Origin of the sequence: Nonomuraea zeae, from assembly GCF_005889725.1 — a bacterium.
Taxonomy (GTDB): Bacteria; Actinomycetota; Actinomycetes; order Streptosporangiales; family Streptosporangiaceae; genus Nonomuraea; species Nonomuraea zeae.
Genome location: NZ_VCKX01000017.1, coordinates 1 through 52,189, shown reverse-complemented (window position 1 = coordinate 52,189; position 52,189 = coordinate 1). Strand labels below are relative to the sequence as shown.

Annotated in this window: 64 protein-coding genes, 1 pseudogene and 1 riboswitch (1 of these 66 cut by a window edge); of the genes and pseudogenes, 32 read left to right on the top strand and 33 right to left on the bottom strand. The window is 70.2% G+C overall.

What is annotated here, in order from left to right; genetic code table 11:
• On the top strand, positions 1-538 hold the 3' portion of the coding sequence (locus ETD85_RS08290) for a class I SAM-dependent methyltransferase (RefSeq protein WP_138689013.1). It extends 152 nt beyond the left edge of the window; the window shows 538 of its 690 coding nt (coding positions 153-690); the start codon falls outside the window, past its left edge; its stop codon occupies positions 536-538.
• A gap of 90 nt (positions 539-628) precedes the next feature.
• Here the strand turns inward: ETD85_RS08290 and ETD85_RS08285 are convergent, their stop codons facing one another.
• Positions 629-1,021: an ArsR/SmtB family transcription factor gene (locus ETD85_RS08285; RefSeq protein WP_138689012.1), complete on the bottom strand. Its 393-nt coding sequence runs from the start codon at positions 1,019-1,021 to the stop codon at positions 629-631.
• 78 nt (positions 1,022-1,099) lie between these two features.
• On the opposite strand from ETD85_RS08285, the gene ETD85_RS08280 reads away from it, so the two are divergent.
• The 8 genes from ETD85_RS08280 to ETD85_RS08245 all read left to right on the top strand — a co-directional run bounded on the left by ETD85_RS08280 (position 1,100) and on the right by ETD85_RS08245 (position 8,581).
• Positions 1,100-2,197: a flavin-containing monooxygenase gene (locus ETD85_RS08280; RefSeq protein ID WP_138689011.1), complete on the top strand. Its 1,098-nt coding sequence runs from the start codon at positions 1,100-1,102 to the stop codon at positions 2,195-2,197.
• A 146-nt stretch (positions 2,198-2,343) separates the two neighbouring features.
• Positions 2,344-3,783: an FAD-dependent oxidoreductase gene (locus ETD85_RS08275; protein ID WP_240779028.1), complete on the top strand. Its 1,440-nt coding sequence runs from the start codon at positions 2,344-2,346 to the stop codon at positions 3,781-3,783.
• A gap of 14 nt (positions 3,784-3,797) precedes the next feature.
• Positions 3,798-4,061 carry a hypothetical protein gene (locus ETD85_RS08270; protein WP_138689010.1) on the top strand — a complete coding sequence of 88 codons (264 nt, stop codon included), beginning with the start codon at positions 3,798-3,800 and terminating at the stop codon, positions 4,059-4,061.
• On the top strand, positions 4,058-5,332 hold the full coding sequence (locus tag ETD85_RS08265) for an MFS transporter (RefSeq protein WP_138689009.1): 1,275 nt from the start codon (positions 4,058-4,060) through the stop codon (positions 5,330-5,332). Before ETD85_RS08270 ends, ETD85_RS08265 begins: the two co-directional genes overlap by 4 nt.
• Positions 5,329-5,715 carry an ArsR/SmtB family transcription factor gene (locus ETD85_RS08260; protein ID WP_138689008.1) on the top strand — a complete coding sequence of 129 codons (387 nt, stop codon included), beginning with the start codon at positions 5,329-5,331 and terminating at the stop codon, positions 5,713-5,715. The genes ETD85_RS08265 and ETD85_RS08260 overlap by 4 nt, the downstream gene beginning before the upstream one ends.
• Positions 5,712-6,818: an ArsO family NAD(P)H-dependent flavin-containing monooxygenase gene (locus tag ETD85_RS08255; protein WP_138689007.1), complete on the top strand. Its 1,107-nt coding sequence runs from the start codon at positions 5,712-5,714 to the stop codon at positions 6,816-6,818. Before ETD85_RS08260 ends, ETD85_RS08255 begins: the two co-directional genes overlap by 4 nt.
• 159 nt (positions 6,819-6,977) lie before the next feature.
• Positions 6,978-7,253: a hypothetical protein gene (locus ETD85_RS08250; RefSeq protein WP_138689006.1), complete on the top strand. Its 276-nt coding sequence runs from the start codon at positions 6,978-6,980 to the stop codon at positions 7,251-7,253.
• On the top strand, positions 7,250-8,581 hold the full coding sequence (locus ETD85_RS08245; RefSeq protein ID WP_240779027.1) for a M28 family peptidase: 1,332 nt from the start codon (positions 7,250-7,252) through the stop codon (positions 8,579-8,581). Before ETD85_RS08250 ends, ETD85_RS08245 begins: the two co-directional genes overlap by 4 nt.
• A gap of 35 nt (positions 8,582-8,616) precedes the next feature.
• On the opposite strand, the gene ETD85_RS62955 is transcribed toward ETD85_RS08245, so the two are convergent.
• Positions 8,617-8,892, bottom strand: coding sequence for a hypothetical protein (locus ETD85_RS62955; protein WP_170246562.1), 276 nt, complete (start codon positions 8,890-8,892; stop codon positions 8,617-8,619).
• 99 nt (positions 8,893-8,991) lie between these two features.
• On the opposite strand from ETD85_RS62955, the gene ETD85_RS08240 reads away from it, so the two are divergent.
• Entirely contained in the window at positions 8,992-9,276 is a 285-nt protein-coding gene (locus ETD85_RS08240) for a hypothetical protein (protein WP_206058181.1), read from the top strand.
• Between the two features lie 495 nt (positions 9,277-9,771).
• On the opposite strand, the gene ETD85_RS08235 is transcribed toward ETD85_RS08240, so the two are convergent.
• On the bottom strand, positions 9,772-10,515 hold the full coding sequence (locus ETD85_RS08235) for a methyltransferase domain-containing protein (RefSeq protein ID WP_206058180.1): 744 nt from the start codon (positions 10,513-10,515) through the stop codon (positions 9,772-9,774).
• Between ETD85_RS08235 and ETD85_RS08230 the strand changes: the two genes are divergently transcribed.
• A complete protein-coding gene (locus ETD85_RS08230) occupies positions 10,514-10,990 on the top strand; it encodes a helix-turn-helix domain-containing protein (RefSeq protein WP_206058179.1) in 477 nt (158 codons plus the stop codon). The genes ETD85_RS08235 and ETD85_RS08230 overlap by 2 nt on opposite strands.
• Here ETD85_RS08230 and ETD85_RS65570 read toward each other — a convergent pair.
• From ETD85_RS65570 to ETD85_RS08215, 3 genes are all read right to left on the bottom strand, one after another.
• Entirely contained in the window at positions 10,947-11,255 is a 309-nt protein-coding gene (locus tag ETD85_RS65570) for a carboxymuconolactone decarboxylase family protein (RefSeq protein WP_240779026.1), read from the bottom strand. The genes ETD85_RS08230 and ETD85_RS65570 overlap by 44 nt on opposite strands.
• 573 nt (positions 11,256-11,828) lie before the next feature.
• Positions 11,829-12,269: a DUF4396 domain-containing protein gene (locus ETD85_RS08220; protein ID WP_240779025.1), complete on the bottom strand. Its 441-nt coding sequence runs from the start codon at positions 12,267-12,269 to the stop codon at positions 11,829-11,831.
• 809 nt (positions 12,270-13,078) lie between these two features.
• Positions 13,079-14,212: a C40 family peptidase gene (locus ETD85_RS08215; protein WP_206058178.1), complete on the bottom strand. Its 1,134-nt coding sequence runs from the start codon at positions 14,210-14,212 to the stop codon at positions 13,079-13,081.
• Between the two features lie 274 nt (positions 14,213-14,486).
• Between ETD85_RS08215 and ETD85_RS62950 the strand changes: the two genes are divergently transcribed.
• Entirely contained in the window at positions 14,487-14,999 is a 513-nt protein-coding gene (locus tag ETD85_RS62950; RefSeq protein WP_170246566.1) for a hypothetical protein, read from the top strand.
• Between the two features lie 18 nt (positions 15,000-15,017).
• Entirely contained in the window at positions 15,018-15,989 is a 972-nt protein-coding gene (locus tag ETD85_RS08205) for a molybdopterin cofactor-binding domain-containing protein (RefSeq protein ID WP_206058177.1), read from the top strand.
• Between the two features lie 46 nt (positions 15,990-16,035).
• Here ETD85_RS08205 and ETD85_RS08200 read toward each other — a convergent pair whose 3' ends face one another.
• The 3 genes from ETD85_RS08200 to ETD85_RS08190 form a co-directional block, all read right to left on the bottom strand.
• Complete coding sequence (locus ETD85_RS08200; RefSeq protein WP_206058176.1) at positions 16,036-16,644, bottom strand: DUF305 domain-containing protein; 609 nt, start codon at positions 16,642-16,644, stop codon at positions 16,036-16,038.
• Positions 16,645-16,726: 82 nt separating this feature from the next.
• A complete protein-coding gene (locus ETD85_RS08195; RefSeq protein WP_138689001.1) occupies positions 16,727-17,110 on the bottom strand; it encodes a DUF6153 family protein in 384 nt (127 codons plus the stop codon).
• A 193-nt stretch (positions 17,111-17,303) separates the two neighbouring features.
• Positions 17,304-17,513, bottom strand: a complete 210-nt coding sequence (locus tag ETD85_RS08190; protein WP_138689053.1) for a heavy-metal-associated domain-containing protein — start codon at positions 17,511-17,513, stop codon at positions 17,304-17,306.
• 148 nt (positions 17,514-17,661) lie between these two features.
• On the opposite strand from ETD85_RS08190, the gene ETD85_RS08185 reads away from it, so the two are divergent.
• The 4 genes from ETD85_RS08185 to ETD85_RS08170 all read left to right on the top strand — a co-directional run bounded on the left by ETD85_RS08185 (position 17,662) and on the right by ETD85_RS08170 (position 21,157).
• Positions 17,662-18,840 carry an NAD(P)/FAD-dependent oxidoreductase gene (locus ETD85_RS08185; protein ID WP_138689000.1) on the top strand — a complete coding sequence of 393 codons (1,179 nt, stop codon included), beginning with the start codon at positions 17,662-17,664 and terminating at the stop codon, positions 18,838-18,840.
• 75 nt (positions 18,841-18,915) lie between these two features.
• On the top strand, positions 18,916-19,290 hold the full coding sequence (locus tag ETD85_RS08180; RefSeq protein WP_138688999.1) for a BlaI/MecI/CopY family transcriptional regulator: 375 nt from the start codon (positions 18,916-18,918) through the stop codon (positions 19,288-19,290).
• Positions 19,287-20,237, top strand: coding sequence for a M56 family metallopeptidase (locus ETD85_RS08175; protein WP_138688998.1), 951 nt, complete (start codon positions 19,287-19,289; stop codon positions 20,235-20,237). The genes ETD85_RS08180 and ETD85_RS08175 overlap by 4 nt, the downstream gene beginning before the upstream one ends.
• A gap of 41 nt (positions 20,238-20,278) precedes the next feature.
• A complete protein-coding gene (locus ETD85_RS08170; RefSeq protein WP_138688997.1) occupies positions 20,279-21,157 on the top strand; it encodes a F510_1955 family glycosylhydrolase in 879 nt (292 codons plus the stop codon).
• 16 nt (positions 21,158-21,173) lie between these two features.
• Here the strand turns inward: ETD85_RS08170 and ETD85_RS08165 are convergent, their stop codons facing one another.
• The 5 genes from ETD85_RS08165 to ETD85_RS67435 all read right to left on the bottom strand — a co-directional run bounded on the left by ETD85_RS08165 (position 21,174) and on the right by ETD85_RS67435 (position 23,452).
• Complete coding sequence (locus tag ETD85_RS08165; protein WP_170246565.1) at positions 21,174-21,638, bottom strand: universal stress protein; 465 nt, start codon at positions 21,636-21,638, stop codon at positions 21,174-21,176.
• A 176-nt stretch (positions 21,639-21,814) separates the two neighbouring features.
• The gene (locus ETD85_RS08160) at positions 21,815-22,330 is read right to left on the bottom strand and encodes a hypothetical protein (RefSeq protein WP_138688995.1); all 516 of its coding nucleotides are present in this window, start codon (positions 22,328-22,330) and stop codon (positions 21,815-21,817) included.
• A 12-nt stretch (positions 22,331-22,342) separates the two neighbouring features.
• The gene (locus tag ETD85_RS08155; RefSeq protein WP_138688994.1) at positions 22,343-22,552 is read right to left on the bottom strand and encodes a hypothetical protein; all 210 of its coding nucleotides are present in this window, start codon (positions 22,550-22,552) and stop codon (positions 22,343-22,345) included.
• Positions 22,553-22,892: 340 nt separating this feature from the next.
• On the bottom strand, positions 22,893-23,216 hold the full coding sequence (locus tag ETD85_RS08150) for a helix-turn-helix domain-containing protein (RefSeq protein WP_138688993.1): 324 nt from the start codon (positions 23,214-23,216) through the stop codon (positions 22,893-22,895).
• Positions 23,213-23,452, bottom strand: a complete 240-nt coding sequence (locus tag ETD85_RS67435; protein WP_206058175.1) for a tyrosine-type recombinase/integrase — start codon at positions 23,450-23,452, stop codon at positions 23,213-23,215. The genes ETD85_RS08150 and ETD85_RS67435 overlap by 4 nt, the downstream gene beginning before the upstream one ends.
• A gap of 192 nt (positions 23,453-23,644) precedes the next feature.
• Between ETD85_RS67435 and ETD85_RS08140 the strand changes: the two genes are divergently transcribed.
• From ETD85_RS08140 to ETD85_RS08130, 3 genes are all read left to right on the top strand, one after another.
• Positions 23,645-25,066, top strand: a complete 1,422-nt coding sequence (locus ETD85_RS08140; RefSeq protein ID WP_138688992.1) for an MFS transporter — start codon at positions 23,645-23,647, stop codon at positions 25,064-25,066.
• A gap of 207 nt (positions 25,067-25,273) precedes the next feature.
• On the top strand, positions 25,274-25,579 hold the full coding sequence (locus ETD85_RS64540; protein WP_206058174.1) for a universal stress protein: 306 nt from the start codon (positions 25,274-25,276) through the stop codon (positions 25,577-25,579).
• A gap of 343 nt (positions 25,580-25,922) precedes the next feature.
• Positions 25,923-26,780 (top strand): C40 family peptidase, encoded by an 858-nt coding sequence (locus ETD85_RS08130; protein ID WP_240779023.1) that lies wholly within the window; start codon positions 25,923-25,925, stop codon positions 26,778-26,780.
• Between the two features lie 154 nt (positions 26,781-26,934).
• Here the strand turns inward: ETD85_RS08130 and ETD85_RS08125 are convergent.
• From ETD85_RS08125 to ETD85_RS08105, 5 genes and pseudogenes are all read right to left on the bottom strand, one after another.
• A pseudogene (locus tag ETD85_RS08125) lies at positions 26,935-27,423 on the bottom strand (transposase); the annotation flags it as partial.
• A 385-nt stretch (positions 27,424-27,808) separates the two neighbouring features.
• The gene (locus ETD85_RS08120; RefSeq protein ID WP_138688991.1) at positions 27,809-29,065 is read right to left on the bottom strand and encodes an MFS transporter; all 1,257 of its coding nucleotides are present in this window, start codon (positions 29,063-29,065) and stop codon (positions 27,809-27,811) included.
• 29 nt (positions 29,066-29,094) lie between these two features.
• Positions 29,095-29,694, bottom strand: coding sequence for an ArsR/SmtB family transcription factor (locus tag ETD85_RS08115; RefSeq protein ID WP_206058172.1), 600 nt, complete (start codon positions 29,692-29,694; stop codon positions 29,095-29,097).
• Positions 29,695-29,775: 81 nt separating this feature from the next.
• The gene (locus ETD85_RS08110; RefSeq protein ID WP_138688990.1) at positions 29,776-30,483 is read right to left on the bottom strand and encodes an MBL fold metallo-hydrolase; all 708 of its coding nucleotides are present in this window, start codon (positions 30,481-30,483) and stop codon (positions 29,776-29,778) included.
• A gap of 65 nt (positions 30,484-30,548) precedes the next feature.
• A complete protein-coding gene (locus tag ETD85_RS08105) occupies positions 30,549-31,094 on the bottom strand; it encodes an isochorismatase family protein (protein ID WP_206058171.1) in 546 nt (181 codons plus the stop codon).
• Between the two features lie 49 nt (positions 31,095-31,143).
• On the opposite strand from ETD85_RS08105, the gene ETD85_RS08100 reads away from it, so the two are divergent.
• The 4 genes from ETD85_RS08100 (at position 31,144) to ETD85_RS08085 (ending at position 33,570) form a co-directional block, all read left to right on the top strand.
• Complete coding sequence (locus ETD85_RS08100) at positions 31,144-31,596, top strand: MarR family winged helix-turn-helix transcriptional regulator (protein WP_138688989.1); 453 nt, start codon at positions 31,144-31,146, stop codon at positions 31,594-31,596.
• A 168-nt stretch (positions 31,597-31,764) separates the two neighbouring features.
• Positions 31,765-32,415: a uridine kinase family protein gene (locus ETD85_RS08095; RefSeq protein WP_138688988.1), complete on the top strand. Its 651-nt coding sequence runs from the start codon at positions 31,765-31,767 to the stop codon at positions 32,413-32,415.
• Between the two features lie 106 nt (positions 32,416-32,521).
• Positions 32,522-32,950 carry a VOC family protein gene (locus tag ETD85_RS08090; RefSeq protein ID WP_138688987.1) on the top strand — a complete coding sequence of 143 codons (429 nt, stop codon included), beginning with the start codon at positions 32,522-32,524 and terminating at the stop codon, positions 32,948-32,950.
• Between the two features lie 17 nt (positions 32,951-32,967).
• Positions 32,968-33,570 (top strand): class I SAM-dependent methyltransferase, encoded by a 603-nt coding sequence (locus ETD85_RS08085; protein ID WP_240779022.1) that lies wholly within the window; start codon positions 32,968-32,970, stop codon positions 33,568-33,570.
• A gap of 11 nt (positions 33,571-33,581) precedes the next feature.
• Here ETD85_RS08085 and ETD85_RS08080 read toward each other — a convergent pair whose 3' ends face one another.
• The 3 genes from ETD85_RS08080 to ETD85_RS08070 form a co-directional block, all read right to left on the bottom strand.
• Positions 33,582-34,376, bottom strand: a complete 795-nt coding sequence (locus ETD85_RS08080; protein ID WP_206058169.1) for a protein phosphatase 2C domain-containing protein — start codon at positions 34,374-34,376, stop codon at positions 33,582-33,584.
• A gap of 68 nt (positions 34,377-34,444) precedes the next feature.
• A complete protein-coding gene (locus ETD85_RS08075; RefSeq protein WP_138688986.1) occupies positions 34,445-35,197 on the bottom strand; it encodes an SDR family NAD(P)-dependent oxidoreductase in 753 nt (250 codons plus the stop codon).
• Positions 35,198-35,204: 7 nt separating this feature from the next.
• Positions 35,205-36,092: a helix-turn-helix transcriptional regulator gene (locus ETD85_RS08070; protein ID WP_138688985.1), complete on the bottom strand. Its 888-nt coding sequence runs from the start codon at positions 36,090-36,092 to the stop codon at positions 35,205-35,207.
• Positions 36,093-36,296: 204 nt separating this feature from the next.
• On the opposite strand from ETD85_RS08070, the gene ETD85_RS08065 reads away from it, so the two are divergent.
• A complete protein-coding gene (locus ETD85_RS08065; RefSeq protein WP_138688984.1) occupies positions 36,297-36,923 on the top strand; it encodes a LysE family translocator in 627 nt (208 codons plus the stop codon).
• Positions 36,924-36,941: 18 nt separating this feature from the next.
• On the opposite strand, the gene ETD85_RS08060 is transcribed toward ETD85_RS08065, so the two are convergent.
• Positions 36,942-37,544: a TetR/AcrR family transcriptional regulator gene (locus tag ETD85_RS08060; protein WP_138688983.1), complete on the bottom strand. Its 603-nt coding sequence runs from the start codon at positions 37,542-37,544 to the stop codon at positions 36,942-36,944.
• Positions 37,545-37,625: 81 nt separating this feature from the next.
• Between ETD85_RS08060 and ETD85_RS08055 the strand changes: the two genes are divergently transcribed.
• Complete coding sequence (locus tag ETD85_RS08055; protein ID WP_138688982.1) at positions 37,626-38,615, top strand: SDR family NAD(P)-dependent oxidoreductase; 990 nt, start codon at positions 37,626-37,628, stop codon at positions 38,613-38,615.
• Positions 38,616-38,808: 193 nt separating this feature from the next.
• Complete coding sequence (locus tag ETD85_RS08050; protein ID WP_206058168.1) at positions 38,809-39,738, top strand: hypothetical protein; 930 nt, start codon at positions 38,809-38,811, stop codon at positions 39,736-39,738.
• 42 nt (positions 39,739-39,780) lie between these two features.
• Here ETD85_RS08050 and ETD85_RS08045 read toward each other — a convergent pair whose 3' ends face one another.
• Complete coding sequence (locus ETD85_RS08045; RefSeq protein ID WP_240779021.1) at positions 39,781-40,695, bottom strand: zinc-binding dehydrogenase; 915 nt, start codon at positions 40,693-40,695, stop codon at positions 39,781-39,783.
• A gap of 101 nt (positions 40,696-40,796) precedes the next feature.
• Between ETD85_RS08045 and ETD85_RS08040 the strand changes: the two genes are divergently transcribed.
• The 3 genes from ETD85_RS08040 (at position 40,797) to ETD85_RS08030 (ending at position 43,516) form a co-directional block, all read left to right on the top strand.
• Positions 40,797-41,369: a TetR/AcrR family transcriptional regulator gene (locus ETD85_RS08040; protein WP_206058167.1), complete on the top strand. Its 573-nt coding sequence runs from the start codon at positions 40,797-40,799 to the stop codon at positions 41,367-41,369.
• A 61-nt stretch (positions 41,370-41,430) separates the two neighbouring features.
• A complete protein-coding gene (gene sigJ / locus ETD85_RS08035) occupies positions 41,431-42,303 on the top strand; it encodes an RNA polymerase sigma factor SigJ (RefSeq protein ID WP_138688980.1) in 873 nt (290 codons plus the stop codon).
• A gap of 67 nt (positions 42,304-42,370) precedes the next feature.
• Entirely contained in the window at positions 42,371-43,516 is a 1,146-nt protein-coding gene (locus ETD85_RS08030) for an NAD(P)/FAD-dependent oxidoreductase (protein WP_138688979.1), read from the top strand.
• 23 nt (positions 43,517-43,539) lie between these two features.
• On the opposite strand, the gene ETD85_RS62945 is transcribed toward ETD85_RS08030, so the two are convergent.
• The 5 genes from ETD85_RS62945 to ETD85_RS08010 all read right to left on the bottom strand — a co-directional run bounded on the left by ETD85_RS62945 (position 43,540) and on the right by ETD85_RS08010 (position 46,777).
• Entirely contained in the window at positions 43,540-43,713 is a 174-nt protein-coding gene (locus tag ETD85_RS62945; protein ID WP_170246564.1) for a hypothetical protein, read from the bottom strand.
• Positions 43,710-44,147 (bottom strand): MarR family winged helix-turn-helix transcriptional regulator, encoded by a 438-nt coding sequence (locus ETD85_RS08025; protein ID WP_138688978.1) that lies wholly within the window; start codon positions 44,145-44,147, stop codon positions 43,710-43,712. Before ETD85_RS08025 ends, ETD85_RS62945 begins: the two co-directional genes overlap by 4 nt.
• Before the next feature lie 52 nt (positions 44,148-44,199).
• Positions 44,200-45,474: a serine hydrolase domain-containing protein gene (locus ETD85_RS08020; protein WP_138688977.1), complete on the bottom strand. Its 1,275-nt coding sequence runs from the start codon at positions 45,472-45,474 to the stop codon at positions 44,200-44,202.
• Positions 45,475-45,601: 127 nt separating this feature from the next.
• The gene (locus ETD85_RS08015; RefSeq protein ID WP_138688976.1) at positions 45,602-46,009 is read right to left on the bottom strand and encodes a nuclear transport factor 2 family protein; all 408 of its coding nucleotides are present in this window, start codon (positions 46,007-46,009) and stop codon (positions 45,602-45,604) included.
• Between the two features lie 102 nt (positions 46,010-46,111).
• Entirely contained in the window at positions 46,112-46,777 is a 666-nt protein-coding gene (locus tag ETD85_RS08010; RefSeq protein WP_138688975.1) for a sensor domain-containing protein, read from the bottom strand.
• Between the two features lie 331 nt (positions 46,778-47,108).
• Positions 47,109-47,250: riboswitch (cyclic di-AMP (ydaO/yuaA leader) on the top strand.
• Between the two features lie 12 nt (positions 47,251-47,262).
• On the opposite strand from ETD85_RS08010, the gene ETD85_RS08005 reads away from it, so the two are divergent.
• Positions 47,263-47,949 carry a CHAP domain-containing protein gene (locus tag ETD85_RS08005; protein ID WP_138688974.1) on the top strand — a complete coding sequence of 229 codons (687 nt, stop codon included), beginning with the start codon at positions 47,263-47,265 and terminating at the stop codon, positions 47,947-47,949.
• Between the two features lie 183 nt (positions 47,950-48,132).
• Complete coding sequence (locus tag ETD85_RS08000; RefSeq protein ID WP_138688973.1) at positions 48,133-48,672, top strand: DinB family protein; 540 nt, start codon at positions 48,133-48,135, stop codon at positions 48,670-48,672.
• Positions 48,673-48,679: 7 nt separating this feature from the next.
• Here the strand turns inward: ETD85_RS08000 and ETD85_RS07995 are convergent, their stop codons facing one another.
• From ETD85_RS07995 to ETD85_RS07980, 4 genes are all read right to left on the bottom strand, one after another.
• Positions 48,680-49,174: an NUDIX hydrolase gene (locus ETD85_RS07995; RefSeq protein ID WP_138688972.1), complete on the bottom strand. Its 495-nt coding sequence runs from the start codon at positions 49,172-49,174 to the stop codon at positions 48,680-48,682.
• A gap of 11 nt (positions 49,175-49,185) precedes the next feature.
• On the bottom strand, positions 49,186-49,803 hold the full coding sequence (locus ETD85_RS07990; RefSeq protein WP_138688971.1) for a TetR/AcrR family transcriptional regulator: 618 nt from the start codon (positions 49,801-49,803) through the stop codon (positions 49,186-49,188).
• A 48-nt stretch (positions 49,804-49,851) separates the two neighbouring features.
• Positions 49,852-51,048 (bottom strand): cytochrome P450, encoded by a 1,197-nt coding sequence (locus ETD85_RS07985; RefSeq protein ID WP_138688970.1) that lies wholly within the window; start codon positions 51,046-51,048, stop codon positions 49,852-49,854.
• Between the two features lie 160 nt (positions 51,049-51,208).
• Positions 51,209-52,189: FAD-dependent oxidoreductase (locus tag ETD85_RS07980; RefSeq protein ID WP_138688969.1), on the bottom strand; the 981-nt coding region annotated here is incomplete at its 5' end.

Here is a 52,189-nt window from a genome sequence, read left to right as displayed (position 1 = left end):
GGCGCTGGCGCCCGGACGGGCCCTGGATCTCGGCTGCGGGACCGGTGTCGACACCATCTATCTGGCGGGCCGCGGCTGGGACGTCACCGCCATCGACATGGTGCCCCAGGCCCTGGCCGCCGCCCGCCGCCACGCCACCGCCGCTGGCGCGACTGCGGGCTTCATCGCCCCGCGTTTCATCCACGGCGACGTCACCCGCTTGCACGATCTCGGCGCCGGCGGCGGCTTCGGCCTGCTGGTGGACTTCGGCTGCCTGCACACCCTGCCCGAGGACCGGCGGCCCGCCTACGTCGCCAGCGTGACACACGCCGCGGCACCGGGGGCGATGCTGCTCTTGTACGGATTCAGCCGACCGCCCAAGGCTGCCCCGATGCACGCCGGCCTCACCATCGAGGAGGTCTGGCAGCGTTTCAGCCCTGCCGGCTGGCAACTCCTGAGCGCTGAACGCACCTCAGCCGAGACGCTCGGCATGCGGGTGCGGCGGGCTGATGACCGGTTTGAGCTGTGGTGCTACCAGCTGCAACGCCGGCCCAGCTGACTGGCGCCCTCCCGCCGTCACCTCAACCAGGGGCGGGGCGTGCCACCGGCATGAGGGAACCGGCCGCTGTGCCGGTCCACCGACAAGAGATCAGCAGCAGAACTTCAGATAGTCCTGCAGATCGCCGAGAATGCGGGCGACGCTGTCGCGGTCGCCGCGATACAGCACTTCCTTGCCGTCGCGACGGGAGGTGACGATGCCGCCGCGGCGCAGCAGCGCCAACTGCTGGGATGCGGCGGACTGGCTGATGCCGGCGCGCTCGGCGACCTGGTTCACCGACAGTTCGGCACCGCGGGTGAACAGCAGCATGATCTGCTGGCGGCCCTCATGGGCCAACGCCTTGAGAAAGTCGTGCGTGGCCTGGCCCAGCTGCGGTGCGCACGCGGCGGCCGCACTGTCGCCCGGCGCTGAGGCTAGTGCGCAAGCGGGCGCGGCATCGGGTGGCGGAGTGCCCGGCCTCGCGGCCGATGTCCTGATGGCCATGACTGCTCCCTTCCTCGCGGCATCCTATCCTTCACTTCAAGATATTGACATATTATAAAATGACGGTACGTTCGCGGCATGTCCCCTCGCAACGACTCCGTCCTGATCGTCGGGGCCGGCCAGTCCGGCCTGGCCGCCGCGCACGCCGTCCTCGAGCACGGGCTGCGGCCCGTGCTGCTGGAAGCCTCCGAGCGGGCGGCCGGGTCCTGGCCGCGCTACTACGACAGCCTCGCCTTGTTCTCGCCCGCCCGCTACAGCGGCCTGCCCGGCATGCCTTTCGGTGGTGATCCCGAGCGCTACCCGCGCCGCGATGAGGTGGTCGCCTACCTGGAGTGTTACGCCGCTGCCCTGGCCGGGTGCGGCGCCGAGCTGCGCACCGGCGCCAGGGTCCTCGCGGTCGAGCCCGCCGGGAACACCGGTAGCGACGGCTTCGGTGTTCGTCTGGATGGCGGCGAGGACTTGGCCGCCGCTGTCCTGATCGCGGCCAGCGGCGCCTTCGGCCGCCCGTATCGGCCTGCCCTGCCCGGCCTGGACACCTTCACCGGCCAGGTCTTGCACGTTGCCGACTATCGCTCGCCGGCCTCGCTGCCCGGTGAGCATGTCATCGTGGTTGGGGCGGGTAACTCGGCGATCCAAGTCGCCTACGAGCTGGCCGCCGAGCGGCGGGTGACGCTCGCCAGCCGGGCGCCGATCCGGTTCGTGGAGCAGCGCCCGCTGGGGCGGGACCTGCATTTCTGGTTCCGTGTGAGCGGGTTCGACCGGCTGCCGCTGTCCCGCGCGGAGGCGCCGCCCGCCTCGCCCGTGCTCGATGACGGCCGCTATCGCCAGGCGCTGCGCGAGGGCCGCTACCGCCGCCGGGAGATGTTCACGCGCCTGGACGGCGATCAGGTCGAATGGCCCGACGGCGGGCGTGAACGCGTCGATGCGGTGCTGCTGGCCACCGGCTACCAGCCGGACCTGCCCTACCTGTCCCATCTGGGTGCGCTGACGGCTGACGGACGCCCTCGTCAGCGCCGGGGTCTGTCCCTCACCCATGCGGGCCTGGGCTATCTGGGCCTGGAGTGGCAGCGCACTCCCTCCTCCAACACGCTGCGCGGGGTCGGCGCCGACGCTCAGCGCCTCGTCGCCGCCCTCACGCGTCATCTGCGCGGTAACCGGGAGCGCGTCCGCGCGTGACGGGTCGCAGCTCCTCCTGCATTGATTTGATGAACATCTAATTTGACATATCTCTAAGCTGTCAGGCATTCTGCCGGCAGATGTACTTAGACAGCCTTCAAAACAGTGTGGGGCGCGGCCCCCGAGAACCCATGAGGAGATGTGCCATGAGCGGATGCTGCGGTCCCACCGCCATTGAACTGAAGGCCAGCTCGCAGGCCGCACGGCCTGACGAGCTGACCGTCGTGGTGATCGGCGCCGGCCCGGTGGGCCTGGCGGCCGCCGCCCACCTGGCCGAGCGCGGCATCGACTTCACGCTCCTCGAAGCTGGCGACCGCGTCGCCGCCTCGGTGGCCCAGTGGGGACACGTGCGGGTGTTCAGCCCGTACCGGTACAACATCGACGCCGCCGCCCGCCGCCTGCTGGAGGCCGACGGCTGGACGGCCCCGGACGCCGACTGGCTGCCGACCGGCGCCGAGCTCATCGACGACTACCTCGCCCCGCTGGCCAAGCTGTTCGGCGACAAGGTGCGGCTCGGCGCGCAGGTGAGCGCGATCAGCCGCCTCGGCTACGACCGGGTCCGCACCGCCGGCCGCGAGCAGGCTCCGTTCCTGATCCGGCTGGCCGACGGCACCGAGCTGCACGCCCGCGCGATCATCGACGCCTCCGGCACCTACACCAGCCCGAACGTGCTCGGCGCGAGCGGCCTGCCCGCCCACGGCGAGAGCGACGCGGCAGACCTGGTCGACCACGCGCTGCCCGACGTGCTCGGCGCCGACCGTGACCGTTACGAGGGCCGGCGGGTGCTGGTCGTCGGCGCCGGCCACTCCGCTGCCACGACGCTGCTCGCGCTGGCCGAACTGGAGCACACTCCGATCATCTGGGCGATCCGTGCCGGCGACGCCGGCCGCACCTACGGCGGTGGCGAGGCCGACGCGCTGCCGGCCCGCGGTGCGCTCGGCACCCGGCTGCGCGCCCACGTCACCTCCGGCCGCATCCGGTTGCTGACCGGCTTCTTCACCCATCGCGTCCACGCCACCGGCCAGGGCGTCGAGGTGGTCAGCCGCGACCCCTCTGGCCGCGAGCAGAGCGTCACCGTGGACCGGATCGTGTCGGCCACCGGCTACCGCCCCGACCACGCCATCGCCTCAGAGCTGCGCCTGGACCTGGACCCGGTGCTCGGCTCCACGCGCGCCCTGGCCCCGTTGATCGACCCCAACCAGCACTCCTGCGGCACCGTCCCCGCTCACGGCGTGGACGAACTCGCGCACCCCGAGGCCGGCTACTACGCGGTCGGCGTCAAGAGCTACGGCCGCGCGCCGACGTTCCTCATGGCCACCGGTTATGAGCAGGTCCGCTCGGTCGCCGCCGCGCTCGCCGGGGACTGGGAGGCGGCCCGGGACGTGCAGCTGGACCTGCCCGAGACCGGCGTGTGCTCCTCTGGCCTGGCCGAGGCCCAGGAGCAGCGGGTCGGCCTGGCCACCGGCATCAGCGGCGGCCTGCTGTCCACCCCGCTCCCCCTCGCCACCGTCAGTGCCACCGGCACCGCCGGCGCCACCGCCACCGCCGGCGCCGGCGCTGGCGGCGGCGGCGGCTGCTGCGGCTGAAAGGAGCACCGCTAATGTCCGACGGCTACCCGACCGCCGCGCAGAAGGAGGCGCTGCGCCTCATCTGCGACCGCGAGCCGATGCCCGCCCACCGGCTGGCTGAGGCCCTGGTCGCCGCCCGCAGGCCCAGCACCAACCCCGGCTACGCTCCGGCGATCGCCCGGATGGCGGGAACGCTCGCCTGGCGGCTGCAGGCCCAGGGCTTCATCGCCGAGACCCGCGCGGGCGGGTGGACAACCACGGCCGAGGGCCGCGCGCTGATCGCCTGTCCGGCATGAGTTCTCCTGCCGAGACCGCCGCCCTCGAACAGCAGGGCGGCGGTCCGCCGCGTTCCAGACATGGCTGGCGGGTCGTCGCTGCGCTGGCGGTCACCCAGACCATCGGCTACGGCGTGCTCTACTACGCCTTCTCCGTCTTCCTCGCCCCCATGGCCCGCGATCTGCACGCCACGCCCGCGCAGATCGCCGCGGCGCTGACGCTGTCCGTCCTGATCGCCGCGGTGTGCGCGCCGCTGGTCGGCCGCCTGCTGGACGCCCGCGGCGGGCGCGTCCTGATGACCGCCGGGTCGCTGCTCGGCACCACGGCGGTGCTGGCCTGGTCGCGGGTGGAGAGCCTGCCGCAGCTGTACGCGGTGTTCGCGCTCGTCGGCGCCGCCTGCTCCCTGGTGCTGTACGAGGCGGCGTTCGCGGTCATCGTCTCCCTCTATGCCGGTAACGAGCGCAGCAGGGTGAACGGGCTGCTGGCGCTAACCATCGTGGCCGGGTTCGCCTCCTCGATCTTCCTGCCGCTGACCGGCCTGCTGGTGGACCGGTACGGCTGGCGTACGGCGCTGGTGATCCTGGCCCTGATCTACGGGCTGGCGGCGATCCCGCTGCACGCCCTCGTGCTGCGCCGCCGCGCCGGCATGGCCGGCACGCAGGCGTCCGCCGCGGCGCGGGAGCGGGCCGCCATCGTCCAGGCGGCGACCCGCCGGCGGCCGTTCTGGCTGCTGGTGATCGCCTTCACCGCCAACGGCGGCGCGGTCGCCACCGTGGCGGTCCTGCTCATCACCTACCTGATCCACCTCGGCCACCCGCCCGTGCTGGCCGCCACTCTGGCAGGGCTGCTGGGCGTGCTGTCGGTGACCGGGCGGCTGATCACCACCGGCCTGCAGACCCGGCTGCCCGCCGCCCTCATCGCTGCCGCCATCTTCGCCCTGCAAGGAGTGGCCGTGCTGCTGCTGCCGCTGATCGGCCGCAGCGTGGCGGGCGCGATCGGCGCGGTGCTGCTGTTCGGGCTCGGCTTCGGCATCGCCTCGATCACCCTGCCGCACCTGCTGGTCGGCCGCTACGGGACCGCCGCCTACGCCTCGCTGGCCGGCCGCATCGCCGTCTTCTCCGTCGCCGACAAGGCCCTGGCCCCGCTCGGCGCCGTCGCCCTCGCCCAGGCCGCCGGCTATGGCTGGGTGATGGGCGCGGTGGCCGCCGCCTGCGCGATCGCCGCGTTCGCGCTGGTGGCCTACCACCGCCTACAATTTAGACCAGCTTCTAATCAGGAGGGGTTGTCATGACCGTCCCCACCGGCCAGTGCTGCGCCCCGATCGCCCGCGAACCGCTGGCCGAGGACACCGCCGCCGAGCTCGCCGTCATGCTCAAGGCGGTCGCCGACCCGGTACGACTGCGCCTGCTGTCCATGATCGGCTCCCACGCCGGCGGCGAAGCCTGCGTGTGCGACCTGACCGGCACCTTCGACCTGACCGCCCCCACCATCTCCCACCACCTCAAAGTGCTGCGCACCGCCGGACTGATCGACGGCGAGCGGCGTGGCACCTGGGTCTACTACCGCATCATCCCCGAGGCGGTGAACAGGCTCGGAGCCCTGTTCACTCCCCTCACCGAGCCCGCTCCCCAGGCTGCGGCGGGACGCACTGAGCTGGCGCTGCTGCCCGCATGACGGCCGCCCCCTGGTCCGTCGACGTCCTGGTGATCGGTGGCGGGCAGGCGGGCCTGGCCGCCGGCTACTACCTGCGCCGCGCGAGAGCCGACTTCGTCATCCTCGACGCCCAGGACAGCGCCGGCGGCGCCTGGCGCCACGCATGGGACAGCCTGCGCCTGTTCTCACCGGCCCAGTACAGCTCGCTACCTGGCCGCATGATGCCCATCCCGCCCGGCGGCGGCTACCCCAGCGCCGCCGACACGGTCGCCTACCTGGCCGACTACGAACGCCGCTACGAGCTGCCGGTGCTGCGCCCGGTGACGGTGCACGCGGTGCGGCGCGGCGACGGCCACCTCCTGGCCGAGACGGGTCACGGCACCTGGCGGGCCAAGGTGGTGATCAGCGCGACCGGCACCTGGTGGCGCCCCTACATCCCGCACTATCCCGGCCTGCACGACTTCGGCGGCGAGCACCTGCACACCGCCGGCTACCGCGGCCCCGAGCCGTTGCGTGGCAAGCGCGTGGTCGTCGTCGGCGGCGGCAACTCCGCCGCCCAACTGCTGGCCGAGCTGTCCCCGCTGGCCGAGGTCACCTGGGTGACCCAACGGCCGCCGCGCCTGCTGCCGGACGACATCGACGGCCGCGCCCTGTTCGACCTGGCCACCCGCCGCCACCGCGCCGCCCAGACGGGCGAACAGGCGGAAGAACGTGCGGGCGAACGGGCTGGCGAACGGGTGGGCGAGGGCGCGGCGGGTATCGCCGACCTGGGCGACATCGTCGCCGTCCCGGCCGTGCGCGAGGCCCGCGACCGCGGCGTGCTCAAGGCCCAACCGATGTTCACCCGCATCACCTCGCGCGGCGTCGCCTGGGCCGACGGCAGCACGCTGGACTGCGACGTGATCCTGTGGTGCACCGGCTTCCGGGCCGCCCTGAACCACCTGGCCCCGTTGCGCCTGCGCAGCCCGGACGGGCTCATCCCCACCCGCGGCACCCAGGCCATCGGCGAACCCCGCCTGCACCTGCTCGGCTACGGCGACTGGACCGGACCCGCCTCGGCCACCCTCATCGGCGCCGGCCGCACCGCCCGGCAACTCGCCGCCGAGATCACCGCCCAGCTGTAGCGCGCTTCGCTCCGCACCCGACACGGCCGGCCTACCCTAATTAGATTTCCGTCTATCTTGACGAACGTCGAATCAGCGTGAGATCGTGACATCTGCTTAGACATCCATCTAATTCTTGGAGCGGGGTGGGCCGTCCGCCCTGCTCGGTAGGGAGACACGATGACGAACCAGACCAGCGGCGGCTTCCTCGGCGACCTGGCCGAAGCTTTCACCCCGCCCGCGGCCGGAGGCTGCTGCGGCGCCCCCTCCGCCGGGCAGCCGTCCGACAGCGCCGGGCAGGCCGCAGAGCTGACCGCTGCGGAGCTGACCGCTGCGGCGACGGCCTGCTGCGGCAGCACGGACGCCGCCAGCCAGGCCGCCCAGAGCGGCTGCTGCGGCCAGGCTCCGGCCAGCACTCAGGCCGGCTCCCAGCCTGCCGCCGGATGCTGCGGATGACCACCACAGCGCCTCGCCTCAACCAGGGCAGGCCGGACCTGGCCGCCCTGGTGGAAGCGGTGTCGGCCACCCGCATGCACGCCGCGGTGCGCGAGCTGGCCGGCGACCGTTATGCCGGGCGGCGCGTGGGCTCACCCGGCGGGCACGCCGCCGCCGCCTGGCTCGCCAAGCAGCTCGGCGAGCTGGGCGCCCAGGTGCAGCTGCCGGAGTTCGACGTTGAGGGCGTGCGTGAGCTGTACCAGACGCCCGTGCTCGAATGGAGCAGCGCCGGGCAGACGCGGCGAGTGGAACACCGCCGCGACTTCGTCGAACACCTGGCCTCCGCCGACCTCCCGCACGCGCGCTCCGCGCTCCTGGTCAAGATCCCCGAAACCGGCGCTGCGGCCGGTTCGGGCACCGGGCTGCGCGAGCGCTGGGTGCTAGCCGAGGCCGCGAACTTTGGGCGAGCGTGCGAGCTGGCCGAGACGCAGGGCGCGGCCGGAGTGCTGACCGTACGCGGCACCGACGCCGAAGGCTGGATGCCCAAGATGATCGCCGGGCCGCCTGCCCGCGCGGTGCCCGTCATCGCCGTCCGTCCCGAGGTCCACCGGCAGCTGGGCGAAGCCCTGGACGCGGGCTTGGTCCAGGTGGTCGGCTCGATGCCGTTGCGGCAGATCGCCAGCCGAGGCCGCAACGTCTACGCCCGCTTTCCCCACATCGAGACTGGCGGCCATCGAGGTGGTGCCGGTCACGGCGACGCTCACGCCGGTGGGCCCGGTGATGGGAACGCGGGGCTGCGGATAGTGCTGAGCGCGCACTACGACGGCGTCGGCGACGACCCCGACCGGCGCCTGCCCGCGGCCGCGGACAACGCCTCCGGCGTGGCCGCGGTCCTTGAGGCCGCCCGTGTGCTGGCGGCCGCTGCGCCGGCCGGGGCGCTGGAGCTGACGGTGGCTTTTCTGGACGGCGAGGAGGCGGGCGCGTGGGGCTCGGCCCACCACGCCCCCACCCTGCCGTCGGACACGCTCGTGATCAACCTCGATGGTGCCGCGCAGTTGCACGAGGCCGCCGCCGTCGAGGCGGGCGGGCCCGCTCACGCCCTGCTGGCCGTCCTGGATCAGGCCGCGCGGTTGACCGGCGTGCCGCTGCGGGCGGGCGCGATGGCCTCCGACAACCGTCGCTACGCCGCGGCCGGGCTGGCTGCGATCGGCATCGGCATGGGCATGCCCGGCTACCAGACCCCCGCTGAGACGCCTGAGCGCGTCGAGCTGGATACTCTGCTGGCCGCTGCTCGGCTGCTGGTGGCCGTCGCCTGGCTGCTTGCCGTGCCGCTCGCCACGGTGCGGTGACCAGGCGGACATCGCATCCCCGAGTGGTGGCCTGCTCATGAGGGCGAGTCCGCCTCCGGCCCTGCGGCAGACACCACTGTCGGCCTGGGTGACGGCCCGGTCGGCGGCTGAGCGGCAGGGCGGATCGGCGGCTGGGCCGGCAGCTCGGCGGGCGGCTCGGCGGGCGGCTCGGCGGGCGGCTCGGCGGGCTCGCCTTCGGTGCGGTGGGCGAGTTGGCGGAGCTGGGCCACCCCGAGGAAGCCGAGGATGCGCCACCGCGCCGGATGTGGCCCGGGCCGCACCCGCGCCGACCTGGTCGAAGCCGCTCTCACGGACGCGCTGCGAGCCGGCGAGAAAACCCTCTCCCGCATCGATCTGACCGGCGACGCCCGCGACGCCATGAAGCGCTACTGGCCTCAAGCTGGGAGATCGTGGCCGAGTCCGCGGCCCTGCTGAGCGCCGCGGAGGCCGTCCTTCCCGCGGGGCGCGTGCGAGACCTGCACGCCGAACCCGCGCAACGCATGGCCGAGCTCATCGGCCGCGGCCAGGAACAGGATGTCTTTCGCACCGACCTGACCGCCACCTGGCTGGTCAGCCTCGTCCACTACATCCTGCACGGAGCGGCCAGCGAGTTGCGCGCCGGACGCCTGCCCGCACAGGACGCCGCCGACGTGGTGACCAGATCGGTCCGATCGGTGCTGACCGGCGGCGGCTAGAAGTCCTGGTGAGGTCGGCGCGCGTGCCCTTCGGGGATGCCGGGCTTCGTGGCGGCCGGTGCGCCCGGTTGCTGTCTTGCGTGGCCGGGGGCGCCAGCCCGGAACGGATGACCTCTACCAGGCAGCGGATGGCGGCCTCGGAGGGCAACTCGCCTGCCGCCGCGACGGCGTGCAGGCAATAGCCGGCCAGTTCGTCGGTGGGGATGTCCTCGCGGACCACGCCGGCACGGACGCCATCGGCCAGCAGGTCGCGGATCAGCTCGTGCAGCCGCCGCTGGGTGAGCCGTCCCAGTCGGCACCCGGCTCATCTGCTCGCTCTGCAGCTCTGCCACATCAGGTCTTCTACGATGCAAGATCGTAGATGGGTATCGCAGAAGACGTGATCCACTACTCAACGACACGGTCGCCGCCGCCGAGATCCGCGCCGCCCGCCGCCGCGATCAGGCGTCACCTACCTGCTAGTCCTTAGCAGGAGATGGAGCACGAGCGCTGTCGCTAACCGCGTGTGGCAGAGCCGACGAACAACGGCAATGCGAGGAACAGCCGGTTCTGCTCGGCACGTCGGATCTGTTCAGCGGTCCAGGCGTCGTACTGCTCTCGCGTGATGATCCCGGCAGCGTGAACGGCCTCGGCGATGCCGGTCACCATGCCGAGCATAGTCTTGTCGGTGAAGACTCCGACGTGCACCTCCACCTCCACCTCGCGGAAGCCGGAGCCCAGCAGCAGGTTGCGGTAACTGCGGGCGGCTCGTGGGTTGGGGGTCAACTCGGCGCGGGCATGCACGATCGTCCGTGTGAGGTCGGGTTGTTCGGAGTCGATGACGAAGGTGTCCCAGTCCTGGCCGATGAGAACTGTCCGACCGCCTGGGGCCAGTACCCTGTTGGCCTCGGCCAGCGCTCGGATGGCGTCGTTGAGCTCGTGGAAGACCTTGTCCGCGCGATAGCCGGTGACTTCGTGGTCACCCAGGGGAAGTGAATAGGCGTTGCCGATCCGGAAGTCGGCGTCGGGCCAGCGCTGCTGGGCAACTGCGATCATCTCCTCGCTCACGTCCACGCCGACCGCTGCGACCTTCCTGTCGTACAGCTCGGCCACCGCTCGGCCGGCGCCGCAGCCCACGTCGACGGCGGAGTCCCCTGGGCGGAGTCGTAGCAGTTCGTATGAGCGGGCGCGGAGCATGACGGCGGACGGGATGGCATCGGCGATGTCGAGCAGTTTGATGAGTTCCGTGTGAGTGGACATGCACGACACCTTGCGACTTAATGTCGACATGAAGTCAAATCCGGAGATGACTATCGGCGATGTGGCGGCCCGGTTCGGGCTCGCACCCCACGTTCTGCGCCACTGGGAGGCTATGGGGCTGCTCTCCCCCGCTCGCGCGGAGGGCGACCGGCGCCACTACAACCGCAACGACCTCTACCGGATCGCGTTGATCCTTCGCGCTAGGGAAGCGGGTATCGGCTTGGAGGACCTCCGTGAGATGCTCGCCGCCGCTGAGCCCCCAGCCCGCCGGAAGATCCTCCATCGCCACCGCGCGGACCTGGTGCGGCGCATTGCCCAGGCCCAGGCATCGCTCGAGCTCATCGACTGTGCGCTGACGTGCGACCACGAGGACTTCGCCAGTTGCGCGCATTTCCGGGCGATGCTAACCGAGCGCGTCGAGCAAGTCTCCCCTACCCTTCCTGCCTCGCAGGTTCGAGCCCGGCGAGGAGATTGAATGTGCCAGTGAGTTGGTTCAGGGCGACCAGCCCGGGGATCTCGGCGATGATCCTGTCACTCCAGCCATGTGCGCGCAGCACCGCCACATCGTCGTCGCCGATGGAGGACGGATCGGCCAGGATGTGGACCGCCATGGCGATGAGGGCCGCCTCGCGAGCGTCCATGGATGTGCCCTGACGAGCGAGCACGACGTCGCTCTCGTTCAGCTCTGCCGCCCGCGCCGCCTCCGTGTGTGCTTCATACAGTAGGCGCAGCCGATCCACTCCTGTACGGCGAGCGAGATCTTCTCGCTGAGGGTACGGGGCGGCTCCGCGCGCTTCATGGCACGGGACAGCTCCAAGTAGCCCTGCAAGACGGCCGGCGAATGAGCCATGGTGGCGATCATGTCGCCCACTTCGCCCCTTCTGGCAACGATGTCTTCCAGGAGCTCACGGGACTTCCCGGGCGCTTGGCGGGCTCCAGCGCGGTAAGGCGTCGCATACGATCTCTCTGGCTCGTTTATACCCCATAAGGGTATAGGAGGGATGGGTATTCTCGCCACCCCACCGCCGGCGGCGTCGGTTCGACGAGTCGGCTCTCCGGCAGCAGCCGCAAAGAAGACAACCCCTTGTACCGCCGCCAGGCCGAATAGCAGGATCGGGGCTGACCGTTGTGGACACGCGCCAAGCTACGGGCCCGAGCGGCCAGAAGTCGCGGGAGCGGTTACGATCCCGAGCACTCCTGACAGGCCGTACCGCACCTTCTCAGAAGCACCACATTATGGTGCGAGGTCCATGCCACCGCCACAATGTGTTCGCCTGGAGCGGCGCTTCAGGTAGGCGGAACCGACGTGCCAGTTAGTGATGGTAGGCGTGGATCACCGCGTGCCCCTTGCCACGCCCGATGATCCATTTGTTGATGGGCGTGGTGACGAGGAAGGCGAGCAGTAGCGAGAACGCCAGCGCACCCCAAAACAGCACAGAGGCCAGGCCGGAGTCCATGGCGCCGGGGATGATCAGCATGATGCCGTTGTCGACGATCTCCATGACGAGGATCGACAGGGTGTCGGCAGCCAGCGCGAGTCGCAGCGCCGTACGCCAGTTGAGGCCCGCCCGGAACAGTCCGCGCAAGGTGAGCGCGTAGCCGAAGATGAATGCCAGGGCGACGGCCAGCAGGATGCTGGGCAGGTCATGCCAGCCCAGCGCGGTGGCGATCACCATGCCGAGCACCTCGCCGATGGCGCAACCGGTGAGGCAGTGCAGCGTCGCTGAGGCAGCTACTCCCCATGTCGTCTTCATCGGCCCATGGTGACCGCGGTCTGCGGCTTGATGCTGTGCGTGACTACTATGCGCCTCAGTTGCATGACCATGAGAGCCATGGTCATGCATTTCATGCTCAGCCGGGTGCATCGATTCAGACATTGGTACCTTCTAGGTTGATCGGCCACATTTCAGCCCGGCCAAACCTATACCCCTGCCCCGTATTTGGGCAATGAGGGTGAGCCTTGAGCGTTACCATCTCCTATGCAGGATCGGAGACTAGGAAGTTTCGCGGGCAGGACGACCGCCGGCATCGACTCCCCGGGGCAGTTCTCATGCGAAATCCGTCCCGGCTATACCCCACGCCTGGCCACCGCCTCAGCACCTGATCTCCGGAGCCAGGAGTCGCCGTGGCCGATCACATCGAGGCGACGTGCACGTTCCCCGGCCTTGGCCCGTGCACGCCTCGGCTTCTCCGCCAGAGGGAACACGATCGCCTCACTATCGCCCACCTCAGCCAGCGGCGACCTGACCGGTCAACACATGAGGTACACGAAAGCGTCCAGAGGCAGTTCGCCGGCCTTCATGCCGAACGCTCGGCAGCCGAATGATCAGGGGCCACTCCAGGTCGCGCGGGCAGACCAAGGTCCGCTCGGCCGGCTCCAGGAGCGCGTGCGACACTGGAGCACCCATGCACCCATGCACCCGAGAACCCGCATCCTCGAGGCTGCCCGTCCTGCGTCCGCGGGTCAGTAGCCGGATACCCGGTCGAGGTTCACGGTCGACGTAAGGCTGATCGAATCCATCATGGACGACGTCAAGATCGCACCCCCAGCAGCGGTCCGTCTTCACGAGTGCGCAACTCTGACGACTCCAGCGAGCTTTCGGGTATGTACAGAGACGATCTTGACGACGTCGCCCGTTCGCGGGGCCTGGATCATTTTCCCGTCTCCCCAGTAGATCGCCGCGTGTGAGATGTAGCCGGGGTTCGTAGGGTCCAGCCGCCAGAAGATGAGGTCGCCCGGCCGCATCTCGGCGAAGGGCACCTGCGGGCCGCTGGCGAACTGCTGGTGTGTCACCCTGGGCAGGCGGATGCCAGCGCGCCCGAAGGCCCATTGGATCAGGCCAGAGCAGTCGAACGTATCGGGCCCCTCGGCGCCCCATACGTAGGGGGCGCCGAGTTTGCTCGCAGTTGCGGTCAGGACCGTACGGATCCGATCCTCGGAAAGCGACGCCGGTGATCTTCCGGGTCGGACAGGCGTGAACGCGGGCTTGAGCACGACGACCTGGACCTTCCGGGGTAGCTTGCGCGACAGAGCATCCTTGAGGCTGGCTGAGTTCGTGCGTGGCGCGTTCACCAGCAGGGCGTTCTTCTGCGGGAGACCCAGGCGCCGAGCCGTGTCTGTGGATACGACCGCGTCAATGACTCCCAATCCCATGGTCGCCACGGCACCGACCCGCAGCTTCTGGCCTCCCGCGCTGACCGAAGTCCCCAGCGCCAGTCCGCCATCCGTCCCCAGACTGAAGGAGACCGCGGCGTCACCGGATGCGATGCTCTGCCACAACGCATCCGCGCGTGCCGTGGGGCCGGGCGTGTAGGAACGGAATGACGACGGATCGACGCCCACGGTCGACACGTGCCGGCCCGCGATCGTCAGCCGGGCTGCATCGATCGGCTCCACCGTCGCCACACCCGCCTGCCCCTGAACGCTCGCGACCACCTCCTCAGATAACGTGCGGTCGCTGAGCACGAGGAGATGGGCCCCAAGATGCCGCTTCAGCGGCGCGACCGGTTCAACCGCCGGTGTCGTGGCAGGATTGCTCCTGCCCATGGTGGACGGGCGTTCGACCGGCCTGAGGACCTCGGGGAGGGGTTCCATCCTGGACAGGATCACCACACCCGTGGCCAGGACGACGACGATCGACGCGGACAGCAGAAAGATTACCGGGAAGCTACTACGGTTCATCGTCTCAGCCGCCACCTGCCAACGATCGACTCAGAGCCGAAATGATGCCCCCTCCGTACCTACCAATCCACGCTGAATCTACTACGCAATATAGTGTCAAAGGACTCCAGTGACGTCGGCGATGGCCGCGGAGCCAGCGGGTGACCGGCGGGAAGGCGGCCAGGCGGAGAGGCGCATCTGCGGCCGGGATGTCGTCAAACCGCCGGCTCAGGGCGCTGCCGATGGCCAGGGAGGATCCATAGCCGGCGAAGAGCGTGACGCGCCAGGCGGCGTCGCCACGGGAGCGGCGATGGCCCACCTGACCAAGCGGGCAGGCAAGGGAGACGTGGTCGACAACCTCGTGGACGCCATCGAGACGCTGTCTGCCGGCAACCTGCTTGCTCTCACAGGGCTCGCCATGGCCGGGCCGTCCATCATCACCCACCTGGGTAAGGCGCACGCCGACGGAACTTTGGAACTGTACGCCAGCGAGCGCGCCTTCACCGCCTACCTTCGGGCCGAGCAGGAGCATGGGCGCATCCGAGCGGACGATGACGTGGAGTCGATCGCTCTTGCTCACCCGGGGCTCGCACGCCGCCGACCTGCACGACCGCATGCACAGGACAGCATCGACCTTGATCGCAGCCTTGACTCCGCAGGCGTGACCGCCCTGGGGTTCACGCTCAGTACAACCAGCCCAGCAGTTATGACAGCGCCATGGGGATCATGGTGGCCTTCGTCCGGTGGCGGTAGAAGAACCGCAACGGCTGGGCGCCCGGACGTGACGCCCAGCCCTCCCCTATACACCTATGGGGTATTGTGACCATTAACTCGTACACACATGTACGAAATTTTCGGAGGCGTTGATGAACGGCCACATCCCATCCACCTGAACGTGAACGGGCAGGCTCACGATCTGTCCGTGGATCCCCGGACCTCCTTGTTCGACTGCCTACGTGAGCACCTGGGCCTGACCGGCACGAAGAAGGGCTGCGATCAAGGCGCCCGCTTCGGCGTCGCCATGGACAAGATCCGTTTCCTGCAGGGTGACTCCGACGTGGCCAAGACCCGCATCCCCGGCGCCTCCGCGGCCACCACCACCCTCGCCTCGGCCATCTGGAACGCGCGCGACCAGCTCGTACACGAGCTCCTCAAGCTCGCCCAAGACACTCGCCTCGCGGGGCTGCGGGCGGGCGAGGTCGAAACGCGCGACGAAGGGCTCTTCACCAGGGACGGCCGGGGAGCGACGTACCGGCGCATCCTGGAGCTGGCAGGCCGAGACCACATCGAGGTGACCGGCAAGTCGGCGGTGCCGTACCAGACCCTCAAGCGGACCACCAGCACCTACGGCGCGCACTTCGCGGAGGTGCGGGTCGACGAGGACACCGGTGAGGTCCGCGTCACGCGCTGGGCCAGCGCCTTCGACGGCAGGCGCATCGTCTCCCCCAAACAGGCCGCCAGCCAGATGCGCGGCGGCATCATCCAGGGCATCGGCATGGCCCTCTGGAAGAGACCCTGCTCGACGGATGCTCCGGCCGCGTCATCAACGCCAGCCTGGCCGACCAGCACATCCCCACCCACGCCGACGTGCCCGACATCGACGTGCGCTTCGTGGACCGGCCCGATCCCCAGTCGCCCCTCGGAGCCAGGGGCATCGGTGAGCTGGGCATCGTCGGGGTGGCGGCGGCCATTGCCAACGCGGTCTACCACGCCACCGGCACGCGCGTCAGAGCCCTCCCCATCACCCCGGACAAGCTGCTCTCATAAGCAAATGGACACCGGCCACCCGCTTGTGCATTACCCGATCAAGTGAGCGATGACCTGTCCGGGCGTCCATGACGCCCGGACACGTCCGGCGCTCAGAGCCGGTCGAGGATCTTCTGCAGTTGCTCCACCTCGGCCTGCTGCGTCGTTTCGATGGACTTGGCCAGTTCCTTCGCCTCGGGGTTCGAGCCGCCGCTCTGCTCGGTGCGGGCCATCTCGATGGCGCCGTTGTGGTGGGCGATCATCTGCTGGGTAAACAGTTTGTCGAACTCCGCCCCCTTGGCCGCCTTGAGCTTGGTCATGTCCTCCTGCGACATGATGCCGGGCATGTCATGTCCCATGCCGTCCTCCGGTGCGGTCTTGCCCCACCCGGTCAGCCAGCCCTTCATGGTCTGGATCTCCGGGTCCTGGGCGGCCTTGATCTTCGCTGCGAGCTCCTTGATCTCTGGGCCGGTCGCGCGCGCCGGCGCGAGCTCGGCCATCTCGACCGCCTGCTCGTGGTGCGGGATCATCATCTGCGCGAACATGACGTCCGCGTCGTTGAACGTGGCCGAAGGCTGCGCGGTGGCGGTGGTGGCCGCAGGCGCGCTGCTACTGGCCATTCCTTCGTGTCCGGCCATGGAGTCGCCGTTGCCGCCACAGGCGGTCATCAGCGTGAGGACGCCTGCGGCGACGGCGACGGACATCTTGCGGTTGATGCGCATAGCTGTGTGTTCTCTCGATCGTGTTGGAGGTTCGGGCCTGTTCGCGGGCAGGCGGAAAACCTGTTCCGCGTGAGCCGTCGGCCTATATGCGCAACGTCGAGAGAATCGCCAGACGCCGGGAGGCGAGCTTCGGCGGAGGTCTGGCAATCTGGCCGGCGGATGAGCGCGTCTCGCTCTCGTCATCGCGGCGTCGTCCCACTCTGGTCCAGGCCGCGATCAACAGCAGGACCACGAGCGTCATGAGCACGGCCAGACAGACCTCTGTCGGGTCGAACGCCGGCATCTCCCCGTCGGGAACAAAGGCCTCCATGCCCGCAGGAACCACGGCAACGACGGCTGCAGGGGCCTGCATGCCATGTGCGGTCGACGAGGAGCTGCTGTGCCGGCCGTCCAGGTGTCCGAGGGTGTGCATGCCGCAGACGCCCAGGGCGAGGGCTACGAGCAGGCCGGCCCGCAGCACATTCACTGCACGGCGCTGCCACATAGATCCCACCGCCCCTCGCAGGTCTCCGGCACGTCACGACACTTGTCAGTGTACTAACGCGGCTCGTAGCACCCGCCAGAACCCAGCCGGGGTGCCGCCACACAGGGGATGTACGGCACCCGGCTGTCAATCGTTCAACGCAAACGCCGGCGAAGGCCCTCTCGTCCGCTGTCAGTCAGGCGGAGACCAGCTCGTAGCCGGCTTCCTCCACGGCGTCGCGCACACGAGCTTCCTCGACGGACTCATTCGCCGTCACGGTCACCTTGTCGGTGGCCAGGTCGACGTCGACGCCTGTAACGCCGGCGATCTTGCCGACTTCGGACTTCACCGAGCCCACGCAGTGGCCACAGGTCATCCCGCTCACGGTGTAGGTCGCACTGCTCATCATGACCCCCCTCGGTCGATACCCCTTATGGGTATAGGGCAGTTGGACGATATGCCACCGACCGCTGCCGTGCAACCCCAACCCCCTACGGGTATATGAGACGTAGTTCACATCTAACCACATACCCCTGAGGGGTATCGTCGCTCTCATGAGAAAGCTCAACTCCATCGCCATCGTCGGAGCCTCGCTCTCAGGTCTCCGTGCGTTCCAGGCTCTGCGGCGTGAAGGTTTCGACGGGACGATCATCCTGGTGGGGGCCGAGAAGCACCTGCCCTACAACCGCCCCCCGCTGTCGAAGAGCATGCTGAAGGGCGACGACGAGATCACGCTTCCCGGTGCCGAGGAACTCGGCGAGCGATGGTTCAAGGGCCGCCATGCCGTACGGCTGGATACCTCAGAGCGGTGGCTGATCCTGGACGATGGGTCGGAGGTGCGCTACGACGGCCTGGTCATCGCCACCGGCGCACGCCCGCGACGGCTGCCCGATGCCCCCGAGGGCGTGTACACCCTGCGCACCGTCGAGGATTCCATGACGCTGCGCGCGGAACTGGCCGCGGGGCCCGGCAACGTCGTTGTCATCGGCGGCGGCTTCATCGGGGGCGAGGTCGCCTCGACCGCTCGCGCTCTCGGGCTCGGCGTCACCCTGGTGGACGCGTCCCCGTCCCCGATGCGGAACATCCTGGGCACCGAGGCCGCGCGCTGGCTCGGCGGCCATCACCGGGACAACGGTGTCGAACTCGTCAGCGGGACCCGCGTGACCGGGTTCGACGGGAACGGCAGGGTGACGGCGGTGCGATTGAGCGACGGCCGGACGCTGCCCGCCGACCTGGTCATCGCGGGCATGGGCGTGATGCCGAACACCGACTGGCTGGAGGGCAGTGGGCTGACGGTGCGCGACGGAGTGGTCTGCGACGAGCGCCTGTTCGCCTCGGGCGCGCAGGACGTGGTCGCCGCCGGCGACGTCGCACGCTGGCCGCACAGCCTGTACGGAGGCACGCTGGTCCGCATCGAGCACTGGTCGAACGCCAACGACCAGGGTGCCGCCGCGGCGCTCAACCTGCTGGCCGGCCCGGAGAACGCCAAGCCCTTCGCCGACCTTCCCTCCTTCGCCACCCACGTACACGGCGCCCGTATCCAGACCGCCGGCCTCACGCATCTGGCGGACGAGAGCCGCATCGTGATCGGAGACGCGGACGAGGGACGTTTCGCCATCGCCTTCGCCAAGGACAGCACGCTCGTCGGCGCAGTCGCGGTGAACGCGCCCAAGGACCTGATCCGCATCAAGCGCGCCATCGTGGCCGGCGATCGCCTCGACTCCCTGGCGTGAGGAGCGGGCACTTCTGGCCAGCCATCTACGATCACCGGTAGCATTCGGGCATATTGCGGGCGGAGGGACGATCACATGGTGCGTGGCCTAGGGGAGCTCGAGTCCACGATCATGGATCACATGTGGGCCATCAAGCTTCCTGCCTCGGTCAGGGATGTCCTGGAGCACCTTCGGCAGGAGCGCACTCTCGCCTACACCACTGTCATGACTGTGATGGACAAGCTGCACACCAAGGGCCTGCTCAAGCGCCAGCCGGTGGGCCGCGCCTACATCTACGAGGCGGTGTCCTCCAAGGAGGCCTACACCGCCGACGTCATGCGCGCATCCCTGGCCGCGAGCGGCAACAGGGCGGCCACGCTGGTCCACTTCCTCGAGCGCCTGACCTCGGAGGAGGCCAGCGCCTTGGAGGCGGCGCTCCAGGTGTACCCGCCGGGGAGACGCAGCTCATGATCGTGGCGATCGTCCTGACCTTGTACGGCCTCTTCGCGGCGCTGGCGCTGCCGAAGGTGCTCAGGCGGGCCTCCTGGGCCGACCGCGCGCCGCGACTGGCGATCGCCATGTGGCAGGCGGCCGGGGTGTCGGTGATCGCCTCGGCGCTGTTGTCGGCGTTCGCCCTCGCCGTGCCCGCCTCCGTGGTGGGGCACGGCCTGGCCGATCTGTTCGAGGCCTGCGCCGCGCTGCTTCACGACGAGGCGGCCCTGAGTTCGGTCGGCACCCGCGCGAGTCTCGCCGGCGCCGGGCTTCTCCTGATCAGAATCGCCTACACGGGCGCCGCGGTCCTGCTCCGTGCGCGCCGCGAACGTCGCCGGCACGCCGAAGCGCTGTCGCTTCTCGGCAAACACGACGGTGACCTCGACGCGCTCGTGGTCGACTATGACGAGCGCCTGGTGTACTGCCTGCCCGGCTGGAGGGGCCACGCGGTCATCACCACCGGCGCGCTACGCTCACTCGCCCCCGAACAGGTCGCCGCCGTGCTCGCCCACGAACAGGCGCACCTGCGGGGGCGCCACCACCTGGTACTCGCCGCCGCCGAAGCCCTGGCCCGGGCATTCCCTCGCGTGCCCCTGTTCGAGCAGGCCCGTGCGGAGGTCGCGCGCCTGGTCGAGCTGCTGGCCGACGACGTCGCGGCTCGCCGCCACCAGCGCATCCACATCGCGACCGCGTTGGTCGGCCTCGCGACGGGAAAGGTGCCGGCGTTCGCACTGGGCGCGGGCGGCGAGACGGCGCTGACTCGCGTCCGCCGGATGCTGCACCCGCAGACGCCGCTCGGCCGGCGGGAGCGAATCGCCGGGCTGGTGGCGATCACCGCGCTGCTCGCGGGACCTGCCACGCTGGCGGCGGCGCCGGGCGTGGCCGCGTTCCTCGCCCATCACTGTCATTCCTTCCTGACCCTCTAGCTGCTACGAGGGGCGATAGTAGTAAGTTGTAGACTCGCGACATGAAGTTCGCGGGACAGCAGCTACGCATGGGTGCCGCCGCAATCGCATTGGGCGTCACGCTTGCCGCCTGCGGCCAGGCGGCACAGGCACCGGGCGGCACGGCCCATGCGGATCTGGGCATCGGACATGTGCACGGACTCGGCGTCGACCCGGCCGATGGAATTCTTTACGTAGCGGGCCACTACGGGCTGTTCAAGATCACTTCACCTACGGCCGCCACCCGGGTCGCCGACCGCGACCAGGACCACATGGGCTTCACCATCATGGGCCCGAAGACGTTCCTGGCCAGCGGGCACCCCTCGGCGGAGGATGCCTCTGCCGAACGACCGCCGCATCTCGGCCTCATCAAGTCGACGGATTCCGGGCTCACCTGGAAGACAATCTCGGAAGACGGTTCGGCCGACTTTCACTCCATCCAGCCCGCCGGAGACAACCTGTACGCCTACGACAGCCAGACCTCGAAGGTCTGGCGCAGCATCGATGGCGGCACCTCCTGGACACAGGGCACCGAGGAGAAGGTGATCGACCTTGGGGCGAGCGCCGAGCGGACGTCCCGCATCTACGCCACCACGCCCGACGGGCTGAAGGTCAGCGAGGACGGCGGGCTGAACTACATCGACCTCACGAAGGCTCCCCTGCTCAGCCACATCGATGTCCTGCCCGGCGAAGTGATCGTGGGCGCCGGAGCCGACGGCCAAATCCACACTAGCCAGGACTCCGGCAAAACCTGGTCGGCCACCGGAAAGTTACCCGCACAGGCTGCCGCCTTCACCGCCGTAGACCGGCAGCGCCTGTTGGCCGCCCTGGAGGACGGCACAGTGCTGCAGTCCAAGAACGGTGGCGAGACCTTCACCACAGCCTTCTCCCCCACCGACTGAGCTTGCCCGTCGAGAACTATGACGGACTAGTTCCGACATCGGTGAGCACCGGGCATCGAGCGTGGGTGACGCAGTAGCGACTCACCGCCGCCGAACGCCATCGGCGCAGCAACCGCCCCTCGCCCCCGCCCAGTACTAGAAGGTCGTCTTCCCCGCCGGCCATAGCGACCAGCGCCGGACCCGCGCCGCGCGCCACCGCCGTGCTGATATCGATGTCGGCCGGGACCCGTCCCAGCGCCTCCCGGAGGGATGCCCACACCCCCTCTCGTAGCCGGGCAAAGAACTCGTGCCCGTCGGGGAGACCAGGCAGGGCACCGACGCCAGGCAGCACGCGGATCGCCTGCAGGTGGGCGTGACGCCGGCGGGCTTCGGTCACCGCCACGCGCAAAGCCGCCAGACTCGCCAAAGAGCCGTCCAGCACGACGAGCACCCGAGGGCCGTCGCCATGGATCGGATCCGACCAGCAGTCGTCCGCGTTCATTCCTGGCCCCTCCTGATCCTGGCAGATTCTTCTCCTGTTCAAGGTTGACATCAAAAGGCCTGGTGAACAGTGCCGAAAGGCCCAAGATATGGCAATGAGCGGGCCTGTCGCGACATGCTCAGCGCTCGCCCGGGATTCCTCAACGGAGACAGGTCCAAAGATGCGGTGCTGGACTGTCAGAAGAGCGGGCGGCCCGGGGACCTGTTCGGCCTGACAGGCTCCAGATCGTCGTGCGCCCCGTCCAGACAAGCGTCGTCAGTGGGCGAAGACCCGCGCACCGCAGAGGGACGATCCACCTCCGGACGGACCAGCATGGTGATCGAGGCGGCGGCGATCCACACCGCGAAGAAGATGCCCGTGGCGTAGGCCAGGACCAGCACGGGCCCGAACGGGGCAACGAGGAAACTGCCGATCCCCGCGATCAGGCATAGCACGGCGACGATCATGCCCAGCCAGCCGAGCCATGGCCCGGCCATCTCCCGCCGCACCATGGCGGCCCCGGCACTGACCGCGAAAAGCGCCACCAGCAGGCTGATCGGTCCCAGGGACAGCAGATGCACGGTGTACAGGACGCGTGCCGCCTCAAGGTCGGCGGGCCGCACTGGCGATGCGGTCAGCGTGGCCAGCGCCGCGAGCGGCACCACGCTCAGCGCGCACACCGTCGCCAGGCTCACCCCGGAGACCAGCACCATGGGAGAGAACGCCTACGCCCCCCTTTCGGCCCGCTGCAACACATGCCGCAGATGCGCGGTGAACCACAAGAACGCCATCACGGCCAGCGTGACCAGTAGCGACGACGTGAGCACTGCCATGCGCCGCTCATCGAAGTAACGGGTCATGGAACCGGCCTCCACATCCAGCCCCGGCGCATCCCAGACCATCACGAAGCACAGCAGCAGCAATACCGCGGCCACCAGCCCGCTGGCCGCCCCTCAGGCGCTCCCAGGATCGCCGCTTTCGGCCCCAGAGCGGCGTCAGATGAGCCAGGAAGAGCCGGTGGGGGCTGTCCCGGGGAAGGGGTGATCGCACTCCGGCAGCCGGGTTGTTCGTCTGCGCGTCGAGGCGGGCCTGGCACCAGCACAACCGGCAGGAGCCCTCGCGCAGCGGCAGCCGTCGACCGCACCCCGCGCAGCGTCCAGCCGAAAGGCGGGAGGCAAACGAGGCGCAGGCCCCGCATCGCGGGGCGAACAACACGCCCCAGGCCAGGCAATCTGTTCAGCTTCTGGGCAGCATCAGCGTCGGTCCCGAGCTCGATCAGCTCGCTGGGAGAGATCGCCCGTCCTTGCGCTTGGGTGTCACCGACGGGCCTCCCGCCGAGACCGCGGCGGGCTGTTCGACCTGCTCATCGACGCGCTTGACCTTGTCGGGTTCGACGATGAGGAGTTCTTCGACTCCGCATCCGAGGACGGCGCAGATGACGTTGAGGTCGTCGAGCTTGATGCTGGCCGGCTCGCCCGACCAGAGCCCGGACATCTTTCCAGCACTCATCTTCAGGCCGTGCTCGGCAAGCATCCGCTGGAGCTCGGACGCCTTCCAGATGCCGCGGTTGGCGGCCGCCAGGCGCAGGTTCCACCTCATCGCCGTAGTCCTTCCAATCGGGTGACCGCACGCGCTTGACCTGCGAGCCAGGCGTCCTCGACGTGAGTCGAGGGGACGTGAACGTATCTCATGGTCGTGGCGATCCAAGCGTGGCCGAGGACTTCCTGGATTGCGAGCAGATCCATCCCGGCCAGATAGAGCTGGGAGGCGCAGAAGTGCCGCAGGACATGGGGCGTGATGTCGTCGGGCCAGTCCGGCAGATGTGCCGTGGCCACTTTGGCAAGCGCGGCCCGGGATGGCCGTCGGCTTCGCGCTGGCCAGCCCTGCGGCGCTGATTGTACTGGCAGTGCTGCGAGGGCACCCGGAAACGGACGCTGATCAGGCAGGCTTGACAGATACCCCCTACTGGTATTTATTAGCCATCGCGTATACCCCCTATGGGTATTGAATCTGAGCGGAGAGTACCCATGTCTGCACCATCGCCCCGACGTTGGGCCGCTTTGGCCCTGATCGCCACGGCGCAGTTCATCGTGATCATGGACACGTCGATCATCGGCGTGGCCCTGCCCCGCATCCAGCAGGACCTCGGCTTCTCCCAGGAGAGCCTGTCCTGGGTCTTCAACGCTTACGTCGTCGCCTTCGGCGGCCTGCTCCTGCTGGGCGGCCGCCTGTCGGACTTGTTCGGCGCGCGCCGGCTCTTCAGCGCCGGCTGGCTCGTCCTTCTCGCGGGCTCGCTCCTGGCCGGCATCGCGCCCGAGGTGTGGGTGGAGCTGACTGGCCGCGCCGTCCAGGGCGTGGGCGCCGCGTTGATCGCCCCGTCCGCGCTCACCCTGCTGATGATGTTGTTCGGTCACGACCCCAAGGAGCTGACCAAGGCCCTGGCCCTGTACGGCGCCGCCGCCCCCGCGGGCGGCACCGCCGGCGTCTTCCTCGGCGGCGTCATCACCGAGTACCTGAGCTGGCCATGGGTCTTCTACATCAACATCCCCATCGCGCTCGCCGCCCTCGCGGCCACCGGACCCCTGATGCCTGCCACCCCCTCGACGCGCGGCTCCATCGACATCCTCGGCACGCTGACCGTCACCCTCGGCCTCGGCACCGCCGTCTACGCCATCGTCCGCGCGCCGGAGGCCGGCTGGGGCTCGGCCGAGACGTGGCTCGTCCTGGCCGTCGCCGTGGTGTTGCTCGGCGCGTTCGTCGCCATCCAGGCCCGCCGCCGCCAGCCGCTGATGCGGCTGTCCATCTTCCGCACCCCGAACCTGTCGGCCGCCAACCTTACCCAGCTCCTGCTCGGCGGCGCCTGGATCCCGATGTGGTTCTTCCTCAACCTCTACCTGCAGCAGGTTCTCGGCTACAGCGCCTTCCCCAGCGGCGCCGCGCTGCTGCCGATGACCGTCCTCATCATGATCGGCATGATCGTCCTGGCACCCCGGGCCATCAACCGCTTCGGCCCCAAGGCGACTACGGTAGCCGGTCTCGTCCTGCTAACCGCCGGAATGGCGTGGCTGTCCCTGATCAGCCCGGACGGCAGCTTCACCACCGACGTCCTACCCGCCAGCATCGTCGCCGCCCTCGGCATGTCGCTGGCCTTCATCCCTTCCCTCGGCACCGCCATCTCCTCCGCCCGCCCGGAGGAAGGCGGCCTGGCCTCGGGCATTGTCAACACCAGCTACCAGGTCGGCTCCGCACTCGGCCTGGCCGCCATGACCGCCGTCGCCGCCGCCAACGGCGCCGACCAACTTGGCAACCTGCCCGCGCTGACCGACGGCTTCTCCGCCGCCTTCGTCGGAGCCGCCACCATTGCCCTGGCCGGCGCCCTGATCGCCGCCATCACCCTGCGGACCCGCACCGCCGCGCCCACCGATCAGGTCACTAGCTCCCGCAGCTGACCCATCCGCACGTAAGGGAGATTCCCGTGTCCATCCTCATCGCCTACGACGCACCCGACGCTCGGCACGCCACCGAAGAGACCGCACGCCTCTTCCCGGGAGCATCCACCGTGGTTCTCTACGCCCGCCAACCCGCTGGAAAGCCTCGCTGCTCACCTGGAAGGCCACCCGGCCCTTGAGGACCTGCGCGACCGCGACGCCAGAACCTTGGACGCCTCTGAGCAACTGGCCGCTGAAGGTGCCGGACGAGCCCGGGCCCTCGGCTTGAAGGCCGAACCTAGGGTGGCCTCCGTCCCGGAGAAGACAGCCGCCGAGGCCATCGTGGACCTGGCGGAGGAGATCGATGCTTCGCTGATCGTTCTCGGCTCCCGTGGGCGCCGGAGGTTGCCGGCACTGCTGTCGGGCAGCACCGCTACCCGGGTCATGCACTTCACCGGCACGTCGACACTGATCATCCCATCCGGGCCGCTGGCCGCTGCTCGCCGTGGCGGCAGAGCAGGTGCCGGACGCTGAGAAGTACACGCCCCGGCTCCCGGACCATCCGTGGAGCCGGGGCGCGTACGCGTCTGTTGAACCCGATGCCTGCCGTCCACGTAACCACACGTGAGGCCAGATCAGCTACCAGCGATAGTAAGTTGGCCTGCCTGGCGGAATTGCGCAGAACAGGGCAAGAACCTCCGTACCTTCTGTACTATTTCGGCCCAGGTCCAGAGACTTACGAGGAGGCGTCGTAGTGGCCGTGCGGACGAGGCTCTGGCGAACAGCAGTAGCCACGGCGTTAGCCTTGATCGCACTGTCCGCGGCGCCCAGCGGTGCTCTTGCTGAGCCGTCACCCGCCAGGATCCGGGCCAAGCTGGTGAAGCTGAACGAACAGGCCGACCAACTGGTCGAGCGGTACAACCAGGCGAACGAGGCGTACAAGTCGGCCGAGAAGAAGTACGAGACGCTCAACACCGAGCTCGGCCGCAAGGATGCGCAGGCCGGCGAGCTACGCAAAGAACTCGCCACGATAGCGAGCAACAGCTATCAGGCCGGACCGTTCGGAGGCTGGCCGGCGTTCGCACTGCAAGACAACCCCGAGACGGCCCTGAGCAGCATGGCCTCCCTTGAGCAACTCGCACAGGACCGAGCGGCCAAGATACTCGCCTACGAGGCGGCGACGAAGGACCTGCGCAATCGGCGCGCGGAAGCACATCGTGTTCTGACGGAGGCCGACGACGCCCGCGATAAGGTCCGCGACGAGAAGACGAAGGTGGACAAGCTGGTCAAAGAGCAGACCAAGCTCCTGCGACGGCTGGGCACCTTCCAGACCGGCGATCCCAACAGCCCCGGCATCGAGTACACCGGTCCGGCCTCCGGCAACGCCCGCCGCGCGCTCCAGTTCGCTTTCGCTCAGGTGGGCAAGCCCTACCAGTACGGCGGCACCGGGCCCGGCTCCTACGACTGCTCCGGTCTCACGCAGGCTGCCTGGCGTACCGGCGGCGTCGAACTGCCGCGTACCACGTGGACCCAGTGGTCCTGGGGCGCCAGCCGCCGCGTCCCCCTGGACGCGCTGCAACCTGGAGACCTGCTCTTCAGCAAGGGGCTCGGACACATGGGCATGTACGCCGGCAACGGGAAGATGGTGCACGCTCCTCAGACCGGCGACGTCATCAAGGTGGTTGACCTCGACGACTACTGGCGCAACCGCCTGCTCGGCGCAGTCCGCCCGTGATCGTCATACCCTCCGCGCGACACCGAACACGTAGTCGCCGCCGATCCGCGTTGCCCATCGATCATCCACACGCAGCCCATGATGAGGCAGTTCGGCGAGGAACTCTCCTGCTGTGAACCGGTCCTCCTTCGGATGGTCGAATAGGGCACGGAAGGGCGATGTGGATCATGGCCTCGGAGCTGGCGGGCACGGTCTCGTAGTCGCGGGCGAGGAGGCGGTGGAGCATGAGCCAGCCGAAGGTTCGCTCGATCATCCAGCGTCGTTTGAGGACGTGGAAGCCACGGGTTTCGGGGTCGCGATGGACAACCTCGGCGTTGACTCCGAGAGCGGCGGCGTGTTCGGCGAACTGGTTCTTGAAACCGGTGTCGACCCAGGTCGCAGCCAGAGTGGGGTAGGCGCCCTTGGCCTGGTCGAGGACCTGGATGCCGGCCTGGTTCTCCGAGACGGAGGCGGCGCAGACGACCACGGCGAGGAGTAGGGCATCGGTGGCTACGCTCCGCTTGCGTCCGACGATCTTCTTCGCGGCGTCGGTGCCCTGTGAGGTGGTCGGCGGGTTGGTGGAGGTTTTGATCGTCTGGGTGTCGATGACGGCCACGGTGGGTAGGGGGTCGCGTCCTTCCTTGACGCGGGCCAGGCCAGTGAGCGGTGAGGGTCGGTTCGACTAAGGCCCAGCGGGCCTCGGGGATGTCGGAACGGTACGGGCGTCGGGGGGTTCATATCCGACCCCTACGCCCAGCCCTTCGTATTGCCTGGCATCTGCCGGAGTATGGCGTGTCCAGGACATCTCTACGCCAGACGGAATCGGGAGCGGCTCGTCTCACGAAACAGACATCGAGGAGAGCCCGCCCGGACTCGCATATGAATAGATGCTTCGCAAAAGTGCGCGAATCGCTCGACAGGCATTACAGGGCAGCCTGTCACAGAACATGCCTAAACGCCCTCTGAGACTCTGCGGACTGAATGACGAACTGCGTGACGCCGTCGCCGTTCCGATGCGGGTGGCCGTTGTGACCTGCAGGCGGTGACCGTCACGTGGATGTGGTTTGCAGGGCGACCTCTTCGGTGGGGTCGGCTTGCGGGCGTGCGTTGCGTAGTGCGGTCTCGACGCGGCGGTTGCTGGTCATGGTCGCGGTGACGGCGGTCATGGCGAGCAGGAGGCCGGCGGCGGCGTAGAGCGGGGTGCGCAGGTCGTAGGTGGTGGCCAGCCAGCCGCCGAGGAAGGCGCCGAACGGGGCGGCGCACATGGCGAGCATGCGGGAGGTGGAGGCGACGCGGCCCATCAGGTGGGCCGGGACGATGGCCTGCCGGAGGGACGGGCCGAGGACCATCGTGGCGCCCATGCCCGCCCCGCAGACGGCGAGCGCGAGGCCGGCCACGTACGGGTTCGGGGCGGAGGCGAGGCCCAGGATGGTGAGGCCCTCGATTGTGGCGGTGCAGGTCAGCGCGGTGCCGGTGCCCAGGCGGCGGCCGAGGAAGGAGGCGATGCCCGCGCCGAGCAGGCCGCCGGTGGCCTCGGCGGTGAGGAGCAGGCCGAAGCCGAAGGCGCCGACGCCGAGACGTTCGTGGGCGAACAGGGCCAGGACGGTCTCCACGGCGAGGAAGGCGACGTTCCCGACCGCCGGACGCAGCGCGAGCCCGAGCAGCAGCCGGTCCCGGAAGACGTAGGAGGCCCCGGCCCGCGCCTGCCGGAGCAGCGACTCGCGGGCGCTTGCGGCCGGGCGTGGCACGGCGGGCAGCGACCGGACGAGCAGTGCCGACAGCGCGAACGAGAGCGCGTCGGCGAGCAGCGGAACCGAGCGTCCGAGCGCGAGCAGCGCACTGCCCGCGGGTGGCCCGGCGAAGCCGGAGGCCGCGGTCTGGGCGCCGCGCAGGCGAGCGTTGGCGCGTTCAAGCTGGGCGGGGTCGCGGCCGAGCAGATCCGGCAGGTACGCCGTGGCGGCCGTGTCGAAGAACAGCCCGCCGAGTGCGAGCAGGAACGCGACGGCCGCCAGCAGCGGGATGCTCAGCACGTCGAGCGCCGCCGCCGCAGCGGGGATGGCGAGCAGCACCGCACGCGCGGCGTCCATGCCCCACATGGTGCGGCGGCGGTCCCAGCGGTCCACCAGCGCACCGCCGAGCACGCCGAACAGCAGCCAGGGCAGCGTCCCGGCGGCCGTGACGACGGCCAGCGCCATCGGATCCCGGGTCAACGTCAAGGCCAGCAGCGGCAGCGCGGCGTGCGAGACCCCGTCGCCGAGCGAGGACACCGTCTGCGCGGTCCACAGCCGCCCGAACCCGGCGGGCAACTTCGCCGCATCTCTCCTCGGATTCGGGGTCACTTGTCGTCCCCCTCGACCTGCCGGCGCGGAGCTGGCCGGAACAGTGCGAAGACCAGCGACACGTCGGGAAGCGATGGATCAGACAGCGTCCGGTACTCGTCCGCCAGTGCCTGCAGGCGCGCCCCCAACTCCGTGAACTGCTCCTCGGTGAGTCGCAGATGGGCCATTCGTACGTGCCGCTCACCGCCCACCGGCGACGCCTCCAGGTCCGCCACCGCATTGCGCAGCAGCACGTCCGGCTGCCCCTCCCCCGGATCCGGCAGCTCGATCGACCGCGCGGCCATCGCGTAGTACCGCTCGGTGACCCCTCGCACTTTCCGCGTCCGCACCACCTTCACCAGGCCGGCCCGCTCCAGCAACCGCACGTGATAGCTGGAGCTGCCCTTCGCAAGGCCCACCCGCTGGGCGATCTGCGTGATCGTCGCCGGTTCGAAGCGGAGCACGGCCATGATCCGGTGACGCGTGAGATTGGAGACGGCGCGTAACTGCTCGTCGGTGGTGACGTGAAACGTCTCGGGGAGATCATCGGTAGACATGCCTGCAATGGTCAACGATTCTTGACCATTGCGCAAGGGGTTCAGGCCCAGCAGATCCAACGGATGTATCCCGAGTTGTGCTGACGCCCGGCTGGTTGCGGGCTTTCCGCACTGTTCCGATGCAGGGGACCGTACGGACCGCTAGGAGGCCTGAACCGCCTCGCTCACTTGAGACGGCGAGGTGCGCCAGGGTGCGCCGTGGCCGGGAAGCACCCAGGAGGCCGTCAGTCCGGCGATCCGGTCGAGGGAGGTGAGGGCTTCGGCTGGGTCGTCGGTGAAGGGCGCCGCTTGGGGGCCCTCCCGCCCGGTGAGGACGTGCCGCGTGGTCAGCGCGTCGCCGACGAAGACCGCGTCGGCGATCGGAACGTGCACTGCCACGCTTCCCGGAGAGTGCCCTGGCATGCCCACGATCACCGGGCCTCCGGGCAGGTCCAGGACGTCGCCGTCACCGATCTCGACGACTTCTCCGACATAGCGGGTACGCATGGCGTTCTTGCGGATGGAGTAACCGAAGAACCCGAGCGTCGGGCCGAGGCGCATGGGCCCGAAGGCGACCTTGGGCTTTTCTCCCGTGCGGGCGCGGACGGCGTCGGCGGCGTGCACGAACACCGGTACGCCGTGGGCGCTGCGCAGGCGCTCGGCGAAGCCGATGTGGTCGGAGTCGCCGTGGGTCAGGATGAGTCCGCGGATGTCGTCGACGGACTTGCCCAGCGAGCGGAGTTCGTGCTGCAGATCCCGCCAGTGGCCGGGCAATCCGGCGTCGATCAGTGTGATGCCCTGGGGGGTGCTGACGAGGTAGCACGCCACGAGATCGTTGCCGAGGCGGTGCAGATGGGGTGCGAGTTTCATGGGACTTCTTTCAACGGCGTGGTCGGTAAGCGGGCTGTCCGGGCAAAGGGGGGTGGCTGTGGCTGCTAGCCCATCAGGTCGTGCAGTGCGGTGATGGCGGTGCGGCCGGTGGGGGTGGTGAAGTCGCGGACCATGCTCGTGACGAAGCTCGCCACCGACGTCACCGTGCCGCCCGCAGCCTCGATCTGGCGGAATGCCGCGTTCTCCGTACGCTCCGACATGCCCCCGCACGCGTCGACCAGGACGATCGCGTGATAGCCGTCGGCCAGGGCGTCGAGCGCGGTGTGCAGGACCACGATCTCGGAGGTGACTCCGCAGATGACCAACGTCTTGCGGTCCTCGGCGGCGATCGCTCCGCGCCAGGCCTGGTCGTCCCAGCAACACGGTCCGCCGCGCACGAAGGGAGGCGTCTCGGGAAGTTCACCGATGATGCCGGGGCCGCCAGGCCTGGGGGCGACCGACACGGTGAACGGGATGTCCAGCGCCTGCGCGACCGTGGCGAGCACCCCGGCGGAGCGCCTGATGGTCTCGGGGCTGTTGGTGCCGCTCAGGGCCACGATGCTGTCCTGAAGGTCGGCGAAGACGATCTGCACAGTGCGATGATCAAGCATTATTCTCACCTTTAATTGTTCATAGCCTGAATCATTTGACGACGGTAGCATGCTGTTCGTGAACGATGTCAAGTGGACCGAGACGCTCAGCTTCCGGATCGGCACCCTGGGCGCGCTGATCGCCGATGAGTACGGGGAAGCCTTGGCCATCCACGAGGTGAAGCTCAAACACGTCGCCCTGCTGGCAGTCCTCGACTCGGAGCTGGCCGCCTCGCAGCTCGAGATCGCCAAGGTGATGCGGGTGGCGCCCAGCCTGGTGGTCTCCCTCGCCGACCACCTCGAGGCCATGGGAGCCGTCACGCGCCTCCGCGACCCGGCCGACCGTCGCCGCCAGATCCTGAGCCTCACCGGCAAAGGGCGTGACCTGCTGGCGGAATGCACCGCCAAAGCGCTCGCTCTCGATGCGAAACTCGCCGCCGACCTCACCTCCTCCCAGCACGCCGCGCTCGGCGCGGCACTCGGCCGCCTGGCGGCGGCCTACGGCCTCCCCGCGCGCGGATGATCAGATGCGGGGACCACGGCCGGCCGGCCACCGGCCTTCCGCCTTCATCAGGTGCTCGCGCGTAACTCCGAGCACATCGAGCCGCGGGCACCGACGTCCGCATCCGACCGTTTCCGAGGGACCATGGAACGGGGCAGGCTGGTCCTCTCCTCCGGAGACAGGTTGTCGATGCGTCTACATCCAGGCGAGAACGAGGCCGTCGGCTGGCGGGTGGTGACCCTGCTCGACGCCGTCCGGCAGCTCCGCGACGCATCACCCGAGGTCGTCGGACGTCCACGGGTGATCGCGATCGACGGCCGGGGCGGCGCGGGCAAGACGACCCTGGCCGAGCGGCTACGCAAGGCAGTGGCCGGCTCGGCCATCGTGCACACCGACGACGTCGCCTGGAACCACGCCTGCTTCGACTGGGGCGCCGTGCTCGCCGAGCACATCCTGCGGCCTCTGCACCGGGGTGAGGCGGTGGACTTCCGCCCGAATGCCTGGGTCGAGCATGACCGGCCCGGATCGATCACCGTCCCCGCCGATGTCGGCCTCGTCTGGGTCGAGGGCACCGGCATCATCCGCGAGGAGCTTGCCCCGTGGCTGGACGCCTCGGTGTGGATGCAAGGTGACCTCGATGAGCAGGAGCGCTTGTTGCTCGTCCGCGACGGTGCCGCCCCCGAGCAGATGGAGCACGTGGCGAACTGGCTGCTGGAGGAGCTGCCGTTCCTGTTGCGAGAACGGCCGTGGGCCCGAGCCACCATGATCGTCGCCGGCCCTCCACACATGGGCCACGACCCGGACACCGAGTTGGTCGTCGCCCCGCCGACCAGCCCTTAGGCCGCGGCCCCGCCGGCGCACCACCGGGCCGATAGCCCGTCGCACGATCTTCGGAGGGTGGCTCCTCCGCTTGACCAGCCCTCATGGCACGCGTGACGGTGAGCTCATGCGATCAACACCTCTGATCCAGAAAGTCGACGCTGTCACCGTGCCTGTCCCGGACCTCGACAGCGGGCTGGGCTTCTATCGGGACCGGCTCGGGCACGAACTGCTGTGGCGAAATGATCAGCTGGGGCAGGCGGGGCTCGGCCTGCCTGACAGCGACGCGGAAATCGTCCTGGCGACCCGGCTCGGACTCGCGCCGGCGTGGTTGGTGTCGTCGGCCGACGAGGCTGCTGCCGAGGTCGTGGCCGCAGGTGGCCGGATGGTCGCTGAGCCGTCCGACATTCCGGTGGGCCGGGTCGCGGTCGTGACCGACCCCTTCGGCAACGAGCTCGTCCTGGTTGATCTGTCGAAGGGGCGATACGTGACCGACCCGGCAGGGACCGTCACGGGGGTCGCCCGTGACGATGAAGGCACTACTCAGGCCCGGTGAGCATGCGTTACGACGAAGTGATCGATTCTCTCCGAGCGGCGTACGACGGCAGCGCAGCGCGCCGTGATGGCACTGCGAAGACGCCGTGGAAGCTCGCCGAGCGCGCAGCGTTCCTCGGTCGCCTGCGGGACGGCGGCTGTGGCCGGCTGCTGGAGATCGGTGCCGGGCCGGGGCAGGACAGCGCGTACTTCCGGGACAGCGGCCTGGAGGTCGTCGCGGCGGACCTGTCCCCCGAGATGGTCGCGCTGTGCCGGGCGAAGGGGCTCGACGCCCATGTGATGGACTTCCTGCGGCTCGACTTCCCGCCCGGGTCCTTCGACGCGGTCTATGCGCTCAACTGCTTGCTGCACGTCCCCGACCGGGAGCTTCCGGCAATCCTGGACGTTGTCCACACGCTCCTCCGGCCCGGCGGTCTGTTCTTTCTCGGTGTGTACGGAGGGGGCGTGCTGAGCGGGGAGGGTCCCTTCGACGGAGATGACCACCAGCCGCCCCGGTTCTTCTCCTTCCGTGGCGATGAGCAGCTCAAGGAGTTCGCGCGGCAGCTCTTCGAGATCGTGGACTTTCACGTCGTCGGGTCGGACGAGCTCCGGTTCCAGTCCCTGACGCTGCGCCGCCCCTGAGTGCTCGGAGGTCAGGCCGCGCCGAGGCCGGTGCAGTGGGCGATCGTCGCGTCGTCGGCCGCCACCCCGTGACGCGCCTCCGCCTGCCGGACCTGGTGGATGATCTCAGCGGGTCCGCTCGACGCCAGGACGGCCAGGACCCCCGGCCAGTCGGTGAGCTGGAACCGGTCCACGATGCGGCTGGCGCCGTTGCTGAGCAGGGCGGCGCCGGTCAGCTCGGAGATCGGGCAGCTTCCGGTGATCGCCTCGTCCGCCGCCTGCGGGTCGTCCTTGGCCACCCAGAAGCCGCCCGCCCGGTTCCGGTTGGCGCGCAGGTCCTGGAGGATCCGGCGGTACTCGTCGCCGCCCTCGGGGACGGCCGCGAGCGCGGGCAGGTAGGACCGGCTGATGATCACTTCCCGGGGGTCGGAGACGACGAGCGGCGCCCCGTCCGCTCTGCCGAGCACGAGGAACGAGTCACCGAGCACCAGATACTCGACCAGACCGCCGGACAGTCGCAGGACGGCCACGGTGGCCGACGGGCTGATGGGGTCGGCGACGTCGCAGGTGTCCTGGTGATCGTCCGTCACCTGCTCGATGGCCTCGGCGAGCAGGGCCGGGAGGCTGCGGTCTGGTAAGCGTGCCAGAAGGCCGAGGAGGCTGCCGCCCAGACGGGTGGCGTACCAGGCCACGCCGTGCCGGCAGGTCGATTCGGCGCCGGGGATGCCGGCGCCGTCGACCAGCACCGCTGCCGTCGGCATGGCGCCGGTGAAGTCCTCGTTCGTGCGGCCCGGCCGTGCCGCGACGCTCGCCATCGTCACCCGCATGTGCTGCCGCCGCCCTCGCGTCGATCAAGGCGTCCACCCTAACAACCGGCACGCGGCATCTGCGGCGGTCAAAGGCGCAGCCCGAGGGGCGCCGCTCCCACGAGGCCGCCGTCGATGACGAGGTCCTGACCGGTGATGTACGACGCGTCGTCCGAGGCCAGGAAGGCGACGGCGGCGGCGACATCGTCCGGGTGGCCGAGCGAGCCGAGCGGCACCTCCGCCGTGATGCGGGTCTCCGCGCCGGGGTCGATGGCGGATCGGTACATCTCGGTCTCGATGTAGCCGGGGCTGACGGAGTTGACCCGGATGCCACGCGGCCCGAGGTCGGTGCCGAGCGTGCGGGCGAGATTGTGCACGGCCGCCTTGCTCGCGGCGTAGAGCGAGGCCACGGGCAGGCCGCGGTGCAGGGTCCAGGAGGCGTTGATGACGACGGCGCCTCCCTCTCCCATCAGCGGCAGCGCCTTCTGGATGGTGAAGAACACGCCCTTGAAGTTGATTCCGACGGTGTGGTCGAAGTCCTTCGGGGTGAACTCCGGCCTGAAGTCCGCGATGCCGGCATTGGCGAAGACCGCGTGGAGGGTGCCGCGCCAGGTCTCGATGCGTCGCATGAGGAGATCGAGGTCGGCGTCAACGCTGACGTCCGCGCGGACCGGCAGGACCCGCTCGGAGCCCAGGCGCTCTGCCGCGCTGTCGAGGCGGGCCTGGTCGCGGCCGGTGATGACGACGTACGCGCCCTCGTCGAGGAGCCTGCGCGCGGTCGCGAAGCCGATGCCGCTGGTGCCGCCGGTGATCAGAACGGTTCTGTTCGTGAATCGCGTCATGCCGCCATCATCGGGCGGCGCGAGCCGGCGCGGCAGTGTCGGCTGAACCTGGGTCTGGCACCACCACCAAGCGCTCCAGCAGGGCCTGCGTACCCGTCCCCGGCGCGGGGGTGTGCAGCGACAGGCGGTGGCCGGGCAGCTCGGGCAGCGGCAGGGTCGTGGCCTCGAAGGTCAGCGTCCCCAGCCCCGGGATGTTCAGGGCCTTGGTGCCGTGGGTGGGGCCGCCCACGGGGAGCTCCGCCCAGATCTCGGCGAAGGCGGGGCTCGCGGCGCACATGTCGGCGGCCAGGCGGCCGAACTCGGGATCGTCCGGGTAGCGGGCGGCGTCCGCCCGGAACAGGCCGATCATCGCTCGCGCCGCGTCGTGCCAGTCCACGACCGCCGCGCGGTAGCGGGCGTTGGTGAAGAAGCTGACCAGGCAGTTGTGGTCGTACTCGGTGCACTGGAACACGATCTCCGCCGCGCGGTTGAGCGCGAGGACGTTCCAGTGCCGGTCGATGACGTACGCGGGCCGCGGCAGCCAGCCCTCCAGCAGCCGTCGCACGGCATCGGAGACCTGGCCTCCGGACGGCGCCGCCTGCGGCGGATTGAGGCCGGCGAGGAGGTACAGGTGCTCGCGCTCGGCGGGCTCCAGGCGCAGCACCCTGGCGATGGCGTCCAGGACGTCCGCGGAGACGTTGATGTCGCGTCCCTGCTCAAGCCAGGTGTACCAGGACACTCCCACGCCGGCGAGCACCGCCACCTCCTCGCGCCGCAGCCCGGGCGTACGGCGGCCTTCGCCTGCCGGCATGCCCACGTCGGCGGGCGTCACCCGGGCTCGCCGCGACCGGAGGAACGCCCGCATCTCGGAACTGCGCCGCTGCCGCGCATCCGTGGAGAGCCGCAAAATGTCCATTAGATCATGCTATGTCGTGATTGGCCGGGCCTCGACGGCGCGGAGCAGGTGCCGCCCTGAGCGTGCCGGGCGGCAGCTGTGGCCCAGGGGAAGCCGGGCATCCCGAGCGCCCATCCGGCGCCGAGCCCGCCGTGGAGGTGCCCTTCCGGCGCGGCCGGCGGTCGCGCCGAAAAGCCCTTGACGACCTTCCTTAGGATGAGGTTCATGCCCGATCTCGCGACACTTGCCCTCTTCTGTGCGGCCACGCTCGCCATCCTGCTGGTGCCGGGTCCCGCTGTGGTGTTCATCGTCAGCCGCAGTGTCGCGCAGGGCCGGACCGCCGGGCTGATCTCCGCGCTCGGTGTGCACGCGGGCTCGCTGGTGCACGTGGCCGCCGCCACGCTCGGCATCAGCGCGCTGCTGGCGGCCTCCGCGACGGCGTTCACCGTGGTCAAGTACGCCGGCATCGCCTACCTCGTCTGGCTCGGGGTCCGCAAGCTCATGCGCGGGGGCGGCGGCGAGGAGATCGCGGAGATGCCGCACCAGTCGGGGCGGCGGATGTTCTGGGAAGGGTTCGTGGTCAACGTGCTCAACCCGAAGACGGCCATCTTCTTCCTGGCGTTCCTGCCGGGCTTCACCAACCCGGCGGCCGGGCCGGTCGCCGGGCAGATGCTGGTGTTCGGGCTGGTCTGGGTGGTGCTGGGCATGGCCAGCGACGGCACGTACGCGATGCTCAGCTCGGCGCTGGCCGATCGCGTCCGGCGATCGGCGCGGGCCCGGCGCCGGCTGGACGTCGGCAGCGGGCTCGTCTACCTGGGGCTGGCGGCCTGGCTCACGGCCGAAAAGGCCTGACCGCCGGCCGTCCGGCGATCAGGCAACCGATCGCACCACCAGGGCCATGGCCTGCCGCATGGCGTCGCGCACCTCGTCGGGGCCGTCGCCGCGCTGCAGAGCGGTCAGCGCGGCCGCGCTGACCGCGCCCACCATCGCGCCGACCAGGGCGGAGGCGGTGGTCGGGTCGAGCCGGTCGGGGTAGGCCAGTTGCAGCGCCCGGGCCAGCTCGGCCTGCACCGCCAGGTAGCGCTGCATCAGCCGGGCCTGTAGCGCCGGCTCCGAGGCCGCCAGCCGTGCCCGAAGCGCCGCGAGGCCGCTGGACAGGTCGCGATCCCAGGCGTTGACGATCATCTGGTCCGTCGCCCGCACCAGCACCTCGGACAGTTGCTCCCCTGCGGGGCGCTCGGCGATCGCCGCCAGCGCCAGATCGACGCGCACGTCGGTGTCGGCCAGGAGCACGTCCTCCTTGGTCTGAAAGTGGAGGAAGAAGGTGCGGGGGGACACCTCCGCCGCGTCGGTGATCTCGGCCACGGTCACCTGGTCGTAGCCCCTGTCCTCGAACAGGCGCACCGCCGCGTCGATCAACGCCTGCCTGGTGCGCTGCTTCTTGCGCTCCCGCAGCCCCGCTTTCTCCACCATGTGAGCCACTTTACTACAGAGTATGTAATAGTGCATACACTGAATGAGTATATAGACTGTAGCGATCGAAGGGTGGTCAGCATGGGGAGTCTGGACGGACGTGTCGTCCTCATCACCGGAGCGGGGCGCGGCATCGGGCGGGAGGAGGCGCTGTTCTTCGCGGCCGAGGGCGCCAAGGTCGTCGTCAACGATCCCGGCGTCGCCATCGACGGCAGCGGCGGCGACGCCGGCGTGGCGGCGGGCGTCGTCGAGGAGATCACCGCGGCTGGCGGGCAGGCCGTGGCCAACACCGACAGCGTCGCCGACTGGGCCGGCGCCCGCCGCATGGTGGAGACGGCCGTGCAGTCCTTCGGCGACCTGCACGTGGTGGTCAACAACGCGACCATCGAACGGAACATGGGCCTGACCGACCTGTCGGAAGAGGACTTCGACGACGTCCTGGCCGTCAAGCTCAAGGGCACCTTCGCGGTGACGCGCTGGGCGGCCCGCCACTGGCGCGACCGGTTCCGGGCAGGCGCCCGCGTAGACCGCGCCGTCGTCAACACCTCCTCCGGCTCCGGGCTGCTCAACCCGCTGCCCGCGCAGGCCTCCTACGCGGCGGGCAACGCCGGGGTGGCGGCGCTGACCGCCGTGGCCGCCCTTGAGCTGGGCCGCTACGGCGTGCGGGTCAACTGCATCTCGCCGTCGATGGCCCGCACCAGGCTCACCCTCGGCGTCCCCGGCATGAGCCAGGAACCGCCGGCGACCCGGTTCGATCCCCTGCACCCGGCCGCGAGCGCGCCCGTCGCCGCCTACCTGGCCAGTCCGGCCTGCCCGCTCACCGGCCAGGTGCTGTCGGTACGAGGCGGCACGGTCGCGGTCAACCAGGGCTGGTCCATCGGCGGCCACGTCCAGAAGGACGGGCAGTGGAGCGTGGCGGAGCTGGCCGAGAAGGTGAAAGAGCTGCCGACGGACGACCCCTTCGACAAGCTGGCCCAGGCCCTGTCCGGCGCGCTCGGCACCACCGGACGCGCCGAACTCCAGGAGATGATCAACGCCTTGCTGGACCAGGGCGGCCAGTCCGTGACGTGATGAGAACGGGCCCAGGCTGATCCTGCTCCCCCGTGCAGGGGGCCTTTTCACACCTTCGGGGGATCCCGCCCGATCGGCACCCCGGCAACACTCGAGGCGCGTCGAGATCGGCAGGCATCGGGTTGGGGGTCAAATGACGCGAGGTTCGGGTGGGTTCCCCGCCGAAACGGGGGTGGGCGCGCGATGGAGCACGGTGCGCAGGATCGCGGGCTGGGTCGCGGCGCTCAGCATGTCGCTCTACCTGGCGGTCAAGGTCTTCTGGGTCGCTGCGGCGCTGCTCGGGCACGGTCCGGACGACTACGGGACCCTCGACTGGGTGCTGCTGAACGCGGTCACCGTGGTGATGGCGGTGACCGGGGTCGCGCTGGGGCTGGCGCTGGCCCAGCGATGGGGCCGCCGGCTGCCGGGCGTACCGGTGGTCTTCTTCTCCTGGGTGGGCGCGGGCTTCCTGGTCCCGCTGCTTCCCTACTCGGTGGTCAAAGGCGTGCTCGGCGCGCTCGGGGTCGATCTGGGTGGCGGCGAGGACTCCGCCTCGGCTCCGCGAGCGGAGACGGTCTTCCTCGCCATCGGCTTCGCCGGGATGGCCGTGGGCCTGGCCGTGGCCTTGCCGATCTATCTGCGGGAGAGATGGCCGCGGGCCTTCATCGGCCGGGCCGGCGACGGCCGGCCCCGCCCGTCGGCACCGGTCACGGTGGCGATGGCCGTGGCCGCCGGGCTTGGCCTGCTCTGGTCCGCCTGGGCGCTGGGCGGGACGCTGGGCCTGGACCCGGCTCATCGCGACCACTGGGATCTCAACGGACGGCTGCTGAACGCGAGCTCCGCGCTGTGGGCTCTGCTCGGGGTCTGGAGCGTCCGGGCGATCACGCGCTGCCGGCCGGCCCGGCTCCGGCGGTGGATCCCGATGACGCTGGCCTTCGGGGCCGCAGGATCGCTGTTCGCGTGGAGCTGCTGGAAGCTGCCGATGGTGATCCTGCGGCCCGGAGGTTTCGCGACGGCCGAGTACGCGATGGTCGCGGTCGTTCAGCACGCCCTGAGCATCGGCGTGGGCGTGGTCTTCCTGGCCGTCGTCCTGCGTGCCGCCCGGGAGGAAAGCCGCGGCGCCGGGACCGCGGGTCCCGGATGAGCGGGGCGGTTCACCCGACGCGTCACTGACGGCCCTGCTGCCCTACGGCTCCACGTCCAGAACCGCCTTACCGGCGATGCGCCGCTCCAGCAGCGCCTGGGCGGCCTCGGTGACGCGATCCCAGGAGCCGCGCCAGCCGACTTCCGGGGAGAGCCGCCCGGCCGCCGTGAACTCCAGCAGGGTGCGCAGATCGGGGCCGACCTCGTGCACGTCGCCGAACGTGCTCATCGTCTTGGCCGGGCCGACGAAGAACATCGAGTACGGCGCGAACACCGCCGGCTCGTCCGACGCCCAGCCGATGTTCTGCACGCCCCCGCCCGGCGCGAGCAGCTCCCAGGCCGCGACCAGCTGCGCTCCGCCGACGTTGTCGATGATGAGGTCCACCGGCCGGTCGATGCCCTCCAGGCCGACCACCACCTCGTGGGCGCCCAGCTCGCTCAGCCCGGCGGCGCGGGCCGGCGACCCCACCGACGCGATGACGTGGGCGCCGCCCAGGGCCGCCAGCTGGACCGCGTACCGGCCGACTCCCCCGGCGGCGCCGGTGATCAGCACCCGCCGGCCCAGGACGGAGCGGGAGCGCAGCGTGCGCAGCGCGCTGATGCCGGCCATCGGCAGCGCGGCGGCGTCGGCGAGGTCGACCTCGGCGGGGACCTCGGCCACCGCGGTGGTCTCCACGGCCATCCGCTGGGCCCACGCCCCGGCGCCGAACGCCGCGACCCTGGCCCCCGCGGCGGGGCCGGTGCCGTCCGCCGCGGCGCGCACGACGACTCCCGCGGCGTCGTAGCCGTGCACGGTTCCGGCCGGGCGGCGGCCGGCGAACTCCACCTCGCCGCGGTTGAGCGAGAGGTGCCGCACATCGAGCACCAGCTGGCCGGGAGCGGCCTCCGGCTCGGGCGCGGTCCCGAGACGCAGGGAACCGGGGACGCCGGGATCGACGACGAGCGCGCGCATGTCCATGGAGGACTCCTTACGAACGAGGGGGCATCATGCGGACCGATAGTCCGGTTAGCGCACGATAACATATGTGGACTGACAGTCCGTCTAGGGCAGGGATACCGATGACCCAGCAGCGCGCCGAGCGTGCCGACGCGACCCGCAACCGGCGTGCGGTGCTCCGCGCGACCGAGCAGCTGCTGGCCGAAGGCGGCGGGGACCATGTGTCGCTCGACCGCGTCGCCGCCCTCGCCGGAGTCGGAAAGGGCACCGTGTTCCGCCGCTTCGGCAGCCGCGCGGGGCTGCTGCAGGCGCTGCTGGAGGAAAGGTCCCGCGAGCTGCGCGACGCGGTCGTGAACGGACCGCCGCCCCTGGGGCCGGGAGCGCCCGCCCGGGACCGGATGCTCGCCTTCCTCGACGGGCTCGGCGCGATCGCCGAAGGCAACGCCGTCCTGCTGTCCGCGCACGGGCAGGCCTGCGCGGAGGACAAGTACGACGACCCCAGCTACCAGTCCTGGCACCGCCACCTCAGCGCCCTGTTCGCAGAAGGACGCCCGGATCTCGACGCGGACTTCCTCTCCCACGCCCTGCTCGCGGTCTTCGACGGCGATCTGATCCGCCACATGACGCCGCCCGGCGACCCGCGCCGCTTCACCCGCTCGATCCAGCAGATGGCCGCGGCCCTGCTCGATCGATGATCACGGCGGTTTGTCTAGGATCGGAGGTCGTCCGCCGGTCCGACCGGGGAGGAGGCCGAGGATGGAGCTGACCGGCGCGCTGGCGGAGGGCGACTGGGCGGCGCATCGCCCCGCGGTCTTCGGGGCGGCCTACCGGATCCTCGGCACCGTGACCGAGGCCGAGGACGTGACGCAGGAGGTCTGGTTGCGGGCCGCCGCCGCCGACCTGTCCGAGGTGCGGGATCTGCGGGCCTGGCTGGTGACCCTGGCCGCCCGGACGTCGTACAACGTGCTGAAGTCGGCGCGCGTCCGGCGTGAGTCCTATGTCGGGCCCTGGCTGCCCGAACCGCTGCTGACCGGGCCCGACGCCGCCGCCCGGCTGCTCATGGACGAGTCGGTGAGCACCGCGATGCTGGTCGTCATGGAGCGGCTCACCCCCGCCGAACGCGTCGCGCTGGTACTGCACGACGTCTTCGACTTCCCGTTCGGCCGGATCGCCGAGGTGCTCGGCGGCACGCCCGCCGCCAGCCGCAAGCTCGCCTCGCGCGCGCGGGCCCGGGTCGCCGAGGTCGAGGAGCGGCCCCGGGCCTCCAGGGCCGAGACCGAACGCGTGCTCAAGGCGTTCAAGGCGGCCGCCGACGCGGGCGACATCGGCGGGCTCGTCGAGCTGCTGCACCCCGAGGCCGTCTACGTCGCCGACGGCGGCGGCAAGGCGACCGCCGCGCGCCGGCCGATCCGGGGCGCCGAGCTGATCGCCCGGCTGGCGGTCAGGCAGATCGAGATGAGGCGGCCCGACGCCTTCCAGATCATCGAGGTGAACGGGCAGCCGGCTCTGGCTACCTACCAGGGCGGCGAGCTGGTCTGGCTCGACACCGTGGAGATCGCCGGTGGGCGGATCACGGCGTTCAGGAGGCTGGTCAATCCGGAGAAGCTCGCCCGCATCGGTCACATCTGAACCCGCCGTCTTGTCTCCCTGCCGAGCCCCCGGATCCCCGGGGGCGAGGCTGAGAGAGGACGAGACAGTGGCGCACGTTGTGATCATCGGAGGCGGCTTCGCGGGCGTGTGGAGTGCGGCGGGAGCGGCGCTGGCGCGCGGGGAGGCGGACCTGCGCATCACGCTCATCGCGCCGGACGAGCACCTGGTGCTGCGGCCGCGCCTGTACGAGCCGGAGCCGGAGCTGGCCAAGGTGGAGCTGCGCAGGATCCTGGAGCCGATCGGCGTCGAGCACCTGCGGGCCTGGGTGAGCACGATCGACACCGGCCGCCGCGTGGTGGTCGCCGGCGGCGAGGAGATCGGCTATGACCGCCTGGTGCTGGCGGCGGGCAGCAAGCTCGTCCGGCCCAGCGGCCTGCCCGGCGCCGAACGGCTCTTCGACATCGACACCTTGGACGGGGCCCGGCGGCTCACCGGCCTGCTGCGCGACCGGGAGGACTATTCCGCGGTGGTCGTCGGCGCCGGGTTCACCGGTCTGGAGATCGCGACCGCGCTGGCCGCCAGGGGCCGGGTGCTGCTGGTGGACCGGTCGGAGGTGGTCGGAGGCGAGCTCGGCCCCGGCCCGCGCAAGGAGATCGAGGCGGCGCTGGACGAGCTGGGCATCGAATGCCGCCTCGGGACGACGGTGACGGAGGTCGGCGACGGGTACGCCGTCCTTTCGGACGGCACCAAAGCCGGAGCGGACGCGGTGGTCTGGTCGGTGGGGATGAGGGCCAGCGAGCTCACCCGGCAGATCTCCGGCGAGCTCGACCACCTCGGCCGAGTGCCGGTGGACCGGCGGCTGCGCGCCCTTCCCGAGGTGTTCGTCGCCGGGGACGCGGCCATGGCGGCGTTCGACGACGAGCACACGGTCATGCAGGCCTGCCAGCACGCCACCCCGCTCGGCAAGGTGGCGGGGTACAACGCGGCGGCCGACCTGCTCGGCGTGCCGCTGCGCGACTTCACCCCCGGCCCGTACGTCACCTGCCTGGACCTGGGCGGCGCCGGCGGGATCTTCACCCGGGGCTGGGACCGCAGGGTGATGGCCTCGGGCGCGGACGGCGCGGCCATCAAGAAGCGGATCAACCAGCAGATCCACCCGCCGGTCGACGACGCCGCGAAGATCCTCGCCGCCGCCGACCGCGTCTACCTGGAGCTGCCCTTCTTCCCCCGCGACGAGGAGCCGGCCGCGTAAGCGCGCTCGCCCCTGGGAACGTCTCAGGAGTCGCGTCGCGGCGAGGACAGCCCCCACAGCTCGGCGATACGCCCGTCACGCACCCGGAACATCTCCAGCATGGTGGCGGGCCGCCCGCCGGGCACGCCGTGCATGCTGTCGCGGGCGTTGAACGCCGCGTACATGCGTCCGGCGGCGGCTCGTACGTCTTCGGTCATCGGCTCCCCTTCTCCGTCATGTTCGTACGGACCCGGCGCAGCACGTCGAGCACGATCTCCTGCTGGTGCGGCGGGATGCCGTCGAGCAGCCGCTCCTGGTAGGCCTGATGTGACCGCTCCAGCTCGGCCGCGGCCCGCTCGCCGGCGGGGGTCAGCGCGGCCAGGGTGTAGCGGTTGTCCGCCGGGTCCAAGCGGCGGCCGATCAGCCCTTCGGCCTCGAACTCCTTTACCAGCCTGGTGACGCTCGCACCGTCGATGCCCAGCGTCCGGCGCAGGTCGCTGTGGCTGCTCTCGCCGTCACGCCGCAGCCGGACGAGCAGCTGCACGCGGTGCGGGCTCAGGCCCACGTGCCGGGCGAACGCCTGCCGCAGCTCGGCGCAGGCGCCGCCGACCTCACGGAAGAACGCGTCCTCCGGCGTCTCTTCTCTCACCATCCCTTTATATCCTCAACTCTTGATGTCTTCAAGAGTTGAGGATGTCGTGGGATCAGGCGTAGCGCGGGAACAGGTCCGTCGTCGGCCAGGTGGTCACCTTGCCGATCTGGGCGTTGATGAGCGGGCTGAGCACGTTGAAGTCCGGCGACCCGCTCTCCTCGGTCCGGTTGAACAGGGCGGCGTAGGTGAAGCCGTTCTGCAGCCGGGCCGTGTAGGTGTAGGTCCCCGGCAGCCCGCCGTCGTGCCAGGTGTTGAGGTGCCCGGTCACCTGGCGGACCCAGAGGCCGGCCCCGTACCACGCGCCGCTCTCCGTGACGCCGATCTCCGGCTTGGCCACCATCCTGCCGATGGAGGTCGCGTTCAGGACCGTGCCGGGCGCGTCGAGGATGCGCGCGAAGCGCACCAGGTCCACCGCCGAGGCCAGCCAGCCGCCGCCCGGGCCGCGGTTCTCCATGCTGAAGGCGCCGTACGGCGCCGGCACCACCGTGCCGGACGCGTCCGTGACGGTCGGCTTCGACTGCGCCGACTCGTAGACGACCTCGCCGGGGGCGGCCTGCGCCTTGAGGGTACGGCCGAGCCGCAGGCGGGTGATGCCGGCGGGCGCCAGGATCTTCTGCTTGACGTACGTCTCGTAGGCCAGGCCCGACACCTTCTCGACGATCAGGCCGAGCAGCAGGTAACCGTAGTTGCTGTAGGCGTACCTGCTGCCGGGGGCGAAGTCGAGCGGGCGGGCGGAGGCGTACTTGACGATGTGGTCGCGGGTGATCGGCAGGGAGACGCCGAGGGACGTGGAGATCGTGTGGTCCATGTACAGGTAGTCGCCCGAGATGTCGCGGTCCCACCCGCCCGTGTGCTGCAGGAGCCGCCACACCGTCACGTTCGCCAGCCTGGCGTCGGCCGTGGTCGGCAGCCCGAGCAGGCCGGCGACCGACGCCCCCAGGCTGAGCTTGCCGTCCTGCGCCAGCCGCATGATCGCCACAGCGGTGATGTGCTTGCTGAGGCTCGCGATGCGGAACAGCGAGGTCGGCGTGAACTTCGGCACGGAGGGGTCGTCGCTGTAGCGGTAGGCCCTGGCCAGCACGAGCTTGCCGTTCTTGGTGATGGCGAGCTGCGCGCAGGAGATCCCGCGTTCCACGATGAAGGTCTTCAGCACGTTGTCGAAGCCGGCCAGCGCGGCCGGCGCCACCCCCGCGGTCTGTACGGTGGCCGCGAACGCCGGTCGCCTGGATCCCAGCGCGAGCGCGGATAACGCGGCCGCTCCCGCCACCAGGAACCCTCGCCTGAGCAAGCCGTTCGACAGGGGTAAATGTAGATCATTTTCCGTCATGACCAGATGTCTAGCGGATCGACGGCCCTCGTGCCAGCGGTCACCTCCGCCGGGCCGGATACGTATCGACATCCGCTCCGACGCCGGCCGCCTGGCCCAGGTGGACCTGGGCCGGTAGAGCCGGACATCACCCGGCCAGCGCCTCGGCGACCGTGAGGCTGTCCTCATAGATGTGGTAGCGGGTGATCAGCCCGTTCTCGACCGTGAGATGCAACGCGAACGGCGAACGGTACTCCCGCCCGCTCTCCTTGACCGTCTGCACGATGTGCCCGAGGACGACGGCGTCGTCCCCGTCCACCAGGATCCGCGTCACCGACGTGCCGTTCAGCTCCGGCACGTGGTAGTCGGACAGCATCCGGAAGTGCTCTCCCACGTCGCCGCGCCCGGTGCGCTGCCGGATCCACGGCACCGCCGGGTGCCCGGCGGCGGGCCAGTTGAGCTGCCAGTCGATCCGGTCCGCGAACAGCTCCGCGACCCCGTCATGGTCACCTGCGCCCATCCGGCGCAACAGCTCCTGCACGATTTCCCGCGTCATGATTGCTCCTCTTTGAGTGGACCACAGCCATCGTGTCGCTTTCTGCGGTCCGCGGTCGATTACCCGGCAGGTAATGCGGCCTCTTACCGGGAGGAGCGCGGGCTACCGGCTCGCCGACCAGGCGGCCTCGGCGTACGGGGACGGGGCGGGGGCGGGGTAGGCGGCGCGGGTGAGCATGACCTGGGCCACACTCGCCTTGAGCAGGGCCGCGATCCGCACCACCGCCGGCAGCGTCAGCGCGAACAGCACCCCGGCCACGGTGTAGAAGCCCACGAACGCCAGGTCGCTGTGGCCGAGCCCGAGCCATCCGGGCAGGGAGACCTCGGAGCCGGGGATGGCGGCGATCCGCCAGCCGTAGATCGGGAAGGTGAGCCCGGCGATCGCGCCGGCCCACCAGACGGTGACGAGGACGAAGGACGCGATCGCGAAGGGGAACGCGATGATCCCGTAGAGCAGGTCCGCGGCGGCCTGGCCGCTGGTCAGCGGGTTCAGCAGCCGGCGGAGGGCGCCCGCGCCCTCGGGGGCGGCGGCGTACTGCGGGCGGGCCACGGGGTGGCCGAGGACGCCGGGGAGCATGACGCGCTCGATGTCGGCGAGGTTGCGGGCCAGGGCGGCGGTCGCGGCGAGGATCGGCAGGCCGACGAAGGCCACGGCACTGCCGAGACCGGCGGCGACGCCGGTGACGACGGTGGCGAACATGACGACGGCGGCCGGGAAGCCGATCAGGACGTAGCGGGTGTCGGTGGCGAGGCGCTGGAGGGGTCTCATGGGAACGACGCTACGGGCGCGGGGCGGGCCGCCTCGACCCTGCTCGCGGCCGTATCCGCGGTAGGGCTGGCCCTACCCCTCGAAGGCGGACTGCTTGCCGCATAGTGGGCCTCATGCGCCAGGTTCCTGTGTGTTTCATGGCGTTCATAGGGGCTCCGAGTACTTTGCATGGAAATTTCGTGACCCGGGAATTACCCAGGTCAGGGGCGTGTTCTACATGTCGTACGCGGAGCCAAGGCCGCAGCCATCGCAGCGAGTATCTACACGGACCGCGCTACCGACGTCACGCACTCTGCGGGCGTCCCACCCATCACATGCATCACAGGGAAATCGCCTGTGACCGCTGAATCCGCCTGTGTGCGGAACCGGGGACCCAAGTCTCAACTGGGGTGAATCGGCACGTCAACGTGCCGTAGGGCAGCTTCCACGCCCGAATCCGTCAGCTAACCCGGTAAGCGGTATGGAAGCAAGGAGTAGATCACCTGATGGCCATTACCCGTCTCATCCATGCCCCGAAGATCGCCAAGCTCGCGCTCGGCGCGACCATCGCCGCCTCCGCCCTCGGCGCCCACGCCGCGGTGAACGCGGACACCCAGCAGCACGCCGCCGCCGCTCAGGGCGTACACGCCAACAGCGGCCCCGAGCAGCGCTCCGCCAAGGGCCGTGAGACCAAGGTGAACGTCACCGCCCAGCAGGTGCTGGACCTGGCCAGGGCCCAGGTCGGCACGTCCGAGAACGCGGCCGGCGGCGGCACCAAGTTCCAGAAGTGGTACGTGGACTCCCCCCGCGCCGCCGAGACTGTCCAGCGTGACGGCGGCAGCAGGCAGGACTACGCGAACGCCGCCTGGTGCTCGATGTTCGTCTCCTGGGTCGGCGAGCAGTCCGGCGCCCGCTCGCAGGTCGGCTGGGACGCCTACACCGTCGCCCACGCCAAGTGGTTCGCCGCCAACGACCGCTGGGGCACCGAGGCCAAGCCCGGCGCCGTGGTCTTCTTCTCCTGGAGCGGCAGCAAGGACCTGAGCGCCATCAACCACGTCGGCTTCGTGGTCAAGGACAACGGCGACGGCACGATCTCCACGATCGAGGGCAACACCGGCAACGGCAAGGTCGAGCAGCGCGTCCGTCCGACCTCGCAGGTCGTGGGCTACGGCTACCCGCAGTACGCCGCCTGATCGATCCGGCAGAAAGCGCGCACCCTTCGAGGTGCGCGCTTTTCGCGTTCCCGCCCGGGGCTACCTGGGCCCGCCCGGAGCCCGCCCGGGGCCCGCTCTTGGGCCCGCTCTTGGGCCCGCTCTGGAGCCCGCCTTGGGCCCGCCGCGCGGCCGGCCGATCCGGTCGCCCTAGACTCACCGTCCATGACCGATTTGGACGAGCAGGGCCGTCCCGAGCCGCCCGCTGCCGCCGACGAGACCGCCACCCTCCTGGGCTTCCTCGAGTTCCATCGGGCGACCCTGGAGTGGAAGTGCGCGGGCCTGGACGCGGCCGGGCTGTCGGCGACGGTCGGCGGCTCGCCGCTGACCCTGGGCGGGATGCTCAAGCACCTGTCCTACGTCGAGGATCACTGGTTCTCGCACTACCTGCACGGGCAGGACAGGCAGCCCCCATGGGACACGGTGGACTGGGCGGCGGACCCCGACTGGGACTGGCACTCGGCGGCCGGCGACTCGCCTGAGCAGCTGCGTACGCTCTGGGCGGACGCCGTGGCCCGCTCCCGCCTCCTGGCCGACAAGGCACTGGCCGGCGGAGGGCTGGACCAGCTCGCCGCGCGCGCGTGGTCCGACGGCCTGGTGCCCAGCCTGCGCTGGATCCTGGTTCACATGATCGAGGAATACTCCCGGCACAACGGGCACGCCGACCTCATCAGGGAGTCGGTGGACGGCCTCACCGGAGAATAGCCGCCGCTCACAATCCGAGCAGGAGCGGCCGCGCGGGGAGGCCGTCGGCCAGCAAGGAGCCCAGCAGGTCGGCGAGCGCGCGCGGCGAGAACACCTCCGTCCCCCTGTACGCGGCGATCTCCGCCACGCTCCACCACCGGAACCGGGTGATGAACTCCGCCGCCAGCCGCTCGTCCGTCAAGGCCCCGCGGGGCTCGAAGCTCTCGGTCCGCACCACGTAATAGTCGTTCCGCACCCCGTCGTAGCCCGGCGCGTAGCGGGGGCCCACCGCCGCCTGCCGCCACACGTGCGCGGGCTCGCCCCGCAGGTCGAAGCCGATCTCCTCGTCCAGCTCGCGGCGGAGGGCCGTGCGGCCGGACTCGCCGGGCTCGATCCCGCCGCCCGGCGCGGCCCACACGACCGGCCCGCCTTCGGAGGTCAGGTCGAGGCGGCAGAGCAGCACGCGTTCGTCCTGGTCGAGAATGAGGACGCGCGCCGCCCGGCGCAGCATGGGGTCGGGCATATGGGAGATTCTTACACGCTCCACGGCAGGCGCGCGGGGCTCAGCGGGCGGGCGGAGGGCGGGGGCAGCACGTCGGCCGACGGGCGCAGGCCGGACAGCAGCAGGGCCAGGTAGCGGCGGGCGTCGCCGTGGCCCGGGTCCGACGGATGCACGGTGGCCAGCACCATGACCAGGATCGCCGCCAGGTCCCTGACGACCAGGTCGGTGCGTACCTGGCCGTGTCGTTGCGCCCTGGCCAGCACGATGCCGAGCGGCCCGATGAAGCGCTCGGCGATGTCCACCGTGATCGCGCCCGACTCCCTGGCCGCCTTCAGCAGGCCATGGTGGGTGGCCAGGGTGTCGACCGTCCCGCCGAGCGCATCGGCCAGCGCGCGGCCCGCGTCGCCCGCACCGCGCGTGGCCAGCACGAGCGGCTCGACCTCTTCGGCGAAGTACGTCTGGAAGGCCGCCCTGATCACGCCGTCCCGATCGCCGAAGCGCCGGTAGACGGTGGCGATCCCGATCCCCGCGTGCCGGGCGATCTCGTCGAGCGGGACGTCGGGGCCGCTCTCGCGAAGCACGGCGATCGCGGCCCGGACGATCTTGTCGGCATTGCGCAGCGCGTCGGCTCTCTGTCGCTGCTCGTGCACAGGTCGAACGCTAGCAGCCGGCCCGTGGCAGGCAAGAGGGACAGCGGCTCACCAGGCCACCGGGAAGGTGGTCAGGCCGTACACGATGTGGAAGGAACGGAACTCCGCCGGGGTCTCCGTCTCGCGCAGGCCGGGGAAGCGCTCGAACAGCGCCGGGAAGGCGATCCGCATCTCCATCCTGGCCAGCGGCGCCCCCAGGCAGTGGTGCACGCCGTGGCCGAAGGCGAGGTGCCCCAGGTCGCCGCGGCCGATGTCGAAACGGCCCGGATCGTCGATGAACTCGGGGTCGCGGTTGGCCGCGGGCAGCGAGCACACCACGATCTCGCCCTCGGGGATGCGCTTGCCCGACAGCTCGACCTCGGTGGTGGTGACCTTGGACATGCCCGAGTGGATGATGCTGAGCCAGCGCATCAGCTCCTCCACCGCGGCGCCGATCCGCTCGGGCTCCTTGCGCAGCAGGTCGAGCTGGTCGGGATGGCGCAGGAAGGCGAGGGTGCCGAGGCCGAGCATGTTCGAGGTGGTCTCGTGGCCGGCCAGCAGCAGCAGGTTGGCGACGCCGGTCAGCTCCTCGGTCGACAGGTCGTCGCCGTGCTCGCGGATCAGCATGCCCAGCATGTCCTCGCCGGGCTCGGCCCGGGCCCGGCCGACCAGGTCGGTCATGTACGCGCGGGACTCCTGCTGCGAGGCCACGCGTACCTCGGGCGGCTGCGAGATGTCCAGCAGCCGGTTGGTACGCCGCTGGAAGTCGTCCCTGTCCTCGTACGGCACGCCGAGCAGCTCGCAGATCACCAGCGACGGGATCGGCAGGGCGAAGGCCGTGACCAGATCGGCCGGCGGCCCGGTGCGCTCCATCGCGTCGAGATGGTCGCTGACGATGTCGCGGATGCGCGGCTCAAGACGGCGCATCCTGCGCATCGTGAACTCCGGCGTCAGCATCCGGCGCAGCCGCGTGTGCTCGGGCGGGTCGAACGCCAGCAGGTTGCCCGCCCGCATCTTCCTGCGTTGTTCCTCGCTGACGTCCGCGGTGCCGGGGAACTGGAACCGGCTCGTGCCGGCGTTGCTGAAGCGCTCGGCGTCCCCGAGCACCTCTCGCACGTCGGCGAAGCGGGTGACCAGCCAGGCGTCGAGGCCGAACGCCGTACGCACCCGCCGGACGCCTTCCTCCTCGCGCGCCGTCATGAGCTCGGGGTCGGGATCGAAGGCGGTGCGCCGCATGTGCAGGGGCAACGTCATGGAATCGCTCATGTCATCTCCTGGAAAGGGATCGACTGCCGAACTGACATAGCCTTCCTGGAAACGATAGTAATTTATCGTTTGGCGCCGCGACGGGCTCGGCCGTCCCGAACAGGAGCGAGGGGACCGGCTCGGGCGTTCAGGGCGGGAGCGGGCGTACCGGCTCGGGCGTTCAGGACGGGAGCAGGCGGACCAGCGAGTCGCGCAGCCCGGCGCGTTCGGTCCGGACGAAACGGTGCAGCGTCCGCGAGCCGAACGCGACCCGCTGGGCGCTGCGGCGGCGCTCGGCGTCGTAGGCGCGCAGGGCCGGCGGCAGGCCGGCCACGCCGTGGCGGGCGACGGCGCGGGTGAGCGCCTCCGCGTCGAGGATGGCCGTGCAGGCGCCCTGCCCGAGGTTCGGCGTCATCGCGTGGGCGGCGTCGCCGACCAGAGCCACCTTGCCGCCGTGGACGAAGGCGGGCAGGGCCGGGTACAGGTGCCGCATCTCGTACCGGATCCACGAATCGGGGTCGGACTCGGACAGGATGCGGGGGATCGGGTCGTGCCATCCCGCGAAGAGCGTGCGCAGGTCGGCGGGGGTGGTCGCCTCGGGCACCGCGGCGTACCAGTTGGTCCGGCCGGGCTCGATCGGCGTCAGGCCGAAGAACCGCCCGCGGCCCCAGGTCTCGCCGTGCACAAGCGACTCGAAGCCGGCGACGCCGATCCAGGTGACGGTGCCGACGTGCCGTACGTCGCCGCGCCTGCCGAACACGGTGGCCCGTACGGCGCTGTTGATCCCGTCGGCGCCGACCACCAGGTCGTACTCGCCGGCCAGCGAGGCGGCGTCCGAGACGTTCTCCCGGTAGGCCACCGGCACGTCCAGCGCCGCGAGCAGCGCGTCGAGCAGGTAGGGGCGCGAGATCAGCAGCTCGGGCCGGCCGGCTTTGCGCTCGATGCGCTCCAGCGGCAGGCTCGCCAGCACCCGCCCGGCCGGCGTGCGGATGCGTCCGTCGCGGTACGGCACCGCCCGCGCGCGAAAGGCGTCGCCGACGCCGAGCCGGTCGAGCGCGGCCTGGGCCGTGGGGTGGATGCCGAAGGCGGTGCCGTACCGCTCCAGCTCGGCCCGCCGGTCGAGGACCGTCACCCGCCAGCCCGCCCGGCGCAGCCCGATCGC

Coding starts and splice junctions, on each gene's coding strand:
- ETD85_RS08285 (WP_138689012.1), bottom strand. CDS start 1,021: ATGGCCATCAGGACATCGGCCGCGAGGCCGGGCACTCCGCCACCCGAT.
- ETD85_RS08280 (WP_138689011.1), top strand. CDS start 1,100: ATGTCCCCTCGCAACGACTCCGTCCTGATCGTCGGGGCCGGCCAGTCC.
- ETD85_RS08275 (WP_240779028.1), top strand. CDS start 2,344: ATGAGCGGATGCTGCGGTCCCACCGCCATTGAACTGAAGGCCAGCTCG.
- ETD85_RS08270 (WP_138689010.1), top strand. CDS start 3,798: ATGTCCGACGGCTACCCGACCGCCGCGCAGAAGGAGGCGCTGCGCCTC.
- ETD85_RS08265 (WP_138689009.1), top strand. CDS start 4,058: ATGAGTTCTCCTGCCGAGACCGCCGCCCTCGAACAGCAGGGCGGCGGT.
- ETD85_RS08260 (WP_138689008.1), top strand. CDS start 5,329: ATGACCGTCCCCACCGGCCAGTGCTGCGCCCCGATCGCCCGCGAACCG.
- ETD85_RS08255 (WP_138689007.1), top strand. CDS start 5,712: ATGACGGCCGCCCCCTGGTCCGTCGACGTCCTGGTGATCGGTGGCGGG.
- ETD85_RS08250 (WP_138689006.1), top strand. CDS start 6,978: ATGACGAACCAGACCAGCGGCGGCTTCCTCGGCGACCTGGCCGAAGCT.
- ETD85_RS08245 (WP_240779027.1), top strand. CDS start 7,250: ATGACCACCACAGCGCCTCGCCTCAACCAGGGCAGGCCGGACCTGGCC.
- ETD85_RS08230 (WP_206058179.1), top strand. CDS start 10,514: ATGCACGACACCTTGCGACTTAATGTCGACATGAAGTCAAATCCGGAG.
- ETD85_RS08235 (WP_206058180.1), bottom strand. CDS start 10,515: ATGTCCACTCACACGGAACTCATCAAACTGCTCGACATCGCCGATGCC.
- ETD85_RS08220 (WP_240779025.1), bottom strand. CDS start 12,269: ATGAAGACGACATGGGGAGTAGCTGCCTCAGCGACGCTGCACTGCCTC.
- ETD85_RS62950 (WP_170246566.1), top strand. CDS start 14,487: ATGGCCCACCTGACCAAGCGGGCAGGCAAGGGAGACGTGGTCGACAAC.
- ETD85_RS08205 (WP_206058177.1), top strand. CDS start 15,018: ATGTACGAAATTTTCGGAGGCGTTGATGAACGGCCACATCCCATCCAC.
- ETD85_RS08200 (WP_206058176.1), bottom strand. CDS start 16,644: ATGCGCATCAACCGCAAGATGTCCGTCGCCGTCGCCGCAGGCGTCCTC.
- ETD85_RS08190 (WP_138689053.1), bottom strand. CDS start 17,513: ATGAGCAGTGCGACCTACACCGTGAGCGGGATGACCTGTGGCCACTGC.
- ETD85_RS08185 (WP_138689000.1), top strand. CDS start 17,662: ATGAGAAAGCTCAACTCCATCGCCATCGTCGGAGCCTCGCTCTCAGGT.
- ETD85_RS08180 (WP_138688999.1), top strand. CDS start 18,916: ATGGTGCGTGGCCTAGGGGAGCTCGAGTCCACGATCATGGATCACATG.
- ETD85_RS08175 (WP_138688998.1), top strand. CDS start 19,287: ATGATCGTGGCGATCGTCCTGACCTTGTACGGCCTCTTCGCGGCGCTG.
- ETD85_RS08170 (WP_138688997.1), top strand. CDS start 20,279: ATGAAGTTCGCGGGACAGCAGCTACGCATGGGTGCCGCCGCAATCGCA.
- ETD85_RS08165 (WP_170246565.1), bottom strand. CDS start 21,638: ATGAACGCGGACGACTGCTGGTCGGATCCGATCCATGGCGACGGCCCT.
- ETD85_RS08160 (WP_138688995.1), bottom strand. CDS start 22,330: ATGGTGCTGGTCTCCGGGGTGAGCCTGGCGACGGTGTGCGCGCTGAGC.
- ETD85_RS08150 (WP_138688993.1), bottom strand. CDS start 23,216: ATGAGGTGGAACCTGCGCCTGGCGGCCGCCAACCGCGGCATCTGGAAG.
- ETD85_RS08140 (WP_138688992.1), top strand. CDS start 23,645: ATGTCTGCACCATCGCCCCGACGTTGGGCCGCTTTGGCCCTGATCGCC.
- ETD85_RS08110 (WP_138688990.1), bottom strand. CDS start 30,483: ATGAAACTCGCACCCCATCTGCACCGCCTCGGCAACGATCTCGTGGCG.
- ETD85_RS08105 (WP_206058171.1), bottom strand. CDS start 31,094: ATGCTTGATCATCGCACTGTGCAGATCGTCTTCGCCGACCTTCAGGAC.
- ETD85_RS08100 (WP_138688989.1), top strand. CDS start 31,144: ATGCTGTTCGTGAACGATGTCAAGTGGACCGAGACGCTCAGCTTCCGG.
- ETD85_RS08095 (WP_138688988.1), top strand. CDS start 31,765: ATGCGTCTACATCCAGGCGAGAACGAGGCCGTCGGCTGGCGGGTGGTG.
- ETD85_RS08090 (WP_138688987.1), top strand. CDS start 32,522: ATGCGATCAACACCTCTGATCCAGAAAGTCGACGCTGTCACCGTGCCT.
- ETD85_RS08080 (WP_206058169.1), bottom strand. CDS start 34,376: ATGCGGGTGACGATGGCGAGCGTCGCGGCACGGCCGGGCCGCACGAAC.
- ETD85_RS08075 (WP_138688986.1), bottom strand. CDS start 35,197: ATGACGCGATTCACGAACAGAACCGTTCTGATCACCGGCGGCACCAGC.
- ETD85_RS08070 (WP_138688985.1), bottom strand. CDS start 36,092: ATGGACATTTTGCGGCTCTCCACGGATGCGCGGCAGCGGCGCAGTTCC.
- ETD85_RS08065 (WP_138688984.1), top strand. CDS start 36,297: ATGCCCGATCTCGCGACACTTGCCCTCTTCTGTGCGGCCACGCTCGCC.
- ETD85_RS08060 (WP_138688983.1), bottom strand. CDS start 37,544: ATGGTGGAGAAAGCGGGGCTGCGGGAGCGCAAGAAGCAGCGCACCAGG.
- ETD85_RS08055 (WP_138688982.1), top strand. CDS start 37,626: ATGGGGAGTCTGGACGGACGTGTCGTCCTCATCACCGGAGCGGGGCGC.
- ETD85_RS08045 (WP_240779021.1), bottom strand. CDS start 40,695: ATGGACATGCGCGCGCTCGTCGTCGATCCCGGCGTCCCCGGTTCCCTG.
- ETD85_RS08040 (WP_206058167.1), top strand. CDS start 40,797: ATGACCCAGCAGCGCGCCGAGCGTGCCGACGCGACCCGCAACCGGCGT.
- sigJ (WP_138688980.1), top strand. CDS start 41,431: ATGGAGCTGACCGGCGCGCTGGCGGAGGGCGACTGGGCGGCGCATCGC.
- ETD85_RS62945 (WP_170246564.1), bottom strand. CDS start 43,713: ATGACCGAAGACGTACGAGCCGCCGCCGGACGCATGTACGCGGCGTTC.
- ETD85_RS08025 (WP_138688978.1), bottom strand. CDS start 44,147: ATGGTGAGAGAAGAGACGCCGGAGGACGCGTTCTTCCGTGAGGTCGGC.
- ETD85_RS08020 (WP_138688977.1), bottom strand. CDS start 45,474: ATGACGGAAAATGATCTACATTTACCCCTGTCGAACGGCTTGCTCAGG.
- ETD85_RS08015 (WP_138688976.1), bottom strand. CDS start 46,009: ATGACGCGGGAAATCGTGCAGGAGCTGTTGCGCCGGATGGGCGCAGGT.
- ETD85_RS08010 (WP_138688975.1), bottom strand. CDS start 46,777: ATGAGACCCCTCCAGCGCCTCGCCACCGACACCCGCTACGTCCTGATC.
- ETD85_RS08005 (WP_138688974.1), top strand. CDS start 47,263: ATGGCCATTACCCGTCTCATCCATGCCCCGAAGATCGCCAAGCTCGCG.
- ETD85_RS08000 (WP_138688973.1), top strand. CDS start 48,133: ATGACCGATTTGGACGAGCAGGGCCGTCCCGAGCCGCCCGCTGCCGCC.
- ETD85_RS07995 (WP_138688972.1), bottom strand. CDS start 49,174: ATGCCCGACCCCATGCTGCGCCGGGCGGCGCGCGTCCTCATTCTCGAC.
- ETD85_RS07985 (WP_138688970.1), bottom strand. CDS start 51,048: ATGAGCGATTCCATGACGTTGCCCCTGCACATGCGGCGCACCGCCTTC.